This window comes from Alcanivorax sp. NBRC 102024 (genome assembly GCF_001602235.1).
Lineage (GTDB): Bacteria > Pseudomonadota > Gammaproteobacteria > Pseudomonadales > Alcanivoracaceae > Alcanivorax.
On sequence record NZ_BDAS01000008.1, the window covers coordinates 57304 to 112283 of the forward strand.

General features: G+C 59.8%; 57 protein-coding genes and 1 tRNA gene (1 of these 58 running past the window's edge). 29 read left to right on the forward strand and 29 right to left on the reverse strand.

Features of this window, described 5'->3' with window-relative positions; all coding sequences use genetic code 11:
* Together A0251_RS12760 and A0251_RS12765 are read right to left on the reverse strand one after the other, a co-directional pair.
* Positions 1-326, reverse strand: partial view of an AraC family transcriptional regulator gene (locus A0251_RS12760; protein WP_062817238.1) — the 5' portion only. 730 nt of this gene lie to the left of the window's left edge; only the first 326 of its 1056 coding nucleotides appear in the window; its start codon is at positions 324-326; its stop codon lies off the left edge, out of view.
* 132 nt (positions 327-458) lie between these two features.
* Positions 459-812, reverse strand: a complete 354-nt coding sequence (locus tag A0251_RS12765) for a hypothetical protein (protein WP_062817239.1) — start codon at positions 810-812, stop codon at positions 459-461.
* Positions 813-1087: 275 nt separating this feature from the next.
* On the opposite strand from A0251_RS12765, the gene A0251_RS12770 reads away from it, so the two are divergent.
* The 6 genes from A0251_RS12770 to modC all read left to right on the forward strand — a co-directional run bounded on the left by A0251_RS12770 (position 1088) and on the right by modC (position 6637).
* A complete protein-coding gene (locus A0251_RS12770; protein ID WP_062817240.1) occupies positions 1088-2611 on the forward strand; it encodes a carboxylesterase/lipase family protein in 1524 nt (507 codons plus the stop codon).
* A gap of 117 nt (positions 2612-2728) precedes the next feature.
* Positions 2729-3061 (forward strand): BolA family transcriptional regulator, encoded by a 333-nt coding sequence (locus A0251_RS12775; protein WP_062817241.1) that lies wholly within the window; start codon positions 2729-2731, stop codon positions 3059-3061.
* A complete protein-coding gene (locus A0251_RS12780; protein ID WP_062817242.1) occupies positions 3058-4008 on the forward strand; it encodes a rhodanese-related sulfurtransferase in 951 nt (316 codons plus the stop codon). Before A0251_RS12775 ends, A0251_RS12780 begins: the two co-directional genes overlap by 4 nt.
* Before the next feature lie 166 nt (positions 4009-4174).
* The gene (gene modA / locus A0251_RS12785) at positions 4175-4915 is read left to right on the forward strand and encodes a molybdate ABC transporter substrate-binding protein (RefSeq protein WP_062817243.1); all 741 of its coding nucleotides are present in this window, start codon (positions 4175-4177) and stop codon (positions 4913-4915) included.
* Positions 4905-5588: a molybdate ABC transporter permease subunit gene (gene modB, locus A0251_RS12790; RefSeq protein WP_062817244.1), complete on the forward strand. Its 684-nt coding sequence runs from the start codon at positions 4905-4907 to the stop codon at positions 5586-5588. Before modA ends, modB begins: the two co-directional genes overlap by 11 nt.
* The gene (gene modC, locus A0251_RS12795) at positions 5585-6637 is read left to right on the forward strand and encodes a molybdenum ABC transporter ATP-binding protein (protein WP_062817245.1); all 1053 of its coding nucleotides are present in this window, start codon (positions 5585-5587) and stop codon (positions 6635-6637) included. The genes modB and modC overlap by 4 nt, the downstream gene beginning before the upstream one ends.
* 155 nt (positions 6638-6792) lie before the next feature.
* Here modC and A0251_RS12800 read toward each other — a convergent pair whose 3' ends face one another.
* Entirely contained in the window at positions 6793-7902 is a 1110-nt protein-coding gene (locus tag A0251_RS12800; RefSeq protein ID WP_062817246.1) for a prolipoprotein diacylglyceryl transferase family protein, read from the reverse strand.
* Positions 7903-8012: 110 nt separating this feature from the next.
* On the reverse strand, positions 8013-8270 hold the full coding sequence (locus A0251_RS12805; protein ID WP_062817247.1) for a hypothetical protein: 258 nt from the start codon (positions 8268-8270) through the stop codon (positions 8013-8015).
* Between the two features lie 151 nt (positions 8271-8421).
* On the opposite strand from A0251_RS12805, the gene A0251_RS12810 reads away from it, so the two are divergent.
* Positions 8422-9990, forward strand: coding sequence for a GMC family oxidoreductase (locus A0251_RS12810; RefSeq protein ID WP_062817248.1), 1569 nt, complete (start codon positions 8422-8424; stop codon positions 9988-9990).
* A gap of 102 nt (positions 9991-10092) precedes the next feature.
* Complete coding sequence (locus A0251_RS12815) at positions 10093-10662, forward strand: hypothetical protein (RefSeq protein ID WP_062817249.1); 570 nt, start codon at positions 10093-10095, stop codon at positions 10660-10662.
* A gap of 19 nt (positions 10663-10681) precedes the next feature.
* On the opposite strand, the gene A0251_RS12820 is transcribed toward A0251_RS12815, so the two are convergent.
* From A0251_RS12820 to A0251_RS12830, 3 genes are all read right to left on the reverse strand, one after another.
* The gene (locus A0251_RS12820; protein ID WP_062817250.1) at positions 10682-11515 is read right to left on the reverse strand and encodes a DUF2914 domain-containing protein; all 834 of its coding nucleotides are present in this window, start codon (positions 11513-11515) and stop codon (positions 10682-10684) included.
* Positions 11516-11652: 137 nt separating this feature from the next.
* Positions 11653-12198: a YecA family protein gene (locus A0251_RS12825; RefSeq protein WP_062817251.1), complete on the reverse strand. Its 546-nt coding sequence runs from the start codon at positions 12196-12198 to the stop codon at positions 11653-11655.
* A 68-nt stretch (positions 12199-12266) separates the two neighbouring features.
* Positions 12267-13355 carry a diguanylate cyclase gene (locus tag A0251_RS12830; RefSeq protein WP_231866006.1) on the reverse strand — a complete coding sequence of 363 codons (1089 nt, stop codon included), beginning with the start codon at positions 13353-13355 and terminating at the stop codon, positions 12267-12269.
* A gap of 171 nt (positions 13356-13526) precedes the next feature.
* Here A0251_RS12830 and A0251_RS12835 point away from each other — a divergent pair, with 171 nt between their 5' ends.
* From A0251_RS12835 to A0251_RS12855, 5 genes are all read left to right on the forward strand, one after another.
* Positions 13527-14621 carry an acyl-CoA dehydrogenase family protein gene (locus A0251_RS12835; RefSeq protein ID WP_062817252.1) on the forward strand — a complete coding sequence of 365 codons (1095 nt, stop codon included), beginning with the start codon at positions 13527-13529 and terminating at the stop codon, positions 14619-14621.
* A 9-nt stretch (positions 14622-14630) separates the two neighbouring features.
* The gene (locus A0251_RS12840; protein ID WP_062817253.1) at positions 14631-15824 is read left to right on the forward strand and encodes an acyl-CoA dehydrogenase family protein; all 1194 of its coding nucleotides are present in this window, start codon (positions 14631-14633) and stop codon (positions 15822-15824) included.
* Between the two features lie 111 nt (positions 15825-15935).
* Complete coding sequence (locus tag A0251_RS12845; protein ID WP_062817254.1) at positions 15936-16733, forward strand: SDR family oxidoreductase; 798 nt, start codon at positions 15936-15938, stop codon at positions 16731-16733.
* Positions 16733-17590, forward strand: a complete 858-nt coding sequence (gene ttcA / locus A0251_RS12850) for a tRNA 2-thiocytidine(32) synthetase TtcA (RefSeq protein WP_062817255.1) — start codon at positions 16733-16735, stop codon at positions 17588-17590. Before A0251_RS12845 ends, ttcA begins: the two co-directional genes overlap by 1 nt.
* A 227-nt stretch (positions 17591-17817) precedes the next feature.
* Complete coding sequence (locus tag A0251_RS12855) at positions 17818-19980, forward strand: malate synthase G (protein WP_062817256.1); 2163 nt, start codon at positions 17818-17820, stop codon at positions 19978-19980.
* Between the two features lie 140 nt (positions 19981-20120).
* Here A0251_RS12855 and A0251_RS12860 read toward each other — a convergent pair whose 3' ends face one another.
* Positions 20121-20891, reverse strand: a complete 771-nt coding sequence (locus tag A0251_RS12860) for a type II and III secretion system protein (RefSeq protein WP_231874235.1) — start codon at positions 20889-20891, stop codon at positions 20121-20123.
* A 108-nt stretch (positions 20892-20999) separates the two neighbouring features.
* Between A0251_RS12860 and A0251_RS12865 the strand changes: the two genes are divergently transcribed.
* Positions 21000-21668: a tRNA (guanosine(46)-N(7))-methyltransferase TrmB gene (locus tag A0251_RS12865; protein ID WP_062817257.1), complete on the forward strand. Its 669-nt coding sequence runs from the start codon at positions 21000-21002 to the stop codon at positions 21666-21668.
* A 57-nt stretch (positions 21669-21725) separates the two neighbouring features.
* Here A0251_RS12865 and A0251_RS12870 read toward each other — a convergent pair whose 3' ends face one another.
* The 7 genes from A0251_RS12870 to A0251_RS12900 form a co-directional block, all read right to left on the reverse strand.
* Positions 21726-22223: a hypothetical protein gene (locus tag A0251_RS12870; protein ID WP_062817258.1), complete on the reverse strand. Its 498-nt coding sequence runs from the start codon at positions 22221-22223 to the stop codon at positions 21726-21728.
* Positions 22223-22648 carry a GNAT family N-acetyltransferase gene (locus A0251_RS12875; protein ID WP_062817259.1) on the reverse strand — a complete coding sequence of 142 codons (426 nt, stop codon included), beginning with the start codon at positions 22646-22648 and terminating at the stop codon, positions 22223-22225. The genes A0251_RS12870 and A0251_RS12875 overlap by 1 nt, the downstream gene beginning before the upstream one ends.
* Positions 22649-22658: 10 nt before the next feature.
* Entirely contained in the window at positions 22659-23807 is a 1149-nt protein-coding gene (locus A0251_RS12880) for a JmjC domain-containing protein (protein WP_062817260.1), read from the reverse strand.
* Positions 23807-25177 (reverse strand): adenylosuccinate lyase, encoded by a 1371-nt coding sequence (gene purB, locus A0251_RS12885; protein WP_062817261.1) that lies wholly within the window; start codon positions 25175-25177, stop codon positions 23807-23809. The genes A0251_RS12880 and purB overlap by 1 nt, the downstream gene beginning before the upstream one ends.
* A gap of 301 nt (positions 25178-25478) precedes the next feature.
* The gene (hflD, locus tag A0251_RS12890) at positions 25479-26117 is read right to left on the reverse strand and encodes a high frequency lysogenization protein HflD (RefSeq protein ID WP_062817262.1); all 639 of its coding nucleotides are present in this window, start codon (positions 26115-26117) and stop codon (positions 25479-25481) included.
* Complete coding sequence (gene mnmA / locus A0251_RS12895; RefSeq protein WP_062817263.1) at positions 26114-27220, reverse strand: tRNA 2-thiouridine(34) synthase MnmA; 1107 nt, start codon at positions 27218-27220, stop codon at positions 26114-26116. The genes hflD and mnmA overlap by 4 nt, the downstream gene beginning before the upstream one ends.
* A gap of 15 nt (positions 27221-27235) precedes the next feature.
* The gene (locus tag A0251_RS12900; RefSeq protein WP_062817344.1) at positions 27236-27703 is read right to left on the reverse strand and encodes an NUDIX hydrolase; all 468 of its coding nucleotides are present in this window, start codon (positions 27701-27703) and stop codon (positions 27236-27238) included.
* Positions 27704-27844: 141 nt separating this feature from the next.
* Here A0251_RS12900 and moaC point away from each other — a divergent pair, with 141 nt between their 5' ends.
* From moaC to A0251_RS12915, 3 genes are all read left to right on the forward strand, one after another.
* Positions 27845-28324 carry a cyclic pyranopterin monophosphate synthase MoaC gene (moaC, locus tag A0251_RS12905; protein WP_062817264.1) on the forward strand — a complete coding sequence of 160 codons (480 nt, stop codon included), beginning with the start codon at positions 27845-27847 and terminating at the stop codon, positions 28322-28324.
* Between the two features lie 86 nt (positions 28325-28410).
* A complete protein-coding gene (gene moaD / locus A0251_RS12910) occupies positions 28411-28662 on the forward strand; it encodes a molybdopterin converting factor subunit 1 (protein WP_062817265.1) in 252 nt (83 codons plus the stop codon).
* On the forward strand, positions 28659-29132 hold the full coding sequence (locus A0251_RS12915; protein ID WP_062817266.1) for a molybdenum cofactor biosynthesis protein MoaE: 474 nt from the start codon (positions 28659-28661) through the stop codon (positions 29130-29132). The genes moaD and A0251_RS12915 overlap by 4 nt, the downstream gene beginning before the upstream one ends.
* Here the strand turns inward: A0251_RS12915 and A0251_RS17230 are convergent.
* A complete protein-coding gene (locus A0251_RS17230; RefSeq protein ID WP_082810883.1) occupies positions 29035-29658 on the reverse strand; it encodes a pseudouridine synthase in 624 nt (207 codons plus the stop codon). The genes A0251_RS12915 and A0251_RS17230 overlap by 98 nt on opposite strands.
* A gap of 203 nt (positions 29659-29861) precedes the next feature.
* Here A0251_RS17230 and A0251_RS12925 point away from each other — a divergent pair, with 203 nt between their 5' ends.
* Positions 29862-32081 carry an NADP-dependent isocitrate dehydrogenase gene (locus tag A0251_RS12925; protein WP_062817268.1) on the forward strand — a complete coding sequence of 740 codons (2220 nt, stop codon included), beginning with the start codon at positions 29862-29864 and terminating at the stop codon, positions 32079-32081.
* 232 nt (positions 32082-32313) lie between these two features.
* Entirely contained in the window at positions 32314-33576 is a 1263-nt protein-coding gene (gene icd / locus A0251_RS12930) for an NADP-dependent isocitrate dehydrogenase (RefSeq protein ID WP_062817269.1), read from the forward strand.
* A gap of 30 nt (positions 33577-33606) precedes the next feature.
* Here the strand turns inward: icd and A0251_RS12935 are convergent, their stop codons facing one another.
* Positions 33607-33870, reverse strand: a complete 264-nt coding sequence (locus tag A0251_RS12935; RefSeq protein ID WP_062817270.1) for a cold-shock protein — start codon at positions 33868-33870, stop codon at positions 33607-33609.
* Between the two features lie 256 nt (positions 33871-34126).
* Here A0251_RS12935 and clpS point away from each other — a divergent pair, with 256 nt between their 5' ends.
* Entirely contained in the window at positions 34127-34483 is a 357-nt protein-coding gene (gene clpS / locus A0251_RS12940) for an ATP-dependent Clp protease adapter ClpS (RefSeq protein ID WP_062817271.1), read from the forward strand.
* A 47-nt stretch (positions 34484-34530) separates the two neighbouring features.
* Complete coding sequence (gene clpA, locus A0251_RS12945) at positions 34531-36795, forward strand: ATP-dependent Clp protease ATP-binding subunit ClpA (protein WP_062817272.1); 2265 nt, start codon at positions 34531-34533, stop codon at positions 36793-36795.
* 119 nt (positions 36796-36914) lie between these two features.
* Here clpA and infA read toward each other — a convergent pair whose 3' ends face one another.
* The 4 genes from infA to trxB all read right to left on the reverse strand — a co-directional run bounded on the left by infA (position 36915) and on the right by trxB (position 39753).
* Positions 36915-37133, reverse strand: coding sequence for a translation initiation factor IF-1 (infA, locus tag A0251_RS12950; protein ID WP_022984063.1), 219 nt, complete (start codon positions 37131-37133; stop codon positions 36915-36917).
* 121 nt (positions 37134-37254) lie between these two features.
* On the reverse strand, positions 37255-37968 hold the full coding sequence (locus A0251_RS12955; RefSeq protein ID WP_062817273.1) for an arginyltransferase: 714 nt from the start codon (positions 37966-37968) through the stop codon (positions 37255-37257).
* A 111-nt stretch (positions 37969-38079) separates the two neighbouring features.
* A complete protein-coding gene (aat, locus tag A0251_RS12960) occupies positions 38080-38802 on the reverse strand; it encodes a leucyl/phenylalanyl-tRNA--protein transferase (protein ID WP_062817274.1) in 723 nt (240 codons plus the stop codon).
* Positions 38803-38805: 3 nt separating this feature from the next.
* Positions 38806-39753: a thioredoxin-disulfide reductase gene (trxB, locus tag A0251_RS12965; protein ID WP_062817275.1), complete on the reverse strand. Its 948-nt coding sequence runs from the start codon at positions 39751-39753 to the stop codon at positions 38806-38808.
* Between the two features lie 309 nt (positions 39754-40062).
* On the opposite strand from trxB, the gene A0251_RS12970 reads away from it, so the two are divergent.
* The 6 genes from A0251_RS12970 (at position 40063) to cysG (ending at position 47558) form a co-directional block, all read left to right on the forward strand.
* Positions 40063-42378, forward strand: a complete 2316-nt coding sequence (locus A0251_RS12970; protein ID WP_062817276.1) for a DNA translocase FtsK — start codon at positions 40063-40065, stop codon at positions 42376-42378.
* A 12-nt stretch (positions 42379-42390) separates the two neighbouring features.
* Positions 42391-43005 (forward strand): outer membrane lipoprotein chaperone LolA, encoded by a 615-nt coding sequence (lolA, locus tag A0251_RS12975; RefSeq protein WP_062817277.1) that lies wholly within the window; start codon positions 42391-42393, stop codon positions 43003-43005.
* A complete protein-coding gene (locus A0251_RS12980; RefSeq protein WP_062817278.1) occupies positions 43002-44333 on the forward strand; it encodes a replication-associated recombination protein A in 1332 nt (443 codons plus the stop codon). The genes lolA and A0251_RS12980 overlap by 4 nt, the downstream gene beginning before the upstream one ends.
* Entirely contained in the window at positions 44330-44722 is a 393-nt protein-coding gene (locus A0251_RS12985) for a CrcB family protein (protein ID WP_062817279.1), read from the forward strand. The genes A0251_RS12980 and A0251_RS12985 overlap by 4 nt, the downstream gene beginning before the upstream one ends.
* Positions 44723-44841: 119 nt before the next feature.
* Positions 44842-46134, forward strand: a complete 1293-nt coding sequence (gene serS, locus A0251_RS12990) for a serine--tRNA ligase (protein WP_062817280.1) — start codon at positions 44842-44844, stop codon at positions 46132-46134.
* A gap of 32 nt (positions 46135-46166) precedes the next feature.
* Positions 46167-47558, forward strand: a complete 1392-nt coding sequence (cysG, locus tag A0251_RS12995) for a siroheme synthase CysG (RefSeq protein ID WP_062817281.1) — start codon at positions 46167-46169, stop codon at positions 47556-47558.
* A gap of 126 nt (positions 47559-47684) precedes the next feature.
* Here cysG and A0251_RS13000 read toward each other — a convergent pair whose 3' ends face one another.
* From A0251_RS13000 to A0251_RS13020, 5 genes are all read right to left on the reverse strand, one after another.
* Positions 47685-48686, reverse strand: coding sequence for a glycosyl transferase family protein (locus tag A0251_RS13000; RefSeq protein WP_062817282.1), 1002 nt, complete (start codon positions 48684-48686; stop codon positions 47685-47687).
* Between the two features lie 79 nt (positions 48687-48765).
* Entirely contained in the window at positions 48766-49017 is a 252-nt protein-coding gene (locus tag A0251_RS13005) for a hypothetical protein (protein ID WP_062817283.1), read from the reverse strand.
* A gap of 4 nt (positions 49018-49021) precedes the next feature.
* Positions 49022-49324, reverse strand: coding sequence for a hypothetical protein (locus A0251_RS13010; protein ID WP_156478291.1), 303 nt, complete (start codon positions 49322-49324; stop codon positions 49022-49024).
* Positions 49317-49676 (reverse strand): sulfurtransferase complex subunit TusD, encoded by a 360-nt coding sequence (tusD, locus tag A0251_RS13015; RefSeq protein WP_062817285.1) that lies wholly within the window; start codon positions 49674-49676, stop codon positions 49317-49319. The genes A0251_RS13010 and tusD overlap by 8 nt, the downstream gene beginning before the upstream one ends.
* A complete protein-coding gene (locus tag A0251_RS13020; RefSeq protein WP_062817286.1) occupies positions 49676-50356 on the reverse strand; it encodes a Bax inhibitor-1/YccA family protein in 681 nt (226 codons plus the stop codon). Before A0251_RS13020 ends, tusD begins: the two co-directional genes overlap by 1 nt.
* Positions 50357-50774: 418 nt before the next feature.
* Between A0251_RS13020 and A0251_RS13025 the strand changes: the two genes are divergently transcribed.
* Positions 50775-50862, forward strand: a tRNA-Ser gene (locus A0251_RS13025).
* Positions 50863-51023: 161 nt separating this feature from the next.
* Here A0251_RS13025 and A0251_RS13030 read toward each other — a convergent pair.
* Genes A0251_RS13030 through A0251_RS13040 form a run of 3 tightly spaced genes read right to left on the reverse strand, consistent with a single transcriptional unit; the run spans position 51024 to position 53988 of the window.
* Complete coding sequence (locus A0251_RS13030; RefSeq protein ID WP_062817287.1) at positions 51024-52046, reverse strand: ArsA family ATPase; 1023 nt, start codon at positions 52044-52046, stop codon at positions 51024-51026.
* A complete protein-coding gene (locus A0251_RS13035) occupies positions 52046-52315 on the reverse strand; it encodes a cory-CC-star protein (protein ID WP_062817288.1) in 270 nt (89 codons plus the stop codon). Before A0251_RS13035 ends, A0251_RS13030 begins: the two co-directional genes overlap by 1 nt.
* Entirely contained in the window at positions 52315-53988 is a 1674-nt protein-coding gene (locus tag A0251_RS13040) for a carbon starvation protein A (protein ID WP_062817345.1), read from the reverse strand. Before A0251_RS13040 ends, A0251_RS13035 begins: the two co-directional genes overlap by 1 nt.
* 257 nt (positions 53989-54245) lie before the next feature.
* Between A0251_RS13040 and uvrY the strand changes: the two genes are divergently transcribed.
* Positions 54246-54899 carry a UvrY/SirA/GacA family response regulator transcription factor gene (gene uvrY, locus A0251_RS13045; protein WP_062817289.1) on the forward strand — a complete coding sequence of 218 codons (654 nt, stop codon included), beginning with the start codon at positions 54246-54248 and terminating at the stop codon, positions 54897-54899.
* Positions 54900-54980 lie beyond the last annotated feature (81 nt).

Genomic DNA, 54980 nt, shown 5'->3' on the forward strand with positions numbered 1-54980 from the left:
ATCAACTCGATGGCATCCCCCAGGGTGGCGCTGGACATGCTGGCATAGCCCAGTTCGCCCATAAAACGGGGGCGGATCCCTTCGCCCATGTGCAGACCGAACAGCGGGTCACCGCTTTGCAGGATGGCCTGCTTGAGTAGCTGGTTCTCCACCGTCATGGCGATCCGCGACTGAGGATTTTCCAGATCATCGTTACTGATCCCCAGGTCCACCAGGGGACCACTCAGGTCGACACCGGCCCGCAGGGCAGCATCCAGCAGGAATTCAAGCCAGAAAGGGGCGACAGTGCGCAATTTCAGTGAAGAGGTGAGGCTGGCGGACATCATGACTCGCGTGGTTTTTGTTATCAGTGGGTTGCACTAGATAACGAGAGGCGAGCGGCGAAGTCAACGGTTCAGGTGAGACAAAGGGGAAGGAGCGGGGGCGGCGATGCCGCCCCCGAAGCGGGCAAAGCGCGGTTATTTCGCTTCTTTGGCCAGCTTGTTGACCTTGCGGGTCAGGGAAGCAAGCTTCTTGTTCAGGGCTTCCACCTCATCACGGGTGGGCAGACCCAGGGCGGTGGCAACCTTGCCACGCACTTCGTCCAGCTGGGACGGCTGTTTCTTGGCGGCAGTTTTCTTCTGGGGTTTGCTCTGGGCTTTCTGACGTTTCTCACCGGTTTTTACCAGCGTCTGGAACAGTTCGTTGCCGTTTTCTTCCAGACGGGTGTAGGCACCACGCACGGCGGTGTTCAGTTTCTCCAGAGCCGCTTTGGCTTCGGTGGTAACTTGTTCATAGCGCTCGTTGAGTTGCTCGATCGTAGCGTTGCTCATGGGGGGCTTCCCTCCTAGAAAAATGGATTAGCAAAGCCCTCTGGCGGTGGCTGCGAGGGCGTGAACAAGTGTAAGTCAGGTTTCTGACAGTGTTGTTAATGTTGTCTAACAATTAAACATGAGCTTTGGCCTACTTATCAGTAGGTAATTTGCTATGGTCTGCGGTCAGCCTTTGCCCTGTGGGCCATGGTGGCAATTCACAAGGCCGTTGCCCGGCGCCAAAGCGTGCAGGAGACAACAAGGCTGTCGGACAGAAACCGGAAAAGGACTCAGCTATGTCAGCAGTGATTCGTCAGGGCCGTTATCAGGGGCTGACCGCAAACGGTGTCACCGAATACAGGGGCATCCCGTTTGCCTTGCCACCGCTGGGTGAGCATCGGTTCAAGGCCCCCCGGCCGTTGCCGGACGGTGATAATGCGGTGGTAGCAGATCACTATCCCCAACCCTCCCTGCAGATGAAGAACCCGCTGATGGGGGTCCACGAGTCCAGCGAAGACTGCCTGTACCTGAATATCTGGGTGCCCGAAGGGGAGGGGCCCTTTCCGGTGATGGTCTGGTTCCATGGCGGCGCTTACCTGGCCGGCTCCATCTCGCAACCGTTGTACAACGGGGCGGAACTGGCTCGAAGCCAGCGGGTGGTGGTAGTCAATGCGGCCTATCGGTTGGGGGCCATGGGCTTTGCGGATTTCACGGCGGTGGCACCGGAACTGGATGCGGACAGTAATCTGGGCCTGCGCGATCAACTGGCGGCGCTGGAGTGGGTGCAGGAAAACATCAGCGGTTTTGCCGGTGATGCCGGCCGGGTCACCGTATTCGGAGAATCCGCCGGTGGCTTCAGCGTCTGTGCTCTGTTGGCATGTCCGCGGGCGGCCTCACTGTTCCATGCTGCCATCTCGCAGTCCGGCGCGGCGGATTTTGTGCTGGCGCCGGAGCAGGTCCGCAGGGTCACCGACGCTTTTGTGGCGGCATTGCCGGGCGCGGGCAGTGCCGCAGAGAAGCTAAGCGACAGCACCGCAAAAGACTGGATCAAGGCCCAGAACCAGGCGGTGAAAGTGCTGGTGGATCGAGGGCTTCGCACCACCACGCCACAGTTTGCGATGAACTTTCTTCCCATGGTGGATGGGGACCTGTTGCCGCAGTCGCCGATTGATGCCATTGCCGCCGGTGCTGCTGCGGACAAGAGACTGCTGGCGGGGGTTTGCCGGGATGAATATCACTTTTTCCAGTACGCCGGCGTCCTGGCTGGCACGGTGAAAATGGATTCCCTGCGGGAGGCGGATGATCAGGAAATCCAGCGTCGGTTCGAGCGTGGCCTGCCGGGCAATGGGGCCCGGGCGTTCGAGTATTACCATTCCACGGTGAAACCGGATCCCCGCCGCAGTCCGCTGGATATATTTTCGGCCATGGAATCTGATCGTCTCTTCCGTGTGCCCACATTGCGGTTGCTGGATGCCCAGAGCCGCCATAATGCGGACTGTTGGGGATTCCAGTTTACCTGGCAGAGCGAACCCTTCGGCTTGCCACTGGGAGCCTGTCATGTGGTGGATGTGCCCTTCGTGTTTGGCGTCACCGATACCCCGGCGGGAATCTATTTCACCGGCGGTGGAGATGCCGCCAGGACCTTGTCCCGTCAGGTACAGACCGCCTGGGGCGACTTTGCTCACGGCAAGGCTCCTGGCTGGCACGGCTGGTCCGCCGGGCGCAAGGTGCGCCAGTTCGGGCCGGGCGAGGAGATGGCCGCCTTGCTGGACAAGGATGCCGAGACGCTGTGGGAGTCCATCATTCCTGCCCCGCAGTGAGCGGGAGTGTCTGACCGCCGGACATTTCTCAGGACCTGGCAAAGCGCGTAGAATACTGCCCCCGCGCGGCCCTGACGCCGCGCTATAATGGTTTTGTATCCCCGGGTGGTGAGTGCCATGAGCGTAGCAACATTGATCGAGCGCAAGGTTTCCGAGGCTGTCCCTGTGGCACATTTGGCCCTGGAAAACGAAAGTCACAAGCACAGTGTGCCACCCAATTCAGAAACCCACTTCAAGTTGGTGCTGGTAAGCGACGCCTTTGACGGTATGTTGCTGGTGCGTCGCCACCAGATGCTCTACAAGGTTCTGGCCGAGGAGCTGGCGGGTCCGGTGCATGCACTGGCCCTGCATACCTATACCGTGGCGGAGTGGCAGGCCAAGGGCGGCGAGGTGAGTGAATCCCCTGACTGTCTTGGTGGCAGTAAGCACGATCCGGAGTTCAAGGCGTGAGTCAGCATAAAGTGGAAAGGTCGGACAGCATCGTCGTTGCTGCCCTGTACAAGTTTGTCCGTCTGGGCGATTTCGAGCAGTTGCGCGAGCCCCTTCTGGCGCTGATGCTCGCACAGGATGTGCGCGGCACCCTGTTGTTGGCCAACGAGGGCATTAACGGCACCATCGCCGGTCCACGGGCGGGTATCGACACGGTACTTGGCTGGCTCCGTGAGGATCCCCGTCTGGCGGATCTGGAGCACAAGGAATCCTTCCACGACGCGCATCCCTTCCTGCGTACCAAGGTGAAACTCAAGAAAGAAATTGTCACCATGGGGGTGGAAGGCATCGACCCCAACCGTACCGTGGGCACCTATCTGAGCCCGCAAGAATGGAACGCGGTGATCAGTGATCCGGAAACCCTGCTGATCGATACCCGCAATGATTATGAAGTGGAAGTGGGCACCTTCAAGGGCGCCATCAACCCGGAAACCCGAACCTTCCGGGAGTTTCCCGAGTATGTGAAAGAGACCCTGGACCCGGCCAGGCACAAGAAAGTGGCCATGTTCTGTACCGGCGGCATCCGTTGTGAGAAATCCACTGCCTACCTGAAAGAGCAGGGCTTTGAAGAGGTCTATCACCTGAAGGGAGGCATTCTCAAATATCTGGAAGAGATGCCGAAAGAAGAATCCCTGTGGGAAGGGGAGTGTTTCGTCTTTGACGAAAGGGTGACTGTTGATCACGACCTTAACCCCGGTGAATTTGACCAGTGCCACGCCTGCCGCCGACCCATCAGTGAAGAGGAAAAGGCGTCGGAAAAATTCCAGTTGGGGGTGTCCTGCCCGAAGTGCTTCGACGAATCCTCACCGGAACAAAAGGCGCGTTTTGCCGAACGGCAGAAGCAGATCGAACTGGCCCGCGCTCGCGGCCGCCAGCATCGCGGTCAGAATCCCCGCAAGCAATCCTGAGCTATCCAGTTTCAAGACACGAGTTACGAGTGGCGAAGAGCAAAAGCTTGTTTTCGTTACTCGCTACTCGTACCTCGCTCCTGAGCTTACGAGGCGGATCACCAATAGTGCCGCCCGGCTTGATGACATAGACTGGGCCCTGCCTGGTCATCGTCCTGGAGCCTTCATGAAGTGTTTGCTTGTCAGCCTGTTGTTGATGGTGGCGGCCACCGCAGCGGCGGAGCCTGTACAGGTTGCCGTTGCCGCCAATTTTTCTTCTCCGTTGAAGCAACTGGTTGAGGCCTATCACCAGCACCACCCGGAGGCAGAGATTCAGGTCACGGTGGGGTCCACCGGCAAGCTTGCGGCCCAGATTCGTCAAGGCGCGCCCTATGATATTTTCCTGGCCGCGGACGCTCGTCGACCGCAAGAGCTGGCCTCGGAAGGGTTGATTCTGCCGGAGACGGTACGGACCTATGCAATTGGCAGACTGGTGTTGTGGTCACCGGATGCCGGGCCGGTCCTGGCCGGGCCGTCGCTGGTCGCCGGTCAGGTGTCGCCGGTGGCCATGGCTAATCCCCGCACCGCCCCCTATGGGGAAGCCGCCCAGGTGGTACTGGCACGCTTTCCGCTGCCTGAGTCGGTGGTTCTTGTGCAGGCAGAGAACGTGGGTCAGAGCTATCACTTTGCGCACAGTGGTGCCGCCCAGGCGGCATTTGTCGCCTTGAGTCAGGTGCAGGACAAGGGTGGGCGGCAGTGGCGTATTCCCGATGGCCTTTATCCTCCCATACGCCAACAGGCGGGCCTGCTCAGGGATTCCGAGGCCGCCCGGCATTTTTATGCGTTTCTGTTTTCTGCCCCGGCCCGGGAGAGAATTAACGGGTTGGGATACGGTACTGACGAGGTCGCCGATGACGATGGTGAGTGATGGCGACTGGCTGGCGCTCTGGGTAAGCATCAAACTGGCGCTGGTCACCACCGCCATCCTGCTGCTGGTGTGTACGCCGCTGGCCTGGTGGCTGGCCCGCCGCCGTTTGCCCGGTCAGGCGTTACTGGAAGCCTTGTTGGCCCTGCCACTGGTACTGCCGCCTTCGGTGCTGGGGTTTTATCTGCTGATCGGGCTGGGGCCGAACGGTCCCGGTGGCTGGCTGACCCAGTGGGGAGAGGCCCGTTCCCTGGCGTTCAGCTTTACCGGCCTGGTGATCGGGTCGCTGATCTACTCGCTGCCATTTGTCCTGCAGCCCCTGAAGAATGCCTTCGCCGCCATCGAGACCAGGCAGTTGGATATGGCGGCGGTCTCGGGTGCCCGTCCCCTGGACCGATTCTTCTCGCTGGTGATTCCCCAGGCCCGGCAGGGCTATGCCAGCGCGGCTATTCTCGGTATTGCCCATACGCTGGGGGAATTCGGTGTGGTGTTGATGATCGGTGGCAGCCTTGCCGGAGAAACCCGTGTGGCATCCGTGGCGCTGTATGAACATGTGGAAGCTGGAGACTATGCCAATGCCCATCGGCTGGCCGGTGTGCTGCTGGTAATGTCGGTGATGATGTTGTGGGCCCTGTTCCGCTGGCAGCGCAAACAGAACGTGGGGGTGATGCCTTGAGTCTGGCATTTTCCCTGGCCGGGCAGGTGGGGCAATGCCGTCTGCAGGTACAGGCACAGCTTGCCGCCAGTGGCGTGACTGTGCTGTTTGGCCCTTCCGGCTCCGGCAAAAGTACCCTGCTGCGAATGCTGGCCGGGCTCCAGGAATGCGAGGGGGAAATCCGCTTCGGGGATCAATTGTGGCATACCGAGGGTTTCCGGCTTCCTCCCTGGGAACGGCCCTTGGGTATGATGTTTCAAGCGCCGACCCTGTTTCGCCATCTGGATGTTCGCGGCAATCTGGACTATGTGAGAAAGCGCCGCGGTGCCAGTGGGGAAGATCTGGCGAGGGTGGTCGGCCAGACCCACATTGAACCCCTGCTGGCCCGTTCTGTTGAGACACTGTCCGGTGGTGAGGCCCAGCGGGTGGCACTGGCTCGCGCCTTAATGGCCGGCCCGGAGTTGTTGCTGCTGGATGAACCCTTGTCGGCGCTGGATCATGGCCACAAGCAGGAGCTTCTTGGCATGATCAGCGCCATCGCCACTCAGGTACCGGTGATTTACGTTACCCACGACCTGGATGAATTGCTGACCCTGTCGCGGCAAGTCTGGCTGATGGAACAGGGGCGGATCGTGGCAAGTGGCAAGGCCCATGAGGAGCTGGCACGGCTGGATGGCCCGCTGGCCCAGCGGGGCGATGCTACCGCGTTGCTGTACGGAGAGTTAGGCGCTTACGACAGTCGGGATCATTTGCAGGCAGTGAACGTGGCGCGGCAGACATTCTGGCTGCCGGCGGCGCGACAGGTGGCCGGAGATGCCCCGGTGCGGCTGCGGATTGCGGCCAGGGATGTCAGCCTGTGCAGGCAGGCGCCAGAGGATTCCAGCATTCTCAATATCCACCCGGTTCAGGTGGCAGGTCTGCGTGAAGTGGGCCCGGGCCAGGCGGTGGTGCAACTGGTCCTGGGGGACCAGCGGCTGCTGGCCCGTATCTCCAGCCGTTCCGCCCGGGAGCTGGAGGTATTTCCCGGTGCGCAGTTGTATGCGCAGGTGAAAGCGGTGGCGTTGGGGTGAGGTCAAGGCCTCAAGCTACAAGCTACAACGCGGCTCAATCATGTTGGTATTTGAAACGTAAGAGGCCGCGCCCGAGTCCTGGGCGCGGCTTCATACGTTGGAAACCCTACATTCGTTTCTCGTGTTGTAGCTTGAGGCTTGTAGCTTGCAGCTGTTCAAGCTGCCGCCTTTCCCTCTCCCTTGCACCCTTCCTCTTCACAGCCTGCCTGGCTGCGCCAGTCAGCGGCCAGGCCGAAGCGAAGCTCCCCGGTGGTGATGGTGCTGGTGCCGGAAAAGAAGAACATGGTCACGGTGATCACCTGCAGACTGAGAATCACCCCCGGTGACCACAGAGCGCCCAGGCCTGCTGCCAGATCCGGTACCAGACCCGCATGGACCGGCAGTACCAGACTGATGACGATGCCGTAGAGTGCGGCAAAGAGGGCCATCATCTGGTAGACGGAGAACAGCTTGCTGCCGCCTCGGTAGTCCGCCCGCAGTGTCTCCGAATAAACCCGCCACAACTGGCTTCCCACCAGGCTCAGGGCAAAGGCCAGGGCAAACTGCTGGTGGAAGAAGAGCGCGCTGCACAACAGGGCCAGAGCGGTGTACACCACGCAGGTGATTGCCTGGATGGGGATGACCTTCACTGCCTCCATTTCGCCGGCAAAGGCGATCTTCTTGGTCTTGCCGATAAACACATGATTCAAGGTGCTGAACAGGCGCTGAGCCCAGGAAGGTGAATGTCTGAGCGCTTTGCCATAACAGCAGCCGAAACTGATGCAGGCCAGCCGGCCGATGCCTTCACCCAACACATAGGCAATCGACATGGCCGCCAACATGGGCAGAATCGGCAGGGCCGTATCCCACCAGCGCTGGCTGGCCATATCCGCCAGCCAGAGAAACAGGGGAGCGATAAGAATACCGACAAAGCTGGCGCCTCCCACGGTGAAACCATGGCGGTTCTTCTCAACCACAGTGGCGATGATCTTGGCGGCGGGCAGGCAGATGGCAAGCACGCCCAGTGTGAGCAGCAGGGCGGTTCCCAGCGCAACGCCGGCGGATGCCGTCAAAAGAATAAAGGCGGCAACGCCGAGCCCTCCGGAGATGCCGGTGAACAACCCATAAAAGGTCAGGTTCAGGCCTTGCCAGGAACCGTCACTGTTTTTTTTCAGGGGTAGCGAGGCCACGAATTGCCAGCGCTCTTCCGGCAGGTGACGGAACAGAAAGCGAAAGGTTACCCCGAACACCAGGGCACAGCCCAACAGAAACAGATCCGCAGCCATCAGCGAGCTCCTCAACGGTGGCGTCAACGAGGAGGATGGGGGTGGAACAGTGCGGAGGAATGACAGGCGCGTTACGATTGTGTGAAGGATGAGGGCGACACGTGGACGGGCTAGTCCCGATTACGGAGAAAACACTCGGCGGCCTGAACAATCAATTCCGTAACAGAACGGTCTTCCATCAGGGCCTGCATTTTCAGGCGTTTATGCAGATCGGCGGGGATGTCAGCGGTGAGGCGGCGATAGCCATCGCGAACGGCACCCGGACGCTGCGGCTTCGCGGCTTTCTTCGCAGCCGGTTTGCGAGCGACGCCGTTACGCTTGCGGGGGCGTTGCTGCTCTTCAATAGTGACGAAATCGATCTGTTCCATGGGTGCTGCAATGAGGCCGGCGAAGACAGTGGCCAGATTACTGGAAAGTGCCGCAAATAGACAGGATTGAGCGTTAATTTTATAGTGCAAAACCTTGATTAAAATAGCGTTGTCGCAAAGGCAACGACAAGAAAAGGGGATGGGGGAGACGATGGAAAATGTGGATGTCCTGATCATCGGCAGCGGCTTCGGTGGCTCGGTGATGGCCTGCCGTATGGCGGAGAAGGGAAGTCAGGTGGTCGTGCTGGAGCGGGGCCGGCGCTGGTTGCCTGAGGCCTATCCCTCGGTTTCCCAGCGCGACTGGTTCTGGGATGAGGACGAGCCTGAGAAACAGAACGGCTGGCTTGATTTTCGCTATTTCGGCGACATGAGTATCGCCACCGGTGCCGGCGTTGGCGGTGGTTCCCTGATTTACGCCAATGTCAGCATTGAGGCCAGATCCGAGGCCTTTGCGCAGGGCTGGCCCGAGGCCATCGACTACACCACCCTCAAGCCTCATTACGACACCACCGGTGTCATGCTCAACGTCCAGGAGCTGCCGGCCAATCAGTGGACAGCACGAACCCACCTGATGAAAGAGGGGGCCGAGGCGGTGGGGGCCGGAGAGCGGTTTCGTATCGTTCCCCAGGCGATCACCTTCGATCCGGACTGGAGCCCGGAGCGTGATGATCCCTATGACTACGGCCACAGCCAATCCTGGGTGAACCCACAGGGCAAGACCCAGGGCACCTGTGTGCATTGCGGGAATTGCGATCTGGGTTGCCCGGTGCAAGCCAAGAACACCCTGGACATGAATTACCTGGCGGCGGCGGAGAATGCCGGTGCCGATGTTCGTCCTCTGCATCATGTGCGCACCATTCGGGCTATGCAGGGCGGCGGCTATGAAGTGCTGGCCCGTGACCTGGAGGGTCATTGCTGGCGACGTTTCAAGGCGGAGAAAGTGATCGTGGCCGCCGGCTCCATGGGGTCCACGGAATTGCTGCTGCGCTGCCGGGATCAATACAAGACCTTGCCGAAACTCAGCCGCAAGCTGGGCCATAACTGGTCCTGCAATGGCGACTTTGCCACCATGGCTTTCTACGACGAGCGCCGGGTTTCGCCCACTCGCGGGCCCACCATCACCAGCGCCATCGACTATCTGGATGGCTCCGATGGCGGGGCGCGCTACTTTGTCGAAGATGGCGGCGTGCCGGATATCCTCGGCAGCTGGATGGAACGGCTGGGAAAGGATCCGCGATTCGCAGGTACCCGGCTGGGCGCTGCCATGGTCGAATACGGTGACAGCAGTGACCCCTTTGCGAAGATGATGCCCTGGTTCGGACAGGCCATGGATGATCCCGGCGGCCGTTTCTCTCTGGGGCGTCGTTGGTACTGGCCCTGGAAAAAAGACCGCCTGAAACTGGACTGGGATTACCGCCAGGCAGAAAAAGCGGTGCAGGCCCTTGCCGACAGGCATCTGGCCTTGACCGCCGCCACTGGCGGCAAGCCCATGACTCCAGCCACATGGAACTGGTTCAAGGATCTGGTGACCCCTCACCCTCTGGGGGGCTGCAATATGGCGGATTCTGTGGAACAGGGCGTGGTAGATCACCGGGGAGAGGTGTTCAACTACCCCAATCTGTTTGTGATTGATGGTGCCATGGTGCCCCGTGCATTGGGCTTGAATCCGTCGCGGACCATCGCTGCACTGGCGGAATATGCTGCCAGTCAGATGGGTTGAGGTTCGCCTGGGGCGCGCGCTCAAACCCCGCTGGACGATGACTGACCCTGCTGACCCAATCGCCACATGGGGAAGGCAGCAACAACGAGAGAGGACGCCACAATGGCCGACGCCCGTTTTCATATTGTGTTTACCGGTCAACTGGTGAAAGGCTCGGACCTTGCCACCGTGAAGGCCAACCTGGGAAAAATTTTCAAGATGGAGGCCCCGCGGGTGGAGAAGCTGTTCTCCGGCCAGCCTGTGGTGCTGAAAAAGGATGCGGATCAGGCCACCGCCATGAAATTCCGGGCGGTACTGAAACAGGCCGGTGCCGAGTGCGAATTGCGCCCGGTGGCAGAAGCCGCGACGCCGCCGTCAGCCCCACAACCGTCGGCGCCTGTCCGGGACACGGCGGCCGCAGTCCGAACGGACAGCCAGGGGGATGCGCAGGCCTCAACGGGCGAGCTGGAAACGGTGGGCACGATCCGCACCGGTGGCACCGGATTTTCCGGCGCTTTTTCCGTGGCGGAGGTTGGCGCAAAAATGGATAACAGCGACAAGAAGGCACCCCCGCCAGCACCGGATGTCAGCCACTTGAGCATGGCACAGACCGGCGAGGTGCTCGGTCAGAAAAAACAGGAAAAAGCGCCCGTGGTTCCGGATATCAGCCACCTTTCCCTCAAGGATGACTGAGGCCTCCGGCCCGTCATGATCAGGGGCTGGATGCGGACTGGAAGATCGGTTCGTTGCGGTCGTCGCCCTCCAGCCGTTCCAGCAGCCTTTGCCGACTTTGCAGTGCCGGGTAAACCGGACTGTCGGGCGAGATCGAAATCTCCAGGGTCTGCATCAATTCCCGGGCACCATGGATATCCCGCTGGCGGATCATTCTCTCCAGTTGCGCAAAGGCTTCGTTATTCGTGGCCAGGGAATCAAGCGCGCTCTGTTGTTGCGGGTTGTCGGTGAGCTGCCGGGCACGGCGTATGGCCACCTTGGCAGCGCGGGTGTCACCAAGGTCAAGCAACTGTCGGATAACGTCGTAATGTTTACTGAGATCCACCGGTGAGGGATCCGCGCTTTCCGGCTCGGCGTGCCCCGAGGGGGGCGGTGGCGTGGCGTGTGCAGGCGCCATCTGGCTGGCGGCCCCATCCTCACTCAGGGTCAGGGTCCAGGTTCCCAGCTGACAGCCACTTTGGGTAGAAACCTGGACCTGCCACTGACCGCCCACGGCCAGGTCAAGGCCGGCAAAGGTCTTTGATGACCAGGTGCGCCAGTAGTCCGAACCTACCGCCAGGGTGACATCGACGATAGCGTCACCGTTGTAGGACCAGGTGTGATGCAGCTGCTGGCCATTGCCACCCTGGATGGCAGTGAAAAACAGCAGTTCATTGGCTGAAAGTGGGGCGGTTGCCAGTGAGGAAACGGGTTCGCGATCTTCCACGTCGGTTGTGAAAGCCGCACTGACCAAGGTGGGGCAAGGGTTGTTGGTGGCTGTTTCAGCGAAGGCCAGTGCCGGAATCAGCAGGCCGGTGACAATGCAGATGCGCACCTTGATTTCCCCCCAGAGTGTTATCGGGCTGCCGCTTTGTAAGAAGCGTTTTTGGGATCGCGGCAGCGCTTACCTCAAGACTAGTCGGAGAGAAGCAACAAGGCGCAGAACTGTGTCACGTTAGCGGGGAAGGTTCCTTAAGCGGGGTCCACTCCCTGATCAGGGCCATGGAATACCAGGTAGAGCTCTTCCAGAATCTCCGGAACACTCAGGGCCATTTGCCGGACAAGCTGGGTGTTGTCCCAGAGCGTGTCCAGGGCTTCATCATCATCCACGCCGGAGATCAGGATAAAGGGCAGCAGCAATTGCGCCATCTGTTCTTCATCGTCCTGGTACCAGGCTTGCTCATCCACGAACACCCCGGTCATGAAACCGGCACACCAGCTTGCCAGGTCCTGGCCGTCATCGTCCTGGTACGGGTCCAGCAGGCAGGGCAGGTTGATGGCATCGCCGCCCAGCAACTGGGTGACCAGCCGCTCTTTGAGACGGTTGAGGGCATCACAGACTTCCTCGGGAACCGGCATCTCCAGCTCCGCCGCATAGTCTACGGTCTCCGCCTCTGGTCCTACGGCCAGCGCGCATAGCATGCCGTGGATTTCCGTCCAGGTGGGTGCGTCATCACCCTGGTCCTGGAAATATTGGCGAACGGTATTTTTAAGGCTGGGATTGGTGATATCTGACATGGAGTCCTCCGCTGGCCGCAAGCATACCGGGAGTTGTTCAGGGGCTCCAGGCATTCCCGGTGTTTGGCTCAGGGCAGGCTGATGATCCGGTCTCGGCCGTGGGATTTTGCCTCATACAAGGCGGTATCGGCCCGCTTGGTTAACTGATCCGCCGTTTCCCCTTCCTGAAAGGCGGTGAGACCGGCAGAAAAGGTCGTCTGTAGCGATGGAGCAAAATCGTAATGCTGTTCTGAAAACTGCTGGCGCAGGCGCTCAAGGGCCGCTTCGCAAGCGCTTTGCGAGGCATGGGGGAACAGCACCACAAATTCCTCTCCCCCGTAGCGGGCCAGGAGGTCCGACTTGCGCAGACTCTGGCTGGCGATCCGGCCAAAGCGGCTAAGGACTTCGTCGCCACTGTGATGGCCGTGGTTGTCGTTGACCTGCTTGAAATGGTCCAGGTCGATAATCGCCAGGTAGAGGCTGGTGTGGTTACGGTTGGCCAGGGAGATTTCCTCTTCCAGCCGTTCCAGGAAATGGCGGCGGTTGTACAGGCCGGTGAGATCATCGCGGACGGCAATGGCTTCCAGACGTCGATGGGCGTCGCGCAGATTTTCCCGCTGGTCCCTGACCCGGGTCTGCAAATTGTGGATATAGCCCCCCATGTAAATGAACCAGCAGAGAATCAGGGCAAGAATGATCCAGTGTCCGATCAGAAACGAAAAAATGGCCTGCTGGGGGGTTTCCCGCCACTCGTAGATCTGTAGCAGGGTGAAACAGAGCAGGGTAAAACCCGCCATGGCCATCTGGCGGCGCCGATCCAGGGCGAAGATGCCGAACGTCATGACCATGAAGTAGATGCTCAGCATGGCGCCGCGCAACTCCCGGGTGTAGTGAAGGATCACTGTGGTCAGCACGATCCCCGTGGCCATCTGCACAATGGTCAGGCTGGGGTCGGCGAAGCGCTCACTGAGCCCGCTGCGAATGATCAGGAAAAACACCAGATTGATGGCAAAAAGGACCGAAAAGAGGGTCAGGTGGGGGGTGTCGGGAGCAAAAGCGCTGAGCTCGACACCGATGATGGTTCCCGCCCACAACAGGCAATAGGAATAAAGAGCCATGATCTGGCGGCGCAGGCGGATGGCCCGTTCCGGTGGGTCGGCGGGGATCAGGGTAAACACGTAAGAAACACAATCCTGTAGCTGGCCTGATGGCTTTTTTTCGACTTTACCGTTTTTCTCATCCCGGGTCACAGTGATGTCATTGTGAGAGGTAGACATAAGCTGACAGACTGTGTTGCGTAAAACAATCGTTTGATTGGTTGTGTTAACCCGACACTCTGAGGCCAGACCATGTCGACCCCACTGTTTGATCTCACGCTGACAGAAGAGCAGCGTATTACCCGCGAAAGCATGCGGCGTCTCGCCCGCGATACCTTGTCAAACCAGGCCAGAGCTGCCGATGACGCTGCGGCGGCGGATGCGGGCCTGCTCGATGCCATTAGCGGTTTTGGTCTGGCATTGATGCCAATGCCGGAAGCCCTTGGGGGAGTGGGCATGCCCCGTTCGCCGCTCTCCAATGCCCTGGCCGTGGAAGACCTGGCCCAGGGTGATATGTCCCATACCCTGGCGGCGCTCCAGCCCCTGTCTGCGGTGAATGCGCTGATGGATTTTGCTGACGAGCAGCAGCAGGAGCGCTGGTTGCCGGCGTTGGCATCCGAAACCTTCGTTGGCGCCGCCGTGGCCCTCAATGAACCCCGTGCCACCTTCGAACCGACGATGCCGGCCACAACAGCCCGTAAAGAAAGCGATGGTTATACGCTGAACGGTGTGAAAAGCCTGGTGCCCATGGCGGGCCAATGTCAGTGGTTCGTGGTGATCGCTGCCACGGAGAGTGAGGTGGCGGCGTTTGTGGTGCCGGCGGATGCCCCGGGCCTGACCATTGCTGCCGAGGCTTGCATGGGGTTGCGCAGCGCCAATACGGCCACGCTGAGCCTGGAAAACGTCAGGGTTCCGGCCCATGACCGGTTGCCGCACTTTGATCTGGATCGTCTGCTGGGCTTGAGCCGTATTGGGCAATGTGCCATGGCCGTGGGTTGCTGTCAGGCGGTCATGGAATACGCCATTCCCTACGTGAAAGAGCGCAAGGCCTTCGGTGAACCCATTGCCTGGCGTCAGTCCGTGGCCTTTATGGTGGCGAATATGGGCATCGAGATCGAAGGCATGCGTCTGATGATGTTGCGTGCCGCCAGCCGCGCGGAGCAGGGACTGGATTTCCACAGGGAGGCCTATCTGGCCCAGCTGCAGTGCATGGAAAAAGCCATGGAGATTGGTACCAACGGTATCCAGCTGTTCGGTGGTGCCGGCTTTGTGCGCGATTACCCGCTGGAAATGTGGTACCGCAACCTGCGCAGCATCGCCGTGTTGCACGGCAGCCTGATGGTATAGGAGAGAGACATGATCAACCTGGAAATCCCGGCCAAGCTCCAACAGGTCCAGCAGATGGCCCAGCAACTGGCGGCGGGTGTCTTTCGTCCCATTGCCCGTAAATACGACGCCATCGAGCACTGCGACACCCCGGAAGAACTGAAACCGGTGGCACAGATGATGGCGGCCATGCCTCGCGGCAGCGGCGGCAAGAGCGGTGGCGACGAGATCAAAAATGGCAGCAACATGACCGGCATCCTGGCGGTGGAAGCCATGTGCTGGGGGGATGTGGGGCTCATGCTCTCGATCCCGGGCTCAGGGCTTGGCAATGCGGCCGTCATGGCGGTGGGCACCCCGGAGCAGAAAGAAAAATACGGCAAGCTCTACTGTGCCATGGCCATCACTGAGCCCGGTGCCGGCTCGGATTCCGCTGCGGTCAGCACCACCGCCGAACTGGACGGTGACGAGTGGGTGCTCAATGGCGAGAAAATCTACTGCACCGCCGGCCAGCGCTGCGACGCGGTGGTGGTCTGGGCGACACTGGATAAATCCCTGGGCAAGGCGGCGATCAAATCCTTTATTGTCCCCCGCGATAACCCGGGCCTCCAGCTGGTGCGGGTGGAAGACAAGATGGGCCTGCGGGTGTCCGATACCGCGGCGCTGTCTTTCAATAACTGCCGCATTCCCAAGGACCATATTCTCGGTTCTGCGGAGATCGGTGACACCGAGGAAGCCCGCAAGAAAGCATTCGGTGGGGTCATGCAGACCTTTGATAACACCCGGCCGCAAGTGGCTGCCATGGCCCTGGGTGTGGCCCGTGCTGCGTTGGAGATTACCCGGGAAATATTTGAAAAAGAAGGGGTTGGCGCTGATTTCTCGAAACAACCTTATAACTCTACGGCCCGGGAGCTGGAGCTTTATCGCCTGGAAGCCGACCTGGAAGCGGCCCGGCTGATGACCCTCAAGGCGGCCTGGATGGCCGACAATGGCCAGCCCAATTCCAAGGAGGCTTCCATGTGCAAGGCTAAAGCCGGGCGCATGGGCAACGACGTCACCCTCAAGTGTGTGGCCCTGTGCGGCGAGCTGGGTTATTCCGAGCGGACTTTGCTGGAAAAGCTGGCCCGGGATTCCAAGATTATCGACATCTTCGAAGGCACCCAGCAGATCCAGCAGTTGATCGTCGCACGGCACCTGCTGGGGCTGTCCTCCAAAGAACTGAAATAAATCGTCAGCTACAAGCTACAAGTTACAAGCGAAGAGCGCGGTTTCCCGCGCTTTTTGTTTTTGGGCTTGAGGCATTAAGCTTGCAGCTCGTAGCGGTTTTCAGGAGTTCTTATGTCCGAGACATTGGCTGGCAAGGTGGTATGGATTACCGGAGCATCCTCCGGCATTGGCGAGGCAGTGGCGAAGGAATATGCCCGACGCGGTGCAACGCTGGTGCTTTCTGCCCGCCGGGAAGCGGAGCTGCAACGGGTCCGCGAGGGTCTGGTCAACAGTGATGATCATCTGGTCCTGCCGCTGGATTTGGCCGATAGCGGCGCCATGCCTGCGGCGGTGGAGGCCGTGCGTAACCGCTTTGATCGCCTTGATCAGGTGATCCATAACGGCGGCATCTCCCAGCGTTCCCTGGTGGCGGATACTGATCTTGAGGTGGACCGGCGCATCATGGAGGTGAATTTCTTCGGGGCGGTGGCATTGACCAAGGCGGTGCTGCCCTGGCTGAAAGAGCAGGGCAGTGGCCGGTTTGTGGTGGTCACCTCACTGGTGGGTGAATTGCCCACGCCCCTGCGCAGCGCCTACAGCGCCAGCAAGCATGCCCTCCACGGTTTCTTCGAATCCCTGCGCGCGGAAGAGTACGATGCCGGTATCCGGGTGACCCTGGTGATGCCTGGGTTTATCCGTACCAATGTCTCGCTCAATGCGCTCACCGCGGATGGTTCCGCCCAGGGCAGCATGGACGAGGCCCAGGAAGCCGGTATTCCCCCTGAAGAATGCGCTGAACGGCTGGTGAAGGCCGTGCAGCGTGGCCGTGATCAGGTTATCATCGCCGGCCGCGAAGGGGCGGGCGTCTACCTGAAACGCTGGAGCCCCGCGCTGTACCGCCGATTGATCCGTAAAATGAAGGTGACGTAATGTCTGTGGACGCCTTGGACGCCAAACAACGGACCCGCCTCAACAAGTTGCAGAAGAAGCTGCGGCGTGAGGTCGGTCGTGCCATTGCCGATTTCAATATGATCGGTGAGGGCGACAAGGTGATGGTGTGCCTGTCCGGCGGCAAGGATTCCTACACCATGCTGGAAATCCTGCGCAATCTGCAGCATTCGGCACCGGTGAATTTCGAGCTGGTGGCGGTGAACCTGGACCAGAAGCAGCCAGGCTTCCCGGAGCATGTACTGCCCGAATACCTGGAAAAGGAAGGGGTGGCCTACCACATCCTGGAAAAGGACACCTATTCCATCGTCAAGGAGAAGGTCCCCGAGGGCAAAACCACCTGTGGTCTGTGTTCCCGCCTGCGCCGGGGCAGCCTGTACGGGTTTGCCGAGGAAATCGGCGCCAACAAGATCGCCCTGGGCCATCACCGTGACGACATCATTGAAACCCTGTTCCTGAACATGTTCTACGGCGGCAAGATGAAAGCCATGCCGCCCAAGCTGCGCAGCGACGATAACCGCAATATCGTCATTCGCCCGCTGGCCTACTGTCGGGAAAAGGACATTATCGCGTTTTCCAACTTCAAGGATTTCCCGATCATTCCCTGCAATCTGTGCGGCTCCCAGGAAAACCTGCAACGGCAGGTGATCAAGGAGATGCTCAACAAGTGGGACCGGGACCAGCCCGGGCGCATCGAGAACATCTTTGCCGCGATCCAGAATATTGCCCCCTCCCAATTGGCCGATACCCGTCTGTTTGATTTCGAGAACCTGGAAGACGGCCAGCAGCAGGGCGGCGAACAGGCCCATCGGCTGGATGTGGTCAACCTGTTCGGTTGATCAAAAAAACAACGATTTTCCCTGATTTGCCACTAAACATGATTCACGGCCACGTTTCCGGTAAAATGCCCGCGCCTTTTTGCGGGGCTGTCCATCGGATGGCCATGTAACCGTTTCCCCGGGCTTCTGCGATTTCCTCCGAGCTCACTGACGTGAGATCGACCCTTGGGTTTTCGCTGAATGTCCCGATTAACCAAGACTCTCTCGACCAGAAGGGTAGGAGCACCATGACCGATCGTATTCAGAAGGGTAGCCTCGAAATCGCTGCCGAACTCCATGATCTGGTAGTCAACGAGATTGCGCCGGGCACCGGCGTGGACCCGGAACACTTCTGGGCCGAGCTGGAAAGCATCCTCAAGGACCTGGCGCCCAAGAACAAGGCGCTGCTGGAAAAGCGTGAAACCATCCAGGCGCAACTGGATGAGTGGTACAAGGCCCGTAAAGGCCAGGCCATCGACATGGCCGAGTACAAGCAGTTCCTGACCGAGATCGGCTACCTGTTGCCGGAAGGCGACGACTTCAAGGTCACCACCGAGAATGTGGATGACGAGATCGGCACCATCGCCGGCCCGCAGCTGGTGGTACCGGTGAAGAATGCCCGCTTCGCCCTGAACGCGGCCAATGCCCGCTGGGGCAGCCTCTACGATGCCCTGTACGGCACCGACGTGATTTCCGATGAAGGCGGCGCCGAGAAAGGCGGTGCCTACAACCCCAAGCGTGGCGCCAAGGTGATCGCCTGGGCCCGCGACTTCCTGGATAACTATTTCCCCCTGGCCAGCGGCTCCCACAAGGACAGCACTGGCTACGCCATCGTCGATGGCAAGCTGGAAGTGTCTCTGGGCGGTGATAAGAGCGGCCTGAAAGACGAGTCCCAGCTGCAGGGCTACGTGGGCGATGCGGCGGCTCCGTCCGGCATCCTGCTTAAGCACAACAACCTGCATGCGGAAATCCAGATCGACGCCAGCCACCCGATTGGTGCTGAAGACGCGGCGAACATGAAGGATGTGCTGCTGGAATCCGCCATCACCACCATCCAGGACTGCGAAGACTCCGTGGCTGCCGTGGATGCGGAAGACAAGGTCGAGGTGTACCGCAACTGGGCCGGCCTGATGAAGGGCGACCTGCAGGAATCCTTCGAGAAGGGCGGCAAGACCATGACCCGTGCCATGAACCCGGATCGCGAGTACACCGCCCTGGACGGCTCCACGCTGACCCTGCACGGCCGCTCCCTGCTGCTGGTTCGTAACGTGGGCCACCTGATGACCAACCCGGCCATCCTGATGAACGGGGAAGAGACTCCGGAAGGCATCATGGACGGCATGGTGACCGTACTGGCGGGTCTGCATGACCTGAAGAAGCTCAATAAACTGAGCAACAGCCGCACCGGTTCCATGTACATCGTGAAGCCGAAGATGCACGGCCCGGAAGAAGTGGCCTTCGCCGTTGAGCTGTTCGAGCGTGTAGAAAAAGCCTTAGGTTTGGCTGCTAACACCTTGAAAATTGGCATTATGGACGAAGAGCGCCGCACCACCGTCAACCTGAAGGAGTGTATCCGTCAGGCCAAGGAGCGTGTGATCTTCATCAACACCGGCTTCCTGGATCGTACCGGTGACGAAATGCACACTTCCATGGAAGCGGGCCCCATGGCGCGCAAGGGCGACATGAAAGCCCTGCCGTGGATCAACGCCTACGAAGACTGGAACGTGGATATCGGCCTGGAGTGCGGCCTGCCGGGCCACGCCCAGATCGGCAAGGGCATGTGGCCCAAGCCGGACGAGATGGCCGAGATGATGGCCACCAAGGCTGGTCACCCGAAAGCCGGTGCCAACTGCGCCTGGGTACCGTCCCCGACCGCCGCCACCCTGCACGTGACCCACTACCACGAAGTGAACGTGGCCCAGGTGCAGAAAGAGCTGGCCAACCGCAAGCGTGCCTCCCTGGACGACATCCTCACCGTGCCGCTGCTCACCCGTGAGCTGTCCGCCGAGGAAATCCAGCAGGAGCTGGATAACAACGCCCAGGGTATTCTGGGTTACATGGTGCGCTGGATCGATCAGGGCGTCGGTTGTTCCAAGGTGCCGGACATCAATGATGTGGGCCTGATGGAAGACCGCGCCACCCTGCGTATCTCCAGCCAGCACGTGACCAACTGGCTGCACCACGGCATCACCAATCAGGAACAGGTGATGGAAACCCTGAAGCGCATGGCCGAAGTGGTCGATCGTCAGAACGCCAACGATCCGCTGTACGTGCCCATGGCCAAGGACTTCGACAACTCCGTCGCCTTCCAGGCAGCGGTAGAGCTGGTGTTCGAGGGCTGCTCCCAGCCCAGCGGCTACACTGAGCCGGTTCTGCACCGTCGTCGCCGTGAGCTGAAGAACAACGGTTAACAGTGAATAATTAACCGTTAACAGCGACGCGTTCTCGTGCCGCGGTTCTTGAAAGCAAAGAGGCCGCGCCCAATCGTTGGGCGCGGCCTCTTGCGTTTTAATCCCTGCCTGTTGTTCGCCGCGTAACTGTTCACTGTTAACTATTCACTGATCTCCACCATCACTTCCAGCGGCAAATTGACTTGCTGGCTGCTGCTCTGCACCCCGCCAAAACCACGCTGGTCCTGTTGGCGTTCTACGCGGATGCTGCCCATGGGTTGCCAGACCCCCGGCTGTAGCTGCAGGGTGGTGCCGCTGGATTGGGTGTATGCCACGCCCTGGCCGCCCGGTTGGTCGTAGCGCTGGCGGATCTGCAGGACGACGCTGCCGTCCGGGGTCAGTTGTGGGACTACCTGAATCCCCTGTTGCAGCTCGGCAAACACGGTGCCGTAATAGCCGCCACCGAGGGCGAGCAGGGTGCCCTGGCTGATATGGGCCGGGTAACCGCTGAGGGTGCGGATCCGGTAATGGTCCTGCTGGCTTGTCTGGCGCTGACTCTGTTGAATGCGAATGTCGCCGGAGACACCGCCGGGTATTTGCCCCTGGATGCGGGTATTCACACCGTGCCGTTGTTCACTGCTGCTGCCATGGCGGCGCAGATGGACAACCAGCGCAGAGGGCGTGGCTTCCAGGCTGCCCAACGCCTGCTCCAGCTCTGCCATATTGCTATCGGTGGTGCGAATGATCAGTTTGCCCTGGTAGGCCCGCACACTGCCTCCAGGCGGCAGCAGGGGTTCGATCACGGGCAGCAGGGCGGGGGCGTCCGGGCGTGGCAGGACATGGATTCGCAGGTTATCCGCCGCCGCGGGTACGACCAGCACCAGTAACAGCAAGAACACCAGGGTTCGGCAAACGTGAATGCTTCTTTCCATGACCGGCTCCCGCAGACTTTTTCTCACTGTACCATGGCGGTTCCACTGCGCATGGTGAGTGGATCACAGGCATAATGGCCGCCGCCTGTGAACAACCCCAGAGTTGCCATGTTTGCCAACAGCCGAAGCGTTACCACCAACCAGACCTCCATCCATGACGACCTGGATCGGGTGGTCCGCCGTCATCTGCAGCACCCCTGGCGCGCCCCCATTGCCGATCATGATGTCCAGGCATTTCGCCGATTGCAGCAATGGCGTGATGCGCAGGGCAGTGAGAGACCCCTGATGCTGGATTCCGGTTGTGGCACCGGCCGCTCGTCCCGTGCGCTGGCCAGCCAGAATCCGAATGCCCTGGTGGTCGGCGTGGACCAGTCCGCCGTGCGGCTGGACCGGGCGACTAGGCGGTTTGAGACCCTTCCTGACAACCTGTTGTTGCTGCGGGCCGATTGCGCTGGCCTGTGGCGGCTGATGGCCGGAGAGGGCTGGCAACTTCACCGCCACCAGATTCTCTATCCCAACCCCTGGCCCAAAAGCGCCCATCTCAAGCGGCGCTGGCACGGTCACCCGGTGTGGCCCACCTTGCTGTCTCTGGGTGGGGAGCTGGAAATGCGCAGTAACTGGCCCCTGTATCTGCAAGAAGTGCAGGCGGCGCTGCAGATCAGTGGTATCCAGGCGACATTGTCTGCGTTGCCAGAACAACACGAGCCGTTGACGGATTTCGAGGAAAAATATCAGGCCAGCGGGCAGCTGAACTGGCGGCTGACAGCGAGTCTGTAACCCGGGCTTTCGGCACGGCAGGCCCAGCTGGCCGGGCATCCTCCGCGAGCGAGGCGCCTACAGGCGTAGCTCTCTCAACTCGGTTGAATGGAAGGCGCGCTCCCATTGCTCCTGAAACTGCCGCGCCAGTCGTGGCGCCCTGGGCAGCCGGTGGGCACACAGGTCCAGCCGGGCGGGCCGGGGCCAGCCGCTGGCTTCAAACAGGCCGGTGTTGTCACCGATGGCAAAGCAAAGCTGGCCATCCCTGTCATCGTCCTGGCTCTGGCGAAGCTGGATACGGGAAGGCAGTCTGCGCGCCAGGTGGATCAGGCGGTGGCCGTTGCGGATAGCGTCGTCCTGGCTGTCGTACTGAATGCGAATATCCACTCTTTCACTGCTCAATCCCAGCCGCTTGAGAGCATCGCAGACGACCCGGTCGGCGGTCAGGTTATCCAGCGAGGGCACCCGCAGCCACAGGCTGCGGCGGCAGGCCAGGATCAAGCTGGCCAGCGCCGTGCCGGCCTCGTGGAATTCCGGGTGGTGCAGGGTGTCGTCGTCACCGATGACAAAAGGCATCAGACCAGGGGTTTGAACATCTGGCGGTGGGGGATATTGGCATCCATGAAGATGCCGCCGGACACTGCAAAACCGGCCGCTTCGTAGAAGCTGGTGGCGTGGGTCTGGGCGTGCAGAAAGATTTCTTCCATGCCCTTGGCGCGGGCGGCTTCTTCCGCCGCGACCAGCAGGGAACTGCCAACCCCGTTGTTGCGTTGCTCGGAGAGCACACACAGACGGCTGATCTGCCCGGTCGGCAGCAGACGGATACAACCCACCGGGTTCTGTTCCCGGTCCAGGGCCAGAAAATGGACGGCGTTATCGTCTTCGCCATCCCACTCCAGCTCTTCGGGAACATGTTGCTCGTTGATAAAGACCTTCTGGCGAAGGGCTCGCAGGGCGCTTTCGTGTTCGTCCCAGCGGGTCTCGATAATGCTGATAGCCATAGGGGTCTCGTTATAGTGGGGCGAAGAAGCCCTGTTCAATCCAGTCATGTAGCAATTCACTCCCGGCTGGCTGCATTACCGCATCCAGCGCGTCACGGGTATAGCAGCGCTGGCGGGCCAGCAGCTGTACCAGTGGTCGTTGTTGTTCTGTCAGTGAGTAGGGCTCACCGTTTAACCAGGCAATGTTGCCCTGCAAAATCAGGCGCACACTACCATGTCGCACCAGGGCGATCGATGGATCGCGGTGGCGAATATGGGCATCATCGACTGCAAATTCAAGTCCATCCAGCCGGGGCGTGGACAGCCAGCGATAAACTGCACGCTCAATGGCCGCCGGGTTGAGCAGGTCCAGGGCGCCGCGAACCAGTTGCTGCCGGTCTGCATCGGCCAGTACTGACGGGTCTCCAGTCACTGGCCGGTCCGGGTCGGTGAACAGTTCGCTGTCCGCATCGGCCAGACATTCACCGGCAATTTCCGCCATTAGCATCTGGTAATCCGGGGCCCGGAAGCCCACCGACCAGGTGATGCAGTCACTGTCTTCGGCGACCCCGTGGTGTGCCACGCCGGGGGGCAGATAGAGGACGTCGCCCGGGTTGGCCACGAACGCTTCGTGCACCGGCATATCGGCCAGTAACTTCAGATCAGGATGCGGCAATTTCGGCGTTTTTTCGTCGCAGATATCACCGATCTGCCAGCGGCGGCTGCCGGCGGCCTGGATCAGGAATACGTCATAGCGGTCGTAGTGGGGCCCCACGCTGCCACCCTTGGCGGCATAGCTCATCATGATGTCTTCCAGGCGCCAGTTGGGCAGGAAGGCAAAACTGTCCAGCAGCAGGGACACATCGGTGAGATAGTGATCCACAGACTGTACCAGCAGGGTCCAGTCCCGCTCACCCAGCTCGGCAAACACGGTTTCCTCGAACGGACCCTGTTTCAGTTCCCAGCTGCCACCGGCAGAGCCGCGAATGATGCGCGCTTCCACGTTGTCTTCCAGCGCCAGCCCGGCCAGGGTGTCCGCGTCTGGCTCATCCAGGCCGCTGGCGGCGCCGGGCATGAACAGGGGCTTTTTCTGCCAGTAGTCCCGCAAAAACGCTGCCGGCTTCATGGGCAGAGTGAAGCGCGGCAGAGTCAGGGCTGACTGGCCCGGAGCGTCGGTCATCAGATATTGCGCGCTTGCTGGGGCGCATTGCCGATGTAGCTGCCCGGGGTCATGGCCAGCAGGATTTCCTTGGCTTCGTCAGGAATCGCCAGATCATTGATAAAGGCGGTCAGGGTGTCCTGGTTGATACCGTCCTTGCCACGGGTCAGGGCTTTGAGTTTTTCGTAGGGCTTCTCGATACCGTAGCGGCGCATGACCGTCTGGATTGGCTCGGCCAGCACTTCCCAGGCCGCATCCAGATCCGCATTCAGGCGGGCCGGGTTCACTTCCAGTTTGCCAATACCTTTCAGGCTGGCTTCGAAGGCGATCAGGCTGTGCGCCAGGCCCACACCCACGTTGCGCAGCACGGTGGAGTCGGTCAGGTCACGCTGCCAGCGGGACACCGGCAGCTTGGCCGCCAGATGATCCATGATGGCGTTGGCCAGGCCCAGGTTGCCTTCAGAGTTTTCGAAGTCGATGGGGTTGACCTTGTGCGGCATGGTGGAGGAGCCCACTTCGCCTTCCACGGTCTTCTGCTTGAAGTAGCCCAGGGAAATATAGCCCCACACGTCACGGTCAAAATCGAGCAGGATAGTGTTGAAGCGCATCAGGGCGTGGAAGTACTCGGCCACGCAGTCGTGGGGCTCGATCTGGGTGGTGTAGGGATTGAAAGTGAGGCCCAGGCCTTCCACAAAACGGCGGGCAAAGGCTTCCCAGTCCACATCCGGGTAAGCGGACAGGTGGGCGTTGTAGTTGCCCACGGCACCGTTGATCTTGCCCAGCAGCGCCACAGCGGCAAACTGGTCCCGCTGGCGTTGCAGGCGGGCCACCACATTGGCCATTTCCTTGCCCACGGTAGTGGGGGAGGCGGACTGGCCATGAGTGCGTGACAGCATGGGCTGATCCGCCTGGGCATGGGCCTGATGACGGATGGCGCTGATTACCTGGTCCATCTTCGGCAGCAGGATTTCCCGGGCTTCCTTGAGCATCAGGGAGTAGGACAGGTTGTTGATGTCCTCACTGGTGCAGGCGAAGTGAACGAATTCGCTCATGCCGGCCAGCTCTTCGTGTTCGGCCATCTGTTCCTTGATGAAGTATTCCACCGCCTTCACGTCATGGTTGGTGGTAGCTTCGATGGCCTTGATGCGTTCGGCATGCTCCACATCGAAGTCGCGGGTTATACCGCGCAGGTGCCAGGCAGCCTGGCCGCTCATCAATGGCACTTCGGGGATGTTCTTGTCGTGGGCGAGCTGTTCCAGCCAGCTCACTTCCACGTGCACGCGGAAGCGGATAAGGCCGTATTCACTGGTGGTTTGGCGCAGGGCATCCACCTTGCCGGCATAGCGGCCATCGACCGGTGAAATGGCATTCAAAGAGGTAAGGCTGGACATGGAAATAGCTCCCGAATCGTTTCCGTGAGGGTAAAAGCGGCGCAATGATACCGTAAAACCGCAAAGGCTGCGTTGTTGTTTGCCGGGTTAGCGGATGCTCCCTGTAGGCGCCCCGCTTGAGGGGCGAACCGAGCGAAGCGAGGCAACAGAGGGTGATGGCTGCGGCAAGCGTTCCTGGAGATATGCAGGCTTCTGATTCACCTGATCGCCCTTCGGACGATTTCCCTGCTACCGCGCGATTCGCGGCTCATACCCGCGGGGCACAGAGAGCGCTGATCCTGCAAGTAGCTTTAAGAGTGACCTATAGGTTATTGATATCTATGGATTCTATGGCACTTAAAAGCCGTTTCCTCTGGAACAGCAACTGCCAGCGGCGGCCGCCGAGCTGGTGCCAGAGGAAGGCGGCGCGCACCCCGGCCAGAAACAGGGCGCGAACCCGGGCGGCCTTGTTTTCGTCCTGCAGGTGGGCGGGTTCCCCCTTCACCTGGATGCGAAAGCGGAAGGTGCCCAGGGTATCCACATAGATGCCGGCCAGGCGGTGGCAGAAGGCATCATCCCGCACACTGCTGAAATGGGCCTGTTGTCCATCCAGCGCCTTGAGTCGATGGCGCAGGATATTCACGGTGTCATCGCTCTTGCGCAGCTTGGCGGCCAGGTGCAGCAAGGCAAGGCCATAATTGAGTGGCCGCAGGTTGCCGCCGGCGGAATCGCGGTTGAGGCTGCGGTTAAGCAGGCTGACGCCATCACGAAGCAGGGCAGGCTGCGGATAAATGGCGTCAAAGCTGTCCGCATCCAGGGCCATGACGCCCTGCATCAGGGCCTCGAAGGCGCGCGGTTCGCAATCACCGCGAAGGGCGATGTCGTCGGCCAGCTGGGCGGCCTGAAAGACCGCGGCCAGGGCCAGAAGCTGTTGTTGTTGCGGGTTGAAGCGTTCGCTCATGCCGTTTCCTCAATGACAGCACCACCCAGGCACAGGGGGCCATCGTAGAACACCACGGACTGGCCCGGCGTGACGGCACGCTGGGGTTCATCAAAGACCACATGGACGCGGCCATCCCCGGCATCGCTGACGGTGCAGGCCTGATCCGGTTGCCGATAGCGGGTCTTGGCGGTGAGCCGGGCGGGCAAGGCCGGGGCTGCCAGGGCAACCCACTGCATGGGAGCGCTGGTCAGTTCGCGGCTGTACAGCAATGGGTGATCGGTGCCTTGCACGGCAATCAGGACGTTGCGGTCAAGATCCTTGCCGGCCACATACCAGGGGGCATCACCGGCGTTGGCGAGACCACCAATGCCCAGCCCCTGGCGCTGGCCCAGGGTGTAATACATGAGGCCATCGTGGTCGCCGATCACATTGCCATGATCGTCCTCGATCTTGCCGGGCTGGGCGGGCAGGTACTGTTCAAGAAAATCCTTGAAGCGGCGCTCGCCGATAAAGCAGATCCCGGTGGAGTCCTTCTTCTTGTGATTGGCAAAGCCCTTTTCTTCGGCGATGCGCCGCACTTCCGGCTTTTCCAGATCCCCCAGGGGGAACAGGGTGCGCGCGAATTTGTGGTGATCCACGGCATGGAGGAAGTAGGTCTGGTCCTTGTTGGTATCCACCGCGCGTAGCAAGCGGCCCTTGCCGTCGTGGCTCACCCTGGAATAATGGCCGGTGGCGATATAGTCAGCCCCCAGGGTGATGGCGTGATCCAGAAAGGCCTGGAATTTGATTTCCTTGTTGCAGAGGATGTCCGGGTTGGGGGTGCGCCCGGCCTTGTACTCGGCAAGAAAGTGCTCGAAGACACGGTCCCAGTATTCTGCCGCAAAGTTGGCGGTGTGCAGTTCGATACCCAGCACCCCGGCCACCTGCATGGCATCCATCAGGTCTTCCCGGGCGGTGCAGTAGTCGGTGCCGTCATCCTCATTCCAGTTCTTCATGAACAGGCCCTCGACGCGATAACCCGCGTCCAGCAACCGCGCAGCGGCCACCGAGGAATCCACACCGCCGGACATGCCGACGATCACATGGGTGTCTTGTGGGGCTTTTGCAGAAACGTGGCTCATGGTGCTGCCTTCATGTCAGCCGCGTTGTAGCGGCCAGGGGTGCTGATAGATGGTGTCCAGTGGCAAGCGGCGTCCTGACAGGTAGTCATCCAGGCATTTTTCCACCAGGGCGCTACGGTGTTGGGGGCGGCGGCTGCGCAGTTCGTCCGGGGTCAGCCATTCGGCGCCAAGAATACCGGTATCCAGCTTCTGGCCCGGGTCATGGCTGACCGGTCTGGCCACGAAACAGGTGCGGAAGTAGACCCCGGCGCCCCGGAAGGGCTGGAAGATATACCAGCCCAGCAGATCGGTGACTTCTACCTGCCAGGCGGTCTCTTCGAGGGTTTCCCGATAGGCGGCCTGGATCAGGTTTTCCCCGAACTCCACATGCCCGGCGGGCTGATTCAGCACTTCCTTGCCCTTGCTCATTTCCCGAACAAAGAGGAAGCGCCCGTCTTGTTCCACCACACAGGCCACAGTAATGTGCGGCTCAAAGCTGTTCATATCAACCCTACCGGTACCGACCCCGTCCAAATGGGGCACAATGATAACTGAATCCACGATACCCGCGCGTGGCTCTGGATTCAGACGCAAATCAGGGCGGGAATGGTAGCGCAGCAGCGCCACAGACAACAGGAGTGATCAATGCCCGGGGACCGGTTTACCCACCTGGATGACCAGGGACGCGCCCAGATGGTGGACGTGACGGACAAGGCGGAAACGCAGCGGCAGGCCACAGCCATGGCCCGTATTCGCATGGAACCGCAGACCCTGGCGATGATCCGCGATCAGCGTCACCCCAAAGGCGATGTGCTGGCCACCGCCCGTATCGCCGGCATTCAGGCTGCCAAGAAAACCTGGGACCTGATCCCCATGTGTCATCCGTTATTGCTGACCAAGGTAACGGTCGCCATCGACGAGGAGGGCGAGGATGCGCTGCTGATTCGGGCTTCCTGCAAACTGAAAGGCACCACAGGGGTGGAAATGGAAGCCCTGACGGCGGCCTCGGTGGCAGCGCTGACCCTCTACGATATGTGCAAGGCGGTAGATCGTGGCATGGTAATTGAAGGCATCTGCCTGCTGGAAAAGGAAGGTGGCCGCAGTGGTCACTACGTCAGGCCCTGAGGCGTTTGTTCCTTGATAGGGTGGGAGCCATGCAGGCATGGCCAATGGCCGTTTGCTCCCGGGATGGTTTTCGAAGGTACCCATGCATGATTGAAATCCGTTTTTTCGCTGCCCTTCGTGAGCGGGTTGGCAGTGACAGGCTGGCAGTGTCCCCCCCGGATTCAGTGGATACGGTGGCGAAGCTGGTGGAATGGCTGGAGACAGACCCGGCATTGGCCGAGGCCCTGGCGGCCACACCACGCCGTATGGTGGCGGTCAACGAGGTGCTGGGTTCGGAAGACTCCACGGTTTCTCCCGGCGATGTTGTGGCGCTATTCCCGCCGGTGACCGGGGGATGAAAACCCGTATCGAGATTCGTAATGGCCCGCTGGTGGCCGCGGAGCCGTCAGATTGGCTTCGTGATGCGGGCCTCAGCGGCGCCCAGGTACAGTTTTCCGGCCAGGTCCGCGATGAACAGGGCAGGGTGGAGGCGCTCCATCTGGAGCATTACCCGGGGATGACAGAGTCTGTGCTTGGCACCATTGTCGAGCAGGCCCGGCAGAAGTGGCACCTGAATGGTGCCTGGGTAGTGCACCGGGTTGGCCCCATGGAGCCGGGTGATGACATCGTTCAGGTAGCGGTGAGTGCCGCTCACAGACAGGCCGCCTTCGAGGCCTGCGCCTTTATCATGGACCTGCTGAAAACCCGGGCCCCCTTCTGGAAGAAAGAACTTATCGGCGGCCGCTGGTTCTGGGTCGAGGCCCGTGAGCGGGACGCCGAGGCCGCCGCTGCCTGGCTGCAGGCGCTTTCGGAGCATGAACCGCCATAGACCGCCATTCCCCGGGGGCCAGCCCGGTCAGGTCCCAGTCGCCGATTTGCCAGCGCACCAGGCGGAGTGTGGGGTGACCGATGGCGGCGGTCATTCTCCGTACCTGCCGATTTCGACCTTCGTCTATGGTGAGTTTCAGCCAGCTATCCGCTACTGTTTTTCGGGTCCTGACCGGGGGGTGACGCGGCCACAGGTCAGGGGCGTCGATGCGCGCCGCTTTGGCGGGTCGGCAGTCGCCATCCTTCAGGGTGATGCCCTGGCGCAGTTTTTGCAGTTCCTGCTCCCCGGGCGTGCCTTCCACCTGAACCAGGTAGGTCTTGGGCAGATGGAAACGCGGGTCACTGATACGCGCCTGCAGGGCACCGTCATCAGTGAGCAACAACAGTCCTTCAGAATCCCAGTCCAGCCGCCCGGCCGGGTAAACGCCGGCCACCGGGACGAACTCTCGCAGTGTGCGACGACCGCGGTCGTCACTGAACTGCGATAGCGTGTGAAAGGGCTTGTTGAGCAATATCAGTTGTGCCATGGGTATGGGTTTCGGTGGCTGTCGTTATGGCGTTGGTGCCGGTTGAACTAACAAGGCTAAACGGTCGGTGCTATACTCGCCAACTCATGCAGAATACGGTTTATCTGGAGGGAGCACTCCTTTTAGGCTCGCTGATCTGACGGCCAAAAGCCGGCTCATATCGGGCGAGAAGCACTGCCAATACAATTGGGACCTGTAATTTTATGACCCCTAAAATTATTTATACGATTACCGATGAAGCGCCAGCGCTGGCGACCTATTCCTTTCTACCTATCATTGAAAAATTCACTTCCATCGCTGGCATTCAAGTGGAAAGCAGCGATATATCACTGGCCACACGTATTCTCGCGAGTTTTCCTGAATATCTTTCAGACGAACAAAGAGTGGAAGACACGCTCTCCGCGCTGGGAGAATTGACCCAGGATCCCGACGCCAACATTATCAAACTCCCCAACATCAGTGCCTCCATTCCACAGCTCAGGGAAGCCATTGCGGAGCTGAACGAGCACGGTTTTGCCGTGCCGGAGTACCCGGATGATCCCCGCGACGCGGAACAGGAAGAGATCCAGGCCCGCTACGCCAAAATTCTCGGGTCCGCGGTCAATCCGGTACTGCGAGAGGGCAACTCGGATCGTCGTGCTCCCATTGCGGTGAAGAATTATGCCCGCAAGAACCCTCACAGCATGGGGTACTGGAGCCCGGCATCGCGCACCCATGTCGCGCACATGCGTGGCGGCGATTTCTTTTCCCATGAAACCTCCCTGACGGTCGAGAAAGCCTGCAATGTTCGCATCGAGTTTGAGAATGCCGAGGGCAATGTCACGGTCATGAAGCCGGAATTGCCGTTGCTGGATGGCGAAGTGATTGATGCCATGTATATGAGCAAAAAGGCACTGTGCGACTTTTTTGACAAGCAGATCGATGATGCCAAGGAAACCGGCATTCTGTTCTCCCTGCACGTGAAAGCCACCATGATGAAGGTGTCTCACCCCATTGTGTTCGGCTATGCGGTTCGCCGTTTCTACAAGGAGCTGTTCGACAAGCATGGCGAGATTCTCGATGAGATCGGCGCCAACCCGAACAATGGCCTGAGCCACATCTACCAGAAGATCGAAGAGTTGCCGATTTCCCAGCGTCTGGAAATCGAATCCACCATTCGTGCCTGCTATTTGCACCGCCCTGAACTGGCCATGGTCGATTCAGACCGCGGCATTTCCAATCTGCACGTGCCTTCCGACGTGATTGTGGATGCCTCCATGCCGGCGATGATACGTCAGGGTGGCAAAATGTATGGCGCAGACGGCAAGCTCAAGGACACCAAGGCGGTTATCCCTGAAAGCACCTATGCCACGATTTACCAGGAAGTGATCAACTTCTGCAAAACCCATGGTGCTTTCGATCCGGTGACCTGTGGTTCGGTGCCTAACGTGGGCCTGATGGCCCAGAAAGCCGAAGAATACGGCTCTCATGACAAGACCTTTGAAGTCGAATCAGCCGGAACCATGCGCATCGTCCGTGAAGACGGTGAAATCTTGCTGACCCATGAAGTGGAGCAAGGGGATATCTGGCGCATGTGTCAGGCGAAAGATCTGCCCATTCGTGACTGGGTGAAGTTGGCCGTCAGCCGTGCCCGGCAGAGTGATACCCCGGCCATCTTCTGGCTGGACAAGGAGCGGGCCCATGACGCCCAGCTTATTGTCAAAGTCAAAAAATATCTGCAAGACCATGATACTGACGGGCTTGATATCCGCATCATGTCTCCGGTTCAGGCGATCCGTTACACCATGGAACGGATGATTCGGGGCAAAGACACTATCTCGGTCACCGGGAATGTGTTGCGTGATTACCTGACGGACTTGTTCCCGATTCTGGAGCTCGGCACCAGCGCCAAGATGCTTTCCATTGTGCCTTTGATGGCCGGCGGTGGGCTCTATGAAACCGGTGCTGGCGGCTCGGCCCCGAAACACGTACAGCAGTTCACAGAAGAAAACCATTTGCGTTGGGATTCGCTGGGCGAATTTCTGGCGCTGTCGGTGTCCATCGAGGAACTGGGTGAAAAATACGGCAACGAAAGGGCCAAGGTGATTGCCGCGGCTTTGGATAAGGCGAATGAGCAGTATCTGGAGCAGAACAAGTCGCCGTCAAGAAAAGTCGGCGAGCCCGATAATCGGGTCAGTCATTTCTATGTGGCCATGTACTGGGCGCAGGCGCTGGCCGAGCAGGATGAGGATGCTGAACTGAAAAGCAAATTCACCGCCATTGCCTCAGCTCTGACAGAAAATGAAGACGCTATCGTCAAGGAAATGATTGCGGTACAAGGGTCCCCCGTGGATATCGGCGGTTACTATAATCCCGATTTTGGCAAGGTCTCTGCTGCCATGCGGCCCAGTGCCACCTTCAATAATATCCTCGACAGACTCTAGTCTCTGCAGTGAATAAGAAGGCCGGCGCAAGCCGGCTTTTTTATGGACAATCCACCGGGCCCTGTTTCAGTCGCAATGTTCAATCCGGCTCCCTGACCGCTTGGGTGGCTGTCTGAAGATCGGGCGGAAAGCTTGCTTAATCGGCCTCCGGGCAGATGTCCGCCGCTTGCAGGTCGGTGCTATACTCGCCAGTAAATACCTGTTTCGCTTTTATTCAGAGGGAGTAGTGTAGATGGGATACCAAAAGATCACGGTGCCTGCAGACGGTGACAAAATCACGGTCAATGCGGACCTGTCCCTGAATGTCCCCAATCACCCGATCATTCCGTATATCGAAGGGGACGGCATTGGTGTTGATATCTCACCGGTAATGATGAAAGTGGTGAATGCAGCCATTGAAAAAGCCTATGGCACCAAGCGCGGCATCACCTGGATGGAAGTGTATGCAGGAGAAAAGGCCACGGTAGTCTACGGGCCGGATGTCTGGCTGCCGGAGGAGACCCTCGAAGCCCTGCGGGAGTTTACCGTGGGCATTAAAGGGCCACTGACTACCCCGGTGGGAGGGGGTATCCGTTCACTGAACGTGGCCTTGCGTCAGGAGCTGGACCTTTATACCTGTATGCGTCCTGTGCGCTACTTTGAAGGGGTTCCCAGCCCGGTGGTGCACCCCGAACTCACCGATATGATCATTTTCCGGGAAAACTCTGAAGATATTTACGCCGGTATTGAGTGGGCGGCCGACAGCCCGGAAGCGACCAAGCTGATTCGTTTCCTGCGAGAGGAAATGGGCGTCACCCAGATCCGCTTCCCGGAAGGCTGTGGTATTGGCATCAAGCCGGTGTCCCGGGAGGGGACCCAGCGCCTGGTGCGCAAGGCGATTCAGTATGCCATCGACAATGACAAGGATTCCGTGACCCTGGTGCACAAGGGCAACATCATGAAGTACACCGAGGGGGCCTTTAAGGACTGGGGCTACCAGCTTGCCGGCGAGCGATTTGGCGCCGAGTTGCTGGATGGCGGCCCCTGGATGACCATGAAAAATCCGCGAACCGGCAAGGATATCATCATCAAGGATGTGATCGCCGATGCGTTTCTGCAGCAGATCCTCATGCGTCCTGCCGATTACAGCGTGATCGCGACCCTGAACCTGAACGGTGACTATATTTCCGACGCGCTGGCAGCGGAAGTGGGGGGGATCGGTATTGCCCCGGGTGCCAACATCGGTGGCTCCGTGTCCCTGTTCGAGGCGACCCACGGTACGGCGCCGAAATATGCCGGGCAGGACAAGGTGAACCCGGGTTCCCTGATCCTGTCAGCGGAAATGATGCTGCGGCATATGGGCTGGAACGATGCGGCTGACCTGATCATCAACGGTGTGGAAGGGGCCATCGCGGCCAAAACCGTGACCTATGACTTCGAGCGACTGATGCCTGATGCCACCTTGCTGAAGTGTTCCGAATTCGGGGATGCGGTGATAGAGCATATGGGCATCTGATTTCTCAGATACCCCTGCGGCACAGATTGCTCAGGAAGGCGTCGACTGATTTTCAGCGGCGCCTTTTTCGTGGTCGCCTTCGGCGTAATCCCCGTCAGCCCTGAGATTGACAGCGTGGAAGCCCTTGTTGGCCGGCTGAACCTCGTATTCCACGGGCTGGCCAGCCTTCAGGCTCTTGTAGCCTTCCATCTGTATATAGGAGTAGTGAACAAACAGGTCCTCACCCCCTTCATCCGGCCTGACAAACCCGTACCCCTTGGCGTTGTTAAACCACTTTACTCGTCCCGTTGCCATGGTCCTTCCCTCTTGCCTATCCAATGGCTGTCGTTGTTTGTTGTTATCCCCGGGCCGACTGCTGCGGTAAACTGGAATCCGGAGTTATCGTGCAACTTTTAAACATGCGTGGCGGGGTGTCAAGCCCGTGAAATATTCAACGGTGGGGGATTGAAAAATCCGTTACCGTCCATCATTTCTTCATTGCCTGCTGACGCAAGCAGGGTTACAACGGTTTTGAGGCATTATGAACTGGCAACAACAAGGGCACTGGGTAATGGCTCACGGAAAAGAGGATCTCCGTAACGGGCCTGCGGATTCGCCTTCCGATCCGGATCGTCACGGCGATCTGGCAGTGGAAGAGGCCAGGCCGAAGTTGAAGCCACCGTCCATGTACAAGGTGTTGATGCTCAATGATGACTACACCCCCATGGATTTTGTGGTAGAGATACTGGAAGACTTCTTCAATCTGGGCCGGGAGCAGGCCACTCGCGTGATGCTCACGGTTCATACCGAAGGAAAGGCGGTATGCGGGGTGTACCCCCAGGATATCGCCGAAACGAAAGCCACTCAGGTGGTGGAATACGCCCGTGAAAATCAGCACCCGCTGATGTGTCAGGTGGAGAAAGCCTGATTCAGGCTCTCCAGCTGGATTCCCGGGTACTGCAGTGAGGTAGCCTTATGCTCAGCAAAGAACTGGAAATGACGCTGAATGAAGCGTTTCGCCATGCACGTAGCCACCGTCATGAATTCATGACCGTTGAGCATTTGCTGCTGGCGCTGCTGGATAACGAGGCGGCCATCGAGGTCCTGCGCGCCTGTAGTGCGGATCTGGAGGAACTGCGCGATGCGTTAAGCCAGTTTATTGAGGACTCCACCCCGCTGTTGCCGGAAAGTGATCCGGATCGTGATACCCAGCCAACCCTGGGGTTCCAGCGTGTGCTCCAGCGCGCCGTCTTCAGCGTGCAATCCTCCGGCAAGAAAGAGGTGACCGGCGCCAACGTGCTGGTGGCCATCTTTAACGAACAGGAAAGCCAGGCAGTCTATTTCCTCAACTGCCAGGATATCCATCGCCTGGACGTGGTGAATTTTATCGCCCACGGCATTTCCCAGGTGCAGGATGCGGAGCCGTCCATGGAGGCGGAACAGGACATGGAAAATGCCGGGGAGAGTGCCCCGGCCAGCGCCCTGGAAAACTATGCCAGCAACCTGAATGAGCTGGCCCGTGCGGACCGCATTGATCCGCTGGTGGGGCGTGCTTTCGAAATAGAGCGGGCGGCCCAGATACTCTGCCGTCGCCGCAAGAATAACCCGCTCCTGGTCGGCGAGCCCGGTGTCGGCAAGACCGCTATTGCTGAGGGTCTGGCACGGATGATCGTGGAAGAGAAGGTGCCGGAACCACTGCTGGATGCCACCGTCTATTCCCTGGATCTGGGCGCGTTACTGGCCGGTACCAAGTACCGTGGCGATTTTGAGAAACGCCTGAAATCGGTGCTGGCCGAATTGAAGAAAGACCCCAACTCGATTCTCTTCATCGATGAGATCCATACCATCATCGGCGCAGGTGCCGCTTCTGGCGGCGTTATGGATGCCTCCAACCTTCTCAAGCCGATGCTGGCCAGTGGCGAGCTGAAGTGCATGGGCTCGACCACCTTCCAGGAATACCGTGGCGTATTCGAGAAGGATCGGGCCCTGTCGCGCCGGTTCCAGAAAATCGATGTGGTAGAGCCCTCGGTGGAAGATACCGTGGGGATTCTCAAAGGGTTGAAGAGCCGTTTTGAGCAGCACCACGATGTGACCTACAGCGATGCCGCGCTCAAGGCGGCGGCGGAGCTCAGTGCCCGTTATATCAATGATCGCTACCTGCCGGACAAGGCCATTGATGTGATTGACGAGGTGGGTGCCTGGCAACGTTTGCGCCCGGAAGACCAGCGCAAGCACACCATTGACGAGACTGACGTGGAAGACATGGTGGCCAAGATCGCGCGCATTCCTCCCAAGCAGGTGTCGTCTTCCGACAAGGAACTGCTGCGTAATCTGGAGCGGGACCTGAAGATGACCGTGTTCGGGCAGGAGGAAGCCATTGATACCATCTCGGCGGCCATCAAGCTGTCCCGTGCGGGCCTCAAGGGCGAACACAAGCCCATTGGCAGTTTCATGTTTGCCGGCCCCACCGGGGTGGGCAAGACTGAGGTGAGCCGGCAACTGGCCCGGGCTCTGGGTGTGGAACTGGTGCGCTTTGACATGTCCGAGTACATGGAGCGTCATACCGTCAGCCGCTTGATCGGCGCACCCCCGGGCTACGTGGGTTATGACCAGGGCGGTCTGCTCACCGAGGCCGTGACCAAGACGCCTCACTGTGTGCTGCTGCTGGACGAAATCGAAAAGGCTCACCCGGAGGTGTTCAATATCCTGTTGCAGGTCATGGACAATGCCACGCTGACCGACAATAACGGTCGCAAGGCGGATTTCCGCAACGTGATTGTGATCATGACCACCAACGCAGGCGTGGAAGTGCTGAACAAGCGCACCATCGGCTTCACGGAGCAGGATAACAGCACCGATGGCATGGAGATGCTGAAAAAGGTCTTCACCCCCGAGTTCCGCAACCGCCTGGATGGCATCATCCAGTTCAAGCCGCTGTCCACAGAGGTCATCCTCGGTGTGGTGGACAAGTTCCTGGTGGAACTGCAGGCGCAACTGGACGAGAAAGGCGTGGTGCTCAACGTGGACAAGGCGGCGCGTACCTGGCTGGCGGACAAGGGCTATGACAAGGATATGGGGGCACGCCCCATGGCCCGACTGATTCAGGAACAGCTCAAGAAGCCGCTGGCGGAAAAGCTGCTGTTCGGGGAGCTTTCAGCTAACGGTGGCCAGGTCGATGTGACCGAGAAGGACGGCCAACTGTCGCTTACCGTCAAGGCGGCGGAGCCGGAGCCAGCATAAAGAGAAGCGGTGAATAGTTAATAGCTAAGGAAAAACAAAAATACCCCCGGCTCTGTGAAAAGACGGGGGTATTTTTTTAGCTGTTAACTGTTACTTATTAACTGTTAACTGCCTTTCACTTATTTCATGCGGAACGTAATACGGCCCTTGGTCAGGTCATAGGGGGACATTTCCACCTTGACCCGGTCACCGGTGAGAATGCGGATATAGAATTTACGCATCTTCCCGGAGATATGGGCGGTAATAACATGACCGTTGTCCAGCTTCACACGAAACATCGTGTTCGGCAGGGTTTCAACGATGACACCTTCTAGTTCAATCTGCTCTTCTTTCGCCATCCAACGAATACCTTGGGTTACCGGCTATTAGCGGGCGCAATTGTGCCGGAAAAGACGCCGGGCTGCAAAAGAAGTTGGGGCGGGAAAGAAAAGCGGGTTATTCCAGGTGGTATCGGGCGCTCTAGTCCTTCTTGAACTCTTTCCAGGCACCACTGCGGAGGATTTCCAGGGGCTGGTACTGGCTCTTGTAGGCCATCTTTTGACACTGGTCAATCCAGTACCCCAGATAGAGATAGGGAAGCTCCAGGTGATGGCACTGACGAATCTGCCAGAGCAGGGCCATTACCCCCAGGCTGCGCTCCGCCAGTGTCGGGTCAAAGAAGGTATAAACCGCAGAGAGACCGTCCGCCAGCTGATCGGTCACGGCCACCGCCAGCAGGTCTCCCCGGCGGCGGAAGCAGTAGAAGTGGGTATCCGCCCAGTCGCAGGTCAGGAAATTGGTAAATTGCTCCTCCGAAGGCGGATACATGTCGCCGTCACCGTGTCGCTGATCAATATAGGCGGCGTAAAGGTTGTAGAACTCACGGGTGTAGCGGGCCGGCTCACGATGAACCGTAAGATCCCGGTTGGCTTTCTCGATACGCCGATGACGGCGCCGGGGTTGGAAATCCGCCACCCGGACCCGGGCGGGAATACAGGCGTTGCAGCCCTCGCAGTGCGGCCGGTAGAGATAATCGCCGCTGCGACGAAACCCCAGCAAGCTCAGTTCGCTGTAGAGCTCTGGTGACAGTTTGGCCTGGGGGTCCACAAACAGGGTAGAGGCCTGGCGGTCCTCCAGGTAACTGCAGCTGTGGGCCGGGGTGCGGAAGAACCGCAGCGTGGACAGATCGGTCATGGCCTCAGTGTAGCGAATATCCTGGTGGAAGCCATATCCCCGAGAGGGGGCAGGGGCGCTAATTCTGCCCTTTTCCGGGAGAGGAGCGGCGCAGCTTCTGTCGCTGGCGTTCTAGCGCGCTCTTTCGAGGATCAGGGACCGGTCCCAATCGGTATCCGGCCAGCGCTCTGCCTTGGCAGCGTCAGGAATGAGCTTGTGCAGCAGACCCTCAAAAGCGGGTCGGTCAATCAGTTCGGCGCCCAGGGTCAGCAGGTGCGGGTTTTCCACCTGGGCGTCAATCAGTTCGATGCCGAGGGTGGGCGCCAGGGCGCGCAGTGCCGCAAAGGCCATCTTTGAGCCATTTTGTCTTGGCGATACCATGGATTCCCCGAAGAAGACGCCCCCCAGCTTGATACCGTAAACGCCGCCGGCAATGGCGCCGTCCTGCCAGATCTCCAGACTGTGGGCGAAGCCAAGCTGGTGCAGGTCAACATAGGCAGTGATCATTTCTTCGCTGATCCAGGTGCCCATCCCATCTGCCCGGGGGGCGGCACACAGACGCATCACCGATTCAAAGTCGCGATCCAGGGTGACAGTAAAGTCGGTCCGGCGCAGATGGCGGGTCAGGCTGCGGCTGACATGTATCCGTTGCGGGCGAATCACACAACGTGGGGCAGGCGACCACCAGAGGATGGGTTGATAATCCGCGTCGTACCAGGGAAAGATGCCCAACGAATAAGCCCGGAGGAGTGTCTCCGGGCTCAGATCAGCCCCGGCGGCCAGCAGGCCGTCCGGGTCGCGCAGGGCGGTGCGGGTATCCGGGAACGGGGTCCCCGGCTCCAGCCACGGCACCATGGCTTAGTGGTTCAGGTTATCCAGATACTTCTCCGCATCCAGAGCGGCCATACAGCCGGCACCGGCGGAGGTCACTGCCTGGCGGTAGACGTGGTCAGCCACATCACCGGCAGCGAACACGCCTTCCACACTGGTGGCCGTCGCATTGCCTTCAATGCCGCTGCGGATCTTGATGTAGCCGTCATTCATGTCCAGCTGACCTTCAAAGATATCCGTATTCGGCTTGTGACCGATAGCAATGAAGACGCCCTGCAGTTCCAGATCCTTGCTGCCTTCACCCTTGGTGGACTTGATGCGCATACCGGTCACGCCGCTGTCGTCGCCCAGTACCTCTTCCAGGGTGTGATCCCACTCGACGCTGATGTTGTCCTTGGCCAGCAGCTTGTCCTGCAGGATTTTCTCCGCACGCAGGCTGTCGCGACGGTGCACCAGGGTAACGTGTTCAGCGATGTGTGACAGGTACAGGGCCTCCTCAACGGCGGTATTGCCGCCGCCAATGACAGCCACGCGCTGGCCCTTGTAGAAGAAACCGTCACAGGTGGCGCAGGCGGACACCCCTTTGCCCATGAAAGCTTCCTCGGACTCCAGGCCCAGGTACATGGCGGAAGCGCCGGTGGCAATGATCAGGGCGTCGCAGGTGTAGGTGCCGCTGTCGCCCTTGAGGGTGAAGGGGCGATTACGGACATCCACTTCATTGATGTGGTCATACACCATCTGCGTCTCGAAGCGCTCGGCGTGCTGCTGCATGCGCACCATCAGGTCCGGGCCTTGCAGGCCTTCCACATCACCGGGCCAGTTATCTACCTCGGTGGTGGTGGTCAGCTGCCCACCGGGCTGAATCCCGGTAATCACCACCGGCTTCAGGTTGGCACGGGCGGCGTAAACGGCGGCGGTGTAACCCGCAGGGCCGGAACCGAGGATAATCAGGCGATGGTGCTGCACGTCGCTCATTGAGAACTCCAGTTGATAGGTAAGGGCAGGTTGTCACCCAGCTAATGGGGGTGCGGCACTGCACATTCAAGGCGTGTGAAAACTACCGTAAAACCGGGGTGACGTGAAGCCTATCGATCCTATAGATTTGGCCAACCGACTCCACGCCGGGCAGGCAGCCAGGGGGAATTGTGCGATAATGCCCGGCGGCTCGGCCGGGCCGGGGCCACAAAGCTGGCCGCTCCCAGCGGGATTGACTACAATCGCAATAATTTCAATTCGTTATCAGCACTTTTTTAAGCGTAACTTTATGAATGCGAGGGGCAAGGCGTGAGTAAAACGGTTGCCGGGCAAGGACAGTCCGGGTTTTCCCGCCATCTCAAGCGCGGTTTGGTAGAAGGCATGGTGATCGCCCTGATTGCCCTGTCCCTGTATCTGCTGCTGGCGCTGATCAGTTTCGACAGCCGGGATCCGGGTTGGTCCTATGTGGGCAATGTGGATGCGGTGCGCAATGCCGCCGGCCGGGCAGGGGCGTTCAGCGCTGACTTGCTGCTGGGCCTGTTCGGCTACATGGCTTATCTGTTTCCGGTGCTGGTGGGCTTTTGGGCCACCAAGGTGCTGAGAGAGCGCCATGCGGGTCTGCCGGGCAGCTGGCCATTATTCAGCCTGCGCCTGGTGGGCTTTGTCCTGACCATGCTGGCGGGAACCGCACTGTCCTATATGCACTTCACCGTGGGGGATGCCCTGCCGGAAGGGGCAGGGGGGATTCTCGGCCACGAGGTCGGTGCCGCGGCACTGGACGGTTTTAACCCCTTGGGCGGCTCACTGATCATGGTGGCCCTGTTCCTGATCGGGGTGACGATCTTTACGGATCTGTCCTGGATCGCTCTGGCCGAAGGGCTGGGTGCCCTGGTGTTGGGGGCCTTCGAGAAAATCCCCGCCTGGTGGCAGGCTCGCCGCAAGAAGCGCGAGGAGGCCCAGCAGAAGAAAGAGGCCCATGAAAAGCGCGCCAAGGTGATCAGCGAAGCGAAGAAGAAAGCCGAGACCCGCACCCCCCCGAAGATCGCCAAACCGGCCAAACCGGTGGAGAAGAGCGCCCGGGTCCAGAAGGAGAAACAGCAGAAACTCTTTACCACCGAGGTTACTGGCGAGCTGCCACCGCTGGTGCTCCTGGATCAGGTGGAAGAGTCCAAAGGGGGCTTTTCCGAGGAAGCCCTGGAAGGCATGTCTCGCCTGCTGGAAATCAAGCTCAAGGACTTCAATATCGAAGCGGAAGTGGTGGCGGTGCAGCCCGGCCCGGTGATTACCCGCTTTGAAATCCAGCCGGCACCGGGCATCAAGGTGTCGCGAATCACTAACCTGGCCAAGGATCTGGCTCGCTCCCTGGCGGTGATCAGTGTGCGGGTGGTGGAAGTGATCCCCGGCAAGACCACCGTCGGTATCGAGATTCCCAACGAACAACGGGAAATGATCCGCTTTACCGAAGTGGTCGGCACCCAGATGTTCGACCAGTCTCCGTCACCGTTGACCATGGCGCTGGGCAAGGACATTGCCGGTAACCCGGTCATGGCCGATCTGGCCAAGATGCCCCACTTGCTGGTGGCGGGCACCACCGGCTCGGGTAAATCGGTGGGCGTGAACGCCATGCTGCTTTCCATGCTGTTCAAGTCCAGCCCGGAAGATGTGCGGATGATCCTGATTGACCCCAAGATGCTGGAGTTGGCGGTCTACGATGGCATCCCCCATCTGCTGACTCCGGTGGTCACTGACATGAAGGAGGCCGCCGGCGCCCTGCGTTGGGGGGTGGGTGAAATGGAGCGTCGCTACCGGCTGATGGCATCCATGGGCGTACGTAACCTTTCCGGCTATAACCGCAAGGTGGCAGACGCCAAGAAGGCGGGCCAGCCGCTCAAGGACCCCATGTGGAAGCCGGACGACCCCATGAATCTGGAGGAAGAGGCACCACTGGCGGAGCATCTGCCCTACATTGTCATCGTGATTGATGAATTTGCCGACATGATGATGATCGTCGGCAAGAAGGTGGAAGAGCTGATTGCCCGTATTGCCCAGAAGGCCCGGGCCGCCGGTATCCACCTGATTCTTGCCACCCAGCGGCCATCCGTGGACGTGATCACCGGCCTGATCAAGGCCAACGTGCCGTCGCGGATCGGTTTCCAGGTGTCCTCCAAGATCGATTCCCGCACGGTGCTGGACCAGGGTGGGGCGGAGCAACTGCTCGGCCACGGTGACATGCTTTATTTGCCCGGCGGCAAAAGTGTTCCGGAACGTGTCCATGGCGCCTTTGTCTCAGATGAAGAGGTACACCGGGTCTGTGACGATTGGCGCAAACGCGGTGAGCCCAACTATCTGGACGAAATTCTGGATGGTGGCAGTGATCTCAATGCGCCCATGCCCGGTATGGAAAGTGCCGGTGGCGGGGGCGATGACGAAAACGACCCGCTTTATGACGAGGCGGTGGCCTATGTGACCCAGTCGCGCCGGGCTTCCATTTCGTCCGTACAGCGGAAACTGAAAATCGGCTACAACCGCGCCGCCCGTCTGGTGGAAGCCATGGAGATGGCCGGGGTTGTCAGCGAGGCGGGGCACAACGGCCAGCGCGAAGTGCTGGCGCCGCCGCCGGTTTAACAAGGAGTTTCAATGCGCAAGCTGTTAACGGGTTTACTGATCATGCCGTCCCTGTTGTGGGCGGCCCCTACCGATGAGCTGCTGTCCAAGCTGCAGAAGCTGGAATCCATGAAGGGCCAGTTTGAACAGATGGTGCTGGACCAGGGTGGTACCCACATGCAGGAAGCGGAAGGGGAGTTTCAGGTTGCCCGGGGCAACCGCTTCTACTGGTCCACGGCAATGCCTTTCGAGCAACTGGCAGTGTCCGATGGCAGCACCGTCTGGGTCTATGACAAGGATCTGGAGCAAGTGGTGGTGCGCCCCCTCAGTCAGGATCTTGGCCAGACCCCAGCGTTGCTGTTTGGCGGCAAACCTGCTGACGTGGCCGAGGCCTTCGCCATTTCCGAGCGCAGCCGGGAGGGAGAAAGCGTCACCTACCGCCTCAAGCCGAAAGGCAGCGATCCCTTGTTCGACCAGCTGGATGTAACTTTCGAGGGCGACAAGCCCCGTTCCATGCGTCTGCAGGATGCCCTGGGTCAGCAAACCGTGATCGATTTTCGCGACTTGATGATCAACACCGGCATTGATGCCGCGTTGTTCAACTTCGTGCCGCCGGAAGGCACGGATGTGATTCAGCAACAACAATGAACGACCTGTTCGCCACCGACGCTGCCCGGCAGGCTCAGCCCCTGGCGGCACGCCTGCGTCCCACCTCGCTGGACGAGTACGTGGGGCAGCAGCATCTGGTGGGCGACGGCAAACCTTTTCGCCAGGCACTGGAGCGGGGTCAACTGCATTCCATGATCCTGTGGGGGCCGCCGGGGACCGGCAAGACCACCCTGGCGTTGATTCTGGCCCAGGCGGTGGATGCGGCCTTTATCACGCTTTCCGCAGTGCTGTCCGGGGTCAAGGATATCCGCGCGGCGGTGGAACAGGCGCAGGTGCGCCTGGGCCAGGGGCGGCGCACGGTCCTGTTCGTGGACGAGGTGCACCGCTTTAACAAGGCCCAGCAGGACGCCTTCCTGCCCCATGTGGAAGAGGGCACCATCACCTTTATCGGTGCCACCACGGAAAATCCCTCTTTCGAACTCAACAATGCCTTGCTGTCCCGGGCCCGGGTCTACCGACTGCGCTCACTGACCGCGGAGGACCTGCACGGTTTGCTGTCCCGGGCCCTGGCGGACCCGACCCTGAAAGGCATGGAGCTTGACGGTGATGCTCGCCAGCTATTGCTGAACTACGCCGATGGTGATGCCCGGAGATTGCTGAATATGCTGGAAGTGGCGGCGGATCTGGCTGACGGCGAATCCCCGGTCATCGATGCGGCGCTGATGCGGGAAGTGCTTCGCGATGCGGTGTGTCGGTTCGACAAGGGCGGGGATCTGTTTTATGACCAGATCAGCGCGCTGCACAAATCCGTTCGCGGGTCTGATCCGGATGCGGCGCTGTACTGGTTTGCGCGCATGCTGGACGGTGGCTGTGACCCCCTGTACATTGCCCGCCGCGTGGTAAGGATGGCCAGTGAGGAAGTGGCCAATGCGGACCCCCGTGCCTTGACGCTCTGCCTGCAGGCCTGGGATGTGCAGGAGCGGCTGGGCAGCCCGGAAGGCGAGCTGGCCATCGCCCAGGCCATTGCTTACCTGGCGGTGGCGCCCAAGAGCAATGCGGTTTACAAGGCCTATAACCAGGCCCGGGCGCTGGTACGTGAGCACCCCACTGATGAGGTGCCACTGCATCTGCGCAATGCGCCCACCCAGTTGATGAAAGATGAAGGCTTCGGTGCCGAGTATCATTACGCCCACGATTTTCCGGATGCCTTTGTGGCTGGCGAGAACTACTTTCCGCCCAGCCTCAGCGGGACCCGCTTGTACGAACCGGTGAACCGGGGGCTGGAAATCAAGGTGGCGGAAAAGCTGGCGCGTCTGCGCGAGCTGAACCAGCAAAGTGACTGGAAACGCTACGGGGACGAGTCATGAATATGGCAACCCTGGCGCCCTGGCTGGCTGTTGCCGGCGGCGGAGCTGTTGGGGCCAGCCTGCGTTTTGCCACTACGCTGTGGATCGGTGTGCCGACCATGCCGACCTGGCCCTGGGCCACCTTCGGGGTGAATCTGGTGGGCAGTTTTTTGTTCGGCTTTCTGGCGGTGGCTCTGGCCAGCCTGCCGGTGGGTGAGCTCTGGCGGCTGGCGTTGATGACCGGCATGCTCGGCGCGTTGACCACGTTTTCCACCTTCTCCTTCGAACTGGTTCGATTGGTGGAAGTGAAAGCCTACGGGATGGCGGCTGGCTATGCCCTGGCGTCGGTGCTGGTCTGTTTTTGTCTCGGTGGGCTGGGATTGCTGCTGGGACGGTTGGTGTTCGAGTAACGATTGCCTGAAAAAACATTGTAGGAGCCATGCAAGCATGGCTCCTACAGGAAGAATCTTATCAGCGTCTTGCGTCAGGCATCTGGCGTCGGGCGTTTTTTGCCTGGAGTGAAACAAACATGCTGGATATTCGTGCCCTGCGTCAGGACGGTGAAGCCATCAAGGCAGCACTGGCCAAGCGTGGTTTTGACCTGGATCTGGATGCCTTTGCCGCCCTGGATGCTCGCCGCAAACAGGCGGACGTGCGATCCCAGGATCTGCAGGCCGAGCGCAAGAAAGCGTCCAAGCAGGTGGGCCAGCTGATCCAGTCCGGTATGAATGTGGAGCAGGCCAAGGCCCAGGTGGCCGAATCCCTGAAGACCATTGACCAGGAACTGGATCAGGAGGTGGCCAACGCCAAGGCGATTCAGGATGAGATTCGTGATTTCCTGATGGGCATTCCCAATGTACCTCAGGACGCCGTGCCTGCCGGCAATGACGAAGACGACAACGTGGAAGTGCGTCAGTGGGGTACACCGAAGACCTTTGCCTTCGAGCCAAAGGACCATGTGGATGTGGGCGAGGCGCTGGGGCAGGGCAGTCTCGATTTCGAGCGTGCTGCCAAACTCTCCGGCAGCCGCTTTGCGGTAATGACTGGTGGCCTGGCCCGTCTGCATCGTGCGCTAATCGATTTTATGCTCGATATTCATAGCAGCGAACACGGCTATGAAGAAGTTTATGTACCTTACCTGGTGGGTCCTGAAGCCCTGCGCGGCACCGGTCAGCTGCCCAAGTTCGCGGATGACCTGTTCAAGATGGAAGGGGAACGCGAGCTGTACCTGATTCCCACCGCCGAAGTCCCGGTAACCAATCTGGCCGCTGACGAGATTATCGATGCGGAGGCGCTGCCCCGGCGCTATACCTGCCATACCCCCTGTTTTCGCTCCGAGGCAGGCAGCCATGGCAAGGATACCCGCGGCATGATCCGCCAGCACCAGTTCGAGAAGGTGGAGCTGGTGCAGCTGGTGCGCCCGGAAGAGTCGGATGCGGCCCTGGAAGCCCTGACCGGTCATGCGGAAGCGATTTTGCAGAAGCTGGATTTACCCTATCGGGTAGTGATCCTGTGTGGCGGTGATCTGGGCTTTTCTTCCTCCAAGACCTATGACATTGAGGTCTGGCTGCCCAGCCAGCAGCGCTACCGGGAAATCTCCTCCTGTTCCAATTTCCGTGACTACCAGGCCCGCCGCATGCAGGCCCGCTGGCGTAACCCGGAAACCGGCAAGCCGGAACTGGTACATACTTTGAATGGGTCGGGTCTGGCAGTAGGGCGTACACTGGTGGCGATTCTGGAGAACTATCAGAATGAGGATGGTTCCGTAACCGTACCGGAGGCACTGCGCCCCTACATGAGAGGCCTGGAGCGGTTGCAGTAGCACGCTCCCGGTCATTGAAACAGGGAGCAATCATGGAATTCCTGCCAATCAGCTGGCGTCTGCAGGGCAAATCGGCCCTGTTGGTGGGGGGCGGCGAAGTGGCCCTGCGTAAGGGGCGTCTCCTGCACCGATCTGGCGCAAAGGTGAATGTGGTTGCGCCTGAAGTGTGCGCAGAATTGTGCGACATCGTGGCGCAAAGTGGCGGTGAGTGTGTTGAGCGTGCCTTTGAATCCGGCGATCTGACCGGTCAGGCTTTGGTCATTTGTGCCACTGACGATGGGTCCGTGAATGCCTCGGTGGCGGAATTGGCCCAGGAAAAAGGCCTGCCGGTGAATGTGGTGGATAACCCGTCTCTGGGAGATTTCATCTTTCCGGCCATCGTGGACCGTTCCCCGGTGCTGATCAGTATCAGTTCCTCCGGGGCCTCGCCGGTACTGGCGCGCAAGCTGCGAAATCAGCTGGAGTCTGCGTTGCCGGCTCGCTGGGGTCGCCTGGCTGACCTGATGGCCAGATTCCGCCAACCCCTCAAGGACAAACTCAAGAACGTGGGCGCCCGCCGCCTGTTCTGGGAGCAGGCCCTGGAGGGTCCCCTGGTCGAAAAAGTCATGGCCGGCAAGGACAGCGAAGCCGAAGCCATGCTCAGCGAAGCCATCGAGCAGGCCGATGCAGCCCGCTTGAGCCGTGGTGAGGTCTACCTGGTGGGCGCCGGTCCCGGCGACCCGGACCTGCTTACTTTCCGCGCCCTGCGCCTGTTGCAGAAAGCCGATGTGGTCCTCTATGACCGTCTGGTGGGACAGGGCATCGTGGATCTGGCGCGGCGGGATGCGGAACTGGTTTACGTGGGCAAGGCGCGGGACAAACACGCCTTGCCCCAGGACAATATCAACGAACTGCTGGTCCATTACGCCAAACAGGGCAAGAAGGTGTGCCGGCTGAAAGGGGGAGACCCCTTTATCTTTGGCCGCGGCGGCGAGGAAATTGACCTGATCGTGGCGGAGGGCATCGACTTTCAGGTGGTGCCGGGGATTACTGCCGCCAGTGGGTGTGCCGCCTATGCCGGTATTCCGTTGACCCACCGTGACCATGCCCAGTCCGTGCGCTTCGTTACCGGCCATCGCAAGGATGGGACCGTTACCCTTGACTGGGAGCACCTGGTCAGTGAAACGGAGACGGTGGTCTTCTACATGGGGCTGGTGGGGCTGCGACAGATCTGCACTGAGCTGATGGAACACGGCCGTGCCGGCGACACACCCATCGCCCTGGTGTCCCGCGGCACTACCAACCTACAGGAAGTGATCACCGGTACCCTCGAGAGCCTGCCGGATCAGATTGAAGGTCGCGAGGTTCATGCGCCGACCTTGATCATTGTTGGCAGTGTGGTGAGCCTGCATTCGCAGTTTGAATGGTTCGGGAAAGGCAATTAATAATTAATAATGGATAATTAATAACGACGCGAGATTGCCCGTCTGTTTTGAAAGCAAGAAGCCGCGACCATGGCTGTGGTCGCGGCTTCTTTGTCTGAAAACCGAATACGCTTGACCGCGTAACTATTAACTATTAACTATTAATTGCCTTTCCCTGTTCTGCCACAACTCACGTGCCAGCTCCTGTGCGTCTTCCAGCGAAGCCGCCCGGTCCAGTCCCCATAGCGCTACGGCTACGGTCTGGATCACTGCATTTTCGCCATAGTCATCGCTCTGCTCGTCACGCCATACCGCCAGCACGGTTTGTGCATCCGGCTCGCCAGGGGGGCTTTGCCGTGGCATGACGTTATCCAGAACGGCTGCGCCTTCCAGATGTTCGCCATGTCGGATGCCGGTGATCTGGGTGCGCGCATCCGGGCGGATTTCCAGTTCGCCGCCTTCGCCCTTGAATAGCAGCAGGTCCTGATCACCCGCCAGGTCGGCGGCGCCCTGGTGGAGCTCGATGTAGGCGGGGTGGAAGACGCTCTGCATGGACAGGGGCGCTTTGGCCGGATTGAGACTTCTCGCCAGCGTATTGATGGGGGAGCGCAGGCCAAGAAAGTAGCGCAGAGTCAGCAGGTGCGATAGTGGCGCGCAGAAAGTCTCCAGCGGCAGATACGCCAGGCCATGCTGATCCAGATGGGCGGCGGCGGCCTGTGGAGAATCGGCCACCGGCAGCCCCAGTTGTGGCAACAGCTGGTCACTGTAGACCCGGTTCGGGGTATGGGCGGGCCCGCCATGAAGCAGGGTGCGGATGCCATGGCTAGCCAGTAACAATGCTGCCAGCAGATACCAGGGGTGGTGCTTTTTCTTGCCCGCGTAGCTGGGCCAGTCAAGCTGCACGTCCGGCAGGTCGGCCAGCGCCCGGTAACACACCGGACGGCAGGCATCCAGAAAGCCGGCCAGCTCCTCGGGCGTTTCTTCCTTTACCCGTAGCAGCATCAGGAAGGCGCCAAGTTGAATGTCTTCCACCTGGCCATCGAGAATGGCCTGCATGGCTTCCCGGGCTTCCTCCCGCGTGAGACTGCGCCGTGCCCGTTTACCGCGGCCAAGTGTGCGTACAAAAGGGGCAAAAGCATGTTCAGTCATGGTTAACCTCGTGGATGCCCGTCACTTCAGGCAGGGAAGGGCGCATGTTGCGTGAAGCGTACGACGAGTGAGCGTGATATCAATACCAACTGGTACAGGGGCCATGTTCGGCGACCAGCTCCAGCAGCCGGGGGTGGTCAATAACAGGCAAGGTGTTGTCCGGCAGAGCCAGTGCGGAGTGCTGCAGCAAATAGCCTTCGCCTTTCAGTGCGAAGCCGGAAGCGCACAGCAGGCCGGCATCGCTGAACACGCAGATATCGCCGTCACGATACAGTGTCTCGAATGTCCGCCGTTGGGGACTGTGCGGGGGAAAACCGATCAGATGAATCATCGCTTCAGAACACCACAACCTGAGTGCACTGGTCGCGCAGCCTCAGCAAGGATTGAGAGTCCAGCGTCTCTACCGGGACTGGCGCCACTGGCGCAATACTGTCAGTGACACAGCGTACGCCAAAGTCGGGGAGCTGTGCCAGAGCGTCGCTGGGTGCCCGTTGCAGCTGAGACAGGGACGCTTCGGTGAGCCACAGGATCGTGGGCTGGCCAAAGGCTGCCCCGGTTAACAGCATATCCAGGGTTTCCTGAAACTGGCTGGATAACGGCGCACTGCCGGTGGCGATGTAGAGAATCGGGTTAGCCAAACTGAATGACCCGGTCGCTGTTGATAAGAGCATCGGCCCACTGGCCCAGACCGGCCAGAGTAAAGCCCTCTGCCAGGGTATCCGGTACCACGCCCCGTCGCTGGGCTGCGCCTACACAAACCACTGCATCAACAGGGTTCTCAGCCAGCCATTGCTGCCATTGTTGCGCGGCACAGGCCTGATCGCCGTCGCCACGCCAGGCATGACGGTTGGCAAGGTGCACGGCGTCACGGTAGAAGAAAAGGCGGTACAGATGGAAGTTGGGGTGGGCCAGTAATGCCCGGGCAGTATCAAGGGCAGTCAGTGCGGCGGCGGAATCCGCCGCCGCATTGACCAGAAGGGCAAACCGCATCAATCATCGCCACCAAGGGCGGTGAGCAGGTGCAGCAGAGACATGAAGAGGTTATACAGGGACACGAACAGAGTTACCGTGGCCATGATGTAGTTGGTCTCGCCGCCGTGGATGATGGCGCTGGTCTGCCACAGGATCAGCATTGAGGACAGCAATACGAAAGCGGCGGAGATCGCCAGGGCCAGTGCGGGTATGGCGAAGAAAATGTTGGCGATTGCCGCAATAAAAGCCACCAGAATACCGACCATGATGAAATTGGTCATGAAACTGAAGTCTTTCTTGGTCACCAGAGCGATGGCTGACATGGCCACGAAGATGCCTGCAGTGCCGCCCAGGGCCATGGTTACGATTTCCATGCCGCCCGGCATTTGCGCGTACATGTTGATGATCGGGCCAGTCGTAAAGCCCAGCCAGCCGGTCAAACCGAATACGGCCAGAATGCCCCAGGCGCTGTTGCGGAGCATGTTGGTAGCGAAAAGCAGACCAAAGTACACGCCTAGGGTCAGCCAGACGTTAACAAAGCCGATGTTGCTGGCCATGGCAAACCAGGAGGCGCCGGTGGCCACAATCAGTGACAGCCCCAGCAGCATGTAGGTGTTCTTCAATACCTGGGCCGCGCGCTCCCCGGTGACGGCTACGCCGTGCGGAGAGACGGAATAGGGGTTGGTCTGGTTATTCATGTGTTTGCACTCATCCTTAGGAATTGTCCCTGTGATAATAAGGGCGGTAACGCCAAAATCAAGCGAAGAAACAAGGCATAAAGGTCGATTTTTTATGGGTCCGACGGGGGATCAGGGCAGGGCGGGCGCTACAGCCGTTTTTCGACCAAAACGGCGCCGCAACAGGGTTGGTCCGAATCGGCAAAGGCATCGGGTTTTGCTATGACTGAACAAATGCTGATCGGCAGTGGCAGTCTCTCAAAGACAGGGAAGCGTTGATGAGGCGGCTACCCATGTGCAGTGTGGCTGATTGTTCCCGATTTAGTGAGGAGATGATTGAGTTGGCCCCGCAGCTGATTAACTTTCCACCAGTTGCAGCGAGGATTTGCGAAGCGCGATTGACTGACTTCATTGCTCATGTATTATTGCGGGCCTGTCTGGAGGGGTGGCAGAGTGGCCGAATGCACCGGTCTTGAAAACCGGCGACGGGAGACCGTCCGTGGGTTCAAATCCCACCCCCTCCGCCAAACAAGAAGCCCGTGCTCGCAAGAGCGCGGGCTTTTTTTATGGCCAATCGGGCGACGAAACCGACGACGGAGCGGTAGCGAGTTACGAGTTACGAGGAGCGAAAGTCGAAGCTGGTTTTGATTTTCGCTCCTCGTAACTCGTAACTCGAAAACCTGCGTGTCTATATCGTTGGTTCCAGCAAAGCCGCAAATTCCTGTAGCCCGTCCAGTCCCTGAATATCATCCTCCAGCAACGGTAGCTGGATTCTGGGTAGTCCTTTGAGCGCCTCATCCAGTTCGATCATGTGTCGTTGCTGACGCACCAGGCGGGCGGCGAAGAAAGCGCTGTCGGCGGCATCCGGGAGTACCCGGTTGACGATGGCCCCTGCCACCGGGATATGGCTGTCGCGCAGGGTGGCTACGGCGCGGGCGGTTTCCAGGATGGGCAGGCGTTCCGGGGTCAGTACGAACAGGAAGGCGGTGTGGTCCGGGTCGCTGAGCTGCCGTCGGGTGCGGTGGAACAGGCGCTGTCTGGTCATCAGCGTTTCTGCCACTTCTCGACTGCGCGGGTCCAGATCTGCGGTGGCGTGTTCGGTGGGGTCCTGCAGCGGGCTGTCCAGGTCCTTGCCGGGAGTCAGGTGTCCGAGCACCTTGCCCAGGGTTCGTGCTCTTTCATTGTGGCGTAACAGACCATCGGTCCAGGCGGCCATCACTTCCGGCAGGCTCAGCAGTCGCAGAGTGTGGCCGGTGGGTGCAGTATCGAAAATTACCAGGTCATAGTCGCGGCTGTCTTCATCGATAGTGCGAGCGATGCGTTCCAGCAGAGCCGCTTCCTGGGCACCAGGAGACTGGCGACTCAGACGCAATTGCTTTTCCAGCTCCCGCACCTGGTCCGGGCCGGCAAAGCGCCGCATCTGGGCACTGACACGATCCAGATATGCCTCCACTTCCTGATCCGGGTCCAGCTCCAGGGCGACCAGATTGGGAGCCATGCGGGTCGGGTGGTTGCCGATGGGCCGGTCGAAGGCGTCGGCCAGACTGTGGGCAGGATCGGTGGATACCAGCAATACCCGGCGCCCCTGTTCTGCGGCGCGCAGGGCCAGTGCCGAGGCGGTCGTGGTTTTCCCTACGCCGCCCTTGCCGCCAACCATCAGCAGGGACTTTTCCGCCAGCAGTCGATCCAGATCCAGAGCGGTCTCAGCCATCAGCAGCAGCGGAAATGGTCGAGCGGGGAGCGTTCCATACCCATGCGGGTATGCCAATCGTGGAAACGGTCCATGAGCAGCGGTTGCAGTTCCAGCGTGCTCCAGGCCGCCGGGTTGGGTACACCCATCATTTCGGCAAATACCAGCAGCATGAACAGGTCTTCCTCGTCCCGTTTGGCCCGAGCGATGGCCGCCCGATAGGGCGCGTTGTAGTACTGGGCGCCCAGTTCGCCCAGACGGCGAAAAAGCAGCCGAGTCTTGCCGGACATCAGATGTTCTCCGGTGGGGCGCTAAAGGCGCGTTTCAAGGCCGCTGCACACTCCAGGGTCACCAGCAAGGCGGCTACCAGTACGACCAGATCCAGTCCCAGCAGGAACCAGTCTGATTGGTCGTAGAAACTTTTCAGCTGGATCAACAGGGCGTACAGGGTCATGACCAACAGGAATATCAAAGGCGCCAGAGTATAAATGGCAGGGCGTCCCCGTTTCACGAGCATGATGGTGATCACCAGCAGGGTTAGTCCGGCCAGCAACTGGTTGGTGGTGCCAAACAAAGGCCAGATCAGCAGGCCGCCGGAACCGTCTGCCCCTCCGGCTCCAAAGGCCAGCAGTAAACAGCTGGCGACTGCCAGCAGAGTGGCGGGGAGAGGGCGGGTCAGCCACTTCTGCTGATAGATTTCCCCCCACTCCTGGAAGATATAACGCTGCAGGCGCAGGCCGGTATCCATGGTGGTGCCAGCAAACAGGGCTGCCATGACGGTGAGAAGTGTGGCCGCCACGCCCACATCCATGCCGGTACCACCGGCGAGAATATTGGCGCCACCGTTGACGAAGGCGCTCAGACTGCCATTACCGAAAGCGGTATAGACAGCCTGCCAGTCCGCCAGAGTGGCGAAGCCGGCAGTGGCTGCGATGATGGCCGCCAGAGCCAGGGCGCCTTCACCCACGGCGCCGAAATACCCGACAAAACGGGCATCGGGTTCCTTGTCCAACTGTTTGGAGCTGGTTCCGGATGCCACCAGTCCGTGGAAGCCGGAAATGGCACCACAGGCAATGGTGACGAACAGCAGGGGTAACAGGGAAGGGGTCCCTGCAGGCACATCGTTATTGATCATGGGGGCGACGACCTGTGGATTGCCAATCAGCACAGCGCCATAGAGCAGAATCAGCCCCACGAAAAGTTGTAGCCCATTGATGTAATCGCGGGGTTGCAGCAATACCCAGACCGGCAGCAGGGAGGCGATGGCCGCGTAGGCGAATAACAGCAGAATCCAGCTGGCGTTGGCGGAAAGGCCCATGACCTGTTCCGGTAATGTCACAGGGACCTGGGGACCCACATAAATCAGGCTGTACAGGGCGATCACACCCAGCACGGAGACCAGTCCCAGGCCAATGATACGGCGGTAAATGAGTTGGCCGATGATCAGTGCTACCGCGATGGCACCCCATACCGGGACCACGGACCCCGGGTTGTTGATCAACAGCTTGGCAATGACCACCCCGAAAACGGCATTCACCATCAACAGCACCAGGAAAATAACGATCATGAACACGGTGCGGGCTCGATAACCCACCACCTCGCCGGTGAGGGCGCCTACGGATTTGGCCCGGTTGCGGACACTGGCCCAGAGCGCACCGCTGTCGTGAACCCCGGCAAAAAAGACCGTGCCCAGCACTACCCAGACAAAGGCCGGCAACCATCCCCAGATCACCGCGATGGCCGGCCCGACAATGGGGGCGGCGCCGGCAACGGAGGTGAAGTGGTGGCCCCACAGGACAAAACGGTTGGTCGGCACAAAATCCACCCCATCCTCAAATTCGTGGGCGGGTGTGCGAAAGGCAGGGTCCAGCTTGTAGATGCGGGATGCAATAAAGCGGGAGTAGAATAGATATCCGGCGGCCATGCCACCCAGACCGAGCAAAAGTAAAACGATTGCGCTCATGGGGTGCCCTTTGTCATTGTCGCTATGATGGGCCCGTTCGGGCATGCAGCCTATGGTTAGCGGTTTTGCTGCCAGCGTCAACGCGACCAATGGCTAACCCGTTTTATGCAGGCTGGCCGGCGGGCGGTAAATATTCGGGGCACGTGCGCTATGTCATCGTTTGTTCATCTTGCCCTATGCATGCGGGTGCACAGACGCTACTCTTCGGAACATACTGAAAAAGAAGTGGGTAAAGGATTACCCGGGGGAAAGCAGCAATGATCAAAGTATTGGTAGTGGACGACCATGATCTGGTCAGAACCGGTATCTCCAGGATGCTGGACGAGGTTGAAGGTTTGCGGGTTGTTGGTGAGGCCAGCTCCGGTGAACAGGCCGTGCAACTGGCCAAGGAAACGGTGCCGGATGTGGTGTTGATGGACATCAAGATGCCAGGCATCGGCGGCCTTGAGGCAACTCGCAAATTGCTGCGTGTGGACGAGGGCATCCGCGTGATCGCGGTAACCATGTGCGAGGAGGAACCCTTTCCCTCGCGGCTGATGAAAGCCGGCGCCGCCGGCTACATGACCAAGGGGGCTGGCCTGGAAGAAATGGTCAGGGCCATCAAGGTTGTGACCACAGGGCAGCGGTACATCAGCCCGGAAATTGCCCAGACCATGGCGCTGAAGCCCTACACCGGTGAGGATGCCACGCTGCTGGATATGCTCTCCGAGCGCGAACTGCAGATCATGATGATGATCGTCAACTGCCACAAGGTGCAGGATGTGGCTGACAAACTGTGCCTGTCACCGAAAACCGTCAATACCTACCGCTATCGCATTTTCGATAAGCTGGGCGTGACCAGCGATGTGGAAATGGCTTTGCTTGCGGTACGCCATGGCATGCTGGATGCGGTTGAGAATACCGTTCCCTGATGGCAACAGGGCGGTCACGGGAAACAGACAACTGGCTGGGCGAAACTGTTACACTTTGTGGGCAGTAACCGGCCGAGATTG

What these genes read in the sequence shown, in the direction of transcription:
- A0251_RS12880 (WP_062817260.1), bottom strand. Translation starts at nt 23,807, where the DNA reads ATGACCGACGCTCCGGGCCAGTCAGCCCTGACTCTGCCGCGCTTCACT.
- hflD (WP_062817262.1), bottom strand. Translation starts at nt 26,117, where the DNA reads ATGAGCGAACGCTTCAACCCGCAACAACAACAGCTTCTGGCCCTGGCC.
- modA (WP_062817243.1), top strand. Translation starts at nt 4,175, where the DNA reads ATGAAGTGTTTGCTTGTCAGCCTGTTGTTGATGGTGGCGGCCACCGCA.
- uvrY (WP_062817289.1), top strand. Translation starts at nt 54,246, where the DNA reads ATGATCAAAGTATTGGTAGTGGACGACCATGATCTGGTCAGAACCGGT.
- purB (WP_062817261.1), bottom strand. Translation starts at nt 25,177, where the DNA reads ATGTCCAGCCTTACCTCTTTGAATGCCATTTCACCGGTCGATGGCCGC.
- A0251_RS12805 (WP_062817247.1), bottom strand. Translation starts at nt 8,270, where the DNA reads ATGGAACAGATCGATTTCGTCACTATTGAAGAGCAGCAACGCCCCCGC.
- A0251_RS12925 (WP_062817268.1), top strand. Translation starts at nt 29,862, where the DNA reads ATGACCCCTAAAATTATTTATACGATTACCGATGAAGCGCCAGCGCTG.
- A0251_RS12900 (WP_062817344.1), bottom strand. Translation starts at nt 27,703, where the DNA reads ATGAACAGCTTTGAGCCGCACATTACTGTGGCCTGTGTGGTGGAACAA.
- A0251_RS13040 (WP_062817345.1), bottom strand. Translation starts at nt 53,988, where the DNA reads ATGAGCGCAATCGTTTTACTTTTGCTCGGTCTGGGTGGCATGGCCGCC.
- A0251_RS13005 (WP_062817283.1), bottom strand. Translation starts at nt 49,017, where the DNA reads ATGATTCATCTGATCGGTTTTCCCCCGCACAGTCCCCAACGGCGGACA.
- serS (WP_062817280.1), top strand. Translation starts at nt 44,842, where the DNA reads ATGCTGGATATTCGTGCCCTGCGTCAGGACGGTGAAGCCATCAAGGCA.
- A0251_RS12955 (WP_062817273.1), bottom strand. Translation starts at nt 37,968, where the DNA reads ATGACCGATCTGTCCACGCTGCGGTTCTTCCGCACCCCGGCCCACAGC.
- A0251_RS13035 (WP_062817288.1), bottom strand. Translation starts at nt 52,315, where the DNA reads ATGTCCGGCAAGACTCGGCTGCTTTTTCGCCGTCTGGGCGAACTGGGC.
- A0251_RS13000 (WP_062817282.1), bottom strand. Translation starts at nt 48,686, where the DNA reads ATGACTGAACATGCTTTTGCCCCTTTTGTACGCACACTTGGCCGCGGT.
- A0251_RS12765 (WP_062817239.1), bottom strand. Translation starts at nt 812, where the DNA reads ATGAGCAACGCTACGATCGAGCAACTCAACGAGCGCTATGAACAAGTT.
- aat (WP_062817274.1), bottom strand. Translation starts at nt 38,802, where the DNA reads ATGGTGCCGTGGCTGGAGCCGGGGACCCCGTTCCCGGATACCCGCACC.
- A0251_RS12825 (WP_062817251.1), bottom strand. Translation starts at nt 12,198, where the DNA reads ATGTCAGATATCACCAATCCCAGCCTTAAAAATACCGTTCGCCAATAT.
- moaD (WP_062817265.1), top strand. Translation starts at nt 28,411, where the DNA reads ATGATTGAAATCCGTTTTTTCGCTGCCCTTCGTGAGCGGGTTGGCAGT.
- moaC (WP_062817264.1), top strand. Translation starts at nt 27,845, where the DNA reads ATGCCCGGGGACCGGTTTACCCACCTGGATGACCAGGGACGCGCCCAG.
- infA (WP_022984063.1), bottom strand. Translation starts at nt 37,133, where the DNA reads ATGGCGAAAGAAGAGCAGATTGAACTAGAAGGTGTCATCGTTGAAACC.
- A0251_RS17230 (WP_082810883.1), bottom strand. Translation starts at nt 29,658, where the DNA reads ATGGCACAACTGATATTGCTCAACAAGCCCTTTCACACGCTATCGCAG.
- clpA (WP_062817272.1), top strand. Translation starts at nt 34,531, where the DNA reads ATGCTCAGCAAAGAACTGGAAATGACGCTGAATGAAGCGTTTCGCCAT.
- A0251_RS12845 (WP_062817254.1), top strand. Translation starts at nt 15,936, where the DNA reads ATGTCCGAGACATTGGCTGGCAAGGTGGTATGGATTACCGGAGCATCC.
- mnmA (WP_062817263.1), bottom strand. Translation starts at nt 27,220, where the DNA reads ATGAGCCACGTTTCTGCAAAAGCCCCACAAGACACCCATGTGATCGTC.
- A0251_RS12815 (WP_062817249.1), top strand. Translation starts at nt 10,093, where the DNA reads ATGGCCGACGCCCGTTTTCATATTGTGTTTACCGGTCAACTGGTGAAA.
- A0251_RS12770 (WP_062817240.1), top strand. Translation starts at nt 1,088, where the DNA reads ATGTCAGCAGTGATTCGTCAGGGCCGTTATCAGGGGCTGACCGCAAAC.
- tusD (WP_062817285.1), bottom strand. Translation starts at nt 49,676, where the DNA reads ATGCGGTTTGCCCTTCTGGTCAATGCGGCGGCGGATTCCGCCGCCGCA.
- A0251_RS12835 (WP_062817252.1), top strand. Translation starts at nt 13,527, where the DNA reads ATGTCGACCCCACTGTTTGATCTCACGCTGACAGAAGAGCAGCGTATT.
- A0251_RS12915 (WP_062817266.1), top strand. Translation starts at nt 28,659, where the DNA reads ATGAAAACCCGTATCGAGATTCGTAATGGCCCGCTGGTGGCCGCGGAG.
- A0251_RS12855 (WP_062817256.1), top strand. Translation starts at nt 17,818, where the DNA reads ATGACCGATCGTATTCAGAAGGGTAGCCTCGAAATCGCTGCCGAACTC.
- A0251_RS12860 (WP_231874235.1), bottom strand. Translation starts at nt 20,891, where the DNA reads ATGGAAAGAAGCATTCACGTTTGCCGAACCCTGGTGTTCTTGCTGTTA.
- modB (WP_062817244.1), top strand. Translation starts at nt 4,905, where the DNA reads ATGGTGAGTGATGGCGACTGGCTGGCGCTCTGGGTAAGCATCAAACTG.
- A0251_RS12980 (WP_062817278.1), top strand. Translation starts at nt 43,002, where the DNA reads ATGAACGACCTGTTCGCCACCGACGCTGCCCGGCAGGCTCAGCCCCTG.
- A0251_RS12935 (WP_062817270.1), bottom strand. Translation starts at nt 33,870, where the DNA reads ATGGCAACGGGACGAGTAAAGTGGTTTAACAACGCCAAGGGGTACGGG.
- A0251_RS12840 (WP_062817253.1), top strand. Translation starts at nt 14,631, where the DNA reads ATGATCAACCTGGAAATCCCGGCCAAGCTCCAACAGGTCCAGCAGATG.
- A0251_RS12800 (WP_062817246.1), bottom strand. Translation starts at nt 7,902, where the DNA reads ATGGCTGCGGATCTGTTTCTGTTGGGCTGTGCCCTGGTGTTCGGGGTA.
- cysG (WP_062817281.1), top strand. Translation starts at nt 46,167, where the DNA reads ATGGAATTCCTGCCAATCAGCTGGCGTCTGCAGGGCAAATCGGCCCTG.
- icd (WP_062817269.1), top strand. Translation starts at nt 32,314, where the DNA reads ATGGGATACCAAAAGATCACGGTGCCTGCAGACGGTGACAAAATCACG.
- A0251_RS12810 (WP_062817248.1), top strand. Translation starts at nt 8,422, where the DNA reads ATGGAAAATGTGGATGTCCTGATCATCGGCAGCGGCTTCGGTGGCTCG.
- ttcA (WP_062817255.1), top strand. Translation starts at nt 16,733, where the DNA reads ATGTCTGTGGACGCCTTGGACGCCAAACAACGGACCCGCCTCAACAAG.
- A0251_RS12775 (WP_062817241.1), top strand. Translation starts at nt 2,729, where the DNA reads ATGAGCGTAGCAACATTGATCGAGCGCAAGGTTTCCGAGGCTGTCCCT.
- lolA (WP_062817277.1), top strand. Translation starts at nt 42,391, where the DNA reads ATGCGCAAGCTGTTAACGGGTTTACTGATCATGCCGTCCCTGTTGTGG.
- clpS (WP_062817271.1), top strand. Translation starts at nt 34,127, where the DNA reads ATGGCTCACGGAAAAGAGGATCTCCGTAACGGGCCTGCGGATTCGCCT.
- A0251_RS12865 (WP_062817257.1), top strand. Translation starts at nt 21,000, where the DNA reads ATGTTTGCCAACAGCCGAAGCGTTACCACCAACCAGACCTCCATCCAT.
- A0251_RS12985 (WP_062817279.1), top strand. Translation starts at nt 44,330, where the DNA reads ATGAATATGGCAACCCTGGCGCCCTGGCTGGCTGTTGCCGGCGGCGGA.
- A0251_RS13030 (WP_062817287.1), bottom strand. Translation starts at nt 52,046, where the DNA reads ATGGCTGAGACCGCTCTGGATCTGGATCGACTGCTGGCGGAAAAGTCC.
- A0251_RS12875 (WP_062817259.1), bottom strand. Translation starts at nt 22,648, where the DNA reads ATGGCTATCAGCATTATCGAGACCCGCTGGGACGAACACGAAAGCGCC.
- trxB (WP_062817275.1), bottom strand. Translation starts at nt 39,753, where the DNA reads ATGAGCGACGTGCAGCACCATCGCCTGATTATCCTCGGTTCCGGCCCT.
- A0251_RS13020 (WP_062817286.1), bottom strand. Translation starts at nt 50,356, where the DNA reads ATGAATAACCAGACCAACCCCTATTCCGTCTCTCCGCACGGCGTAGCC.
- A0251_RS12870 (WP_062817258.1), bottom strand. Translation starts at nt 22,223, where the DNA reads ATGCCTTTTGTCATCGGTGACGACGACACCCTGCACCACCCGGAATTC.